Origin of the sequence: Streptomyces sp. NPDC002994 (assembly GCF_040611155.1) — a bacterium.
Classification (GTDB): Bacteria; Actinomycetota; Actinomycetes; order Streptomycetales; family Streptomycetaceae; genus Streptomyces.
Genome location: NZ_JBEXNQ010000031.1, coordinates 55095 through 102465, shown reverse-complemented (window position 1 = coordinate 102465; position 47371 = coordinate 55095). Strand labels below are relative to the sequence as shown.

Here is a 47371-nt window from a genome sequence, read left to right as displayed (position 1 = left end):
CACCCGGGGGGGGCCCCCCACCCCTGTTGGGGTCGGGGCCCCTCCGCGTCGTTCGTTGTTCGTCCGTACACGACGAAGGCCCGGATCTCTTTCGAGATCCGGGCCTCCGGCTACCTCTTCAGTAGCGGGGACAGGATTTGAACCTGCGACCTCTGGGTTATGAGCCCAGCGAGCTACCGAGCTGCTCCACCCCGCGTCGGTAAACACGACTGTACGTCCCCCATGCCGACCAGCGCAAATCCGTTCCCGTGCGAGGTGGGAGGAGGTGGCGAAACGATCCTCCAGCAACTCCGACTACGCGGTGAGCTCCTGGTGCAGCGCCTCGCGCAGTCTCGCGGCACGCTCGGCCACCTCGGCGGGCCCGAGCTCCACGGCCCGCGCGCACCACCGCTCGCCCTCGTCCAGCTCGCCGTGGCGTGCGGCGAGCAGCGCGAGGCGCAGCGCGGCGCGGCCGTGGCCGGCGTGCGCGGCGCGGGACCACCACAGGGCGGCCTCCGGCTCGCTGCCCTCGCGGGCCAGCAGCAGCCCCAGGTTGAAGGCACCGTTACGGCTGCCCGCCTCGGCGGCCTCCCGGTACCAGCGCGCGGCGCCCTCCAGGTCGCCCCGGCCCGCGGCGAGCATGCCGACGCGCACCTGGGCGCGGCGGTGACCCTGCTCGGCGGCCCGCTCGTACCACTCCTCGCACTCGGTCTTCTCGTCCAGCGTCTCGCCGAGCGCGGGCGCACTGGGCGGAGGCTGCCTGCGGTCGAGCAGCGTGGCGAGGCGGAAGGCCGCCTCGGCGCTGCCGCTGCCGGCGGCGCAGCGCAGGTGCCGCTCGGCGTCCTGCTCCTCGCCGTCGCGCAGCAGGGCGATGCCGACCTGGAGAGCGGCCTCGGTGTGCCCGGCGGCGGCGGCGCGCTCGTACCAGACGAAGGCCGTACGGTCGTCGTCGCGACCCGCGTAGAGGATGCCGAGGTTGAAGGCGGCATCGACGCTGCCGGCCTCGGCGGCCTTGGAGAACCACGGCTCGGCGCCGGCCGCGTCGCCGCCCTGGAGCAGCAGGATGGCGAGCGCGTTGGCGGCCTCGCGGTGGCCCGCGTAGGCGGCGCGGCGGTACCACTGGTCGGCCTGGGCGTTACGCCCCTGGGCGGCGCAGAGCAGCCCGAGGTTGTACGCCCCGTTCACGTCACCGGCGTCCAGGGCGGCGCGGTACCACCGCTCGGCGGTCTGCTGTTCGCCGCGGGCGGCGTGCAGGGCGCCCAGCGCGTTGGCCGCGTTGCCGTCGCCGTCCTGGGCGGCGCGCAGCCACCACACGGCGGCGCTCTCCTCGTCCCCGGCGTCGCGCAGCAGGAAGCCCAGCGCGCACGCCGCGCGGGCCTCGCCGTCCTTGGCGGAGGTCAGGTACCAGCGCCCGGCCTCCTTGAGCTCGCCGCGCTCCTCCAGGATGGCGCCGAGGTGCAGGGCGGCACGCCGGTGCCCGCGCGCGGCGGCCTGCCGGTACCACTGCTCGGCCTCCACGGCGGGGGGCAGCTCCCCGGCGCCGATCCCGGCGTGCCGCGTACCGGTACTGAACTGCCCGCCACCGGTACGCCGGCTCCCACCGCCCACGGCGTGGCGCGTACCGGTGGCCGGGTCCGCACCGGGCTGCCCGGGACCGGAGGCCGCACGGCTCGCGTCAGCGCCGATGTCGGCGCCGGTCCCCATGTACCCGTACCCGGGGTAGCGGGTGCCGGAGGGGTAGAGGTCGAGGCCTGTGCCGGAGCCTGTTCCGGAGCCGAGGCCGGTCCCCGAGCCGGTGCCCGCGCCCGCGGCGGCTCCCGAGCCCGCCCCTCCCGCGGAGCCGGAGTGCCGCGTGCCCGTGCCGGTGTCCCAGCCGCTGTCCAGGCCGCTGCCGAGCACGTTGTCGGCCCGGCTGTCGGCGACCGTGCGGCCCGTTCCGGCGCCCGCGCGCGTGCCGGGGCCCGCCCCGGCGTTACGGGCCGCGTTCGGCCCGCCCGTGCCCGTACCGCGCCTGGCGCGAAGCTCCGTGCCCCCCGGCGCCACGCCGGAAGCGGCGGCCACGCCGGCGTGCGCCTCGGCGGCGGCGCGGCGGTCCAGCGTGCGGGCGAGGCGGTACGCCGCTTCGCGGTGCCCCTGCTCGGCGGCGGCGCGCAGCCAGCGCTCGGCGCCCACGTCGCTACGGTGTTCCAGCAGGTCAGCGAGGGCGTACGCCCCCAGCGCGTGCCCCTGCTCGGCGGACTGGCGCAGCCAGTACTCAGCGGCGGGCTCGTCGCCGCGCTCCCGGTAGTGGCGGCCGAGTGCGTGCGCGGCGGCCGCGGAACCGGCCACGGCGGCGATGCGCCACCAGCCGGCCGCCTCGTCCGCGTATCCGCGCTGATGGAGAAGTACGCCCAGATTGTTGGCGGCGGCGCGGTCGCCGTCGGCGGTCGCGGCGCGCAGGTGCGGTTCGGCGCCGTCGAGGTCACCGCGGCGCAGCAGCAGCGAACCGAGCACGCTCATGGACTCCGTGTCGCCGCTCTCGGCGGCGCTCCGGTGCCGCGCCTCGGACTCGGCCTCGGCGGTATCAACGGTGTCAACAGCGTGCTCTTGATGTCGCTGCACAAACCGCCCTGTCTCCAACAGAGTTGTCCTGTCCCCCATAAAAACCATCGTCGCACCACCCGCAACCCGCGTACACCTGGTATACCGCAGCCAGTGAGGTCACTTCAGCGTTTTGTCGACATGCCCACAGAGAGACACTTCAAACGCTTCAGCCCCAACTCCCCCCATCAGGACGACGCTTCGCACGGGCGCACGGATATCCGGACACACAACAAAGGCCCGGATCTCTTTCGAGATCCGGGCCCTCGTCTTCTTCTTCAGTAGCGGGGACAGGATTTGAACCTGCGACCTCTGGGTTATGAGCCCAGCGAGCTACCGAGCTGCTCCACCCCGCGCCGTTGTGTTCAAACAGTACCACGGCGCGGGGATGTCCCAGCTCAGCTGCCCTGCTGGTCGCCTTCCCCGTCCTGCTCGGCGGGCTTCTCGGGCTTCTCGCCCTCGGCACCCGGCTTGGCCGGCGCCTCGGTCTTCGCCTCCGCGTCGGCGGCCCGCTGCAGCGCGTCCTGGAGCTTCTCCTGCGCCTTGCCGTAGGCGGTCCAGTCCTGCTGCTTCAGCGCTTCCTCGCCCTCCTCGTACGCCTTCTGGGCGTCCTCGATGGCCTTCTGGAGCGACTCCTCGCCCTCGGCCGGAGGCCTGGTGGTGTCACCGTCACCGTCACCCGGCGGCGGTGGCGTTTCGCCCTCCTCGCCGAAGACCGCGTTCAGCGCCTCACCCAGCGTGTTCTTGAAGACGGTCTCCCTGCCGTACGAGACGGCGACCTTCTTCAGGAGCGGATAAGCGTTGTTGCCCTGGGCGTACACCGGCTCGACGTACAGGAATCCGTCGTTCAGCGGGATCGTCAGCAGGTTGCCGTACTCGATGTCCGAGTTGGCCCCCTTCATGTTCCTGACGAACTCGGCAACCTCGGCATTGCTGTTGAGCCGGTTCTGCACCTGCTGCGGCCCCGGTACGTCGCCCGTGACTCTCAGGAGCCTTATCGTGCCGTAGTCCTTGCTCGACGCATCGGCGTCGACCGCCATGAACGCACCAAGGTTGGGGCGCCCGTTGGGGGTGAACGTCGTCGTCAGCGAGAACCTCCGGTCCTGCTCCTGCGGCATCTTCAGGCTCAGGTAGTACGGCGGTACGGAGCTCTTCTCGCCGGTCGTCGGATCGTCCGGCACCTGCCACGCGTCACTGCCGCTGTAGAACTGCGACGGGCTCTCGACGTGGTAGCGGGTGAGCAGCTCGCGCTGCACCTTGAAGAGGTCCTGCGGGTAGCGCAGGTGATCCATCAGCGCCGGGGCGATGTCGCCCTTCGCCTTCACCGTGCCCGGGAACGCCTTCATCCAGGTCTTGAGAACCGGGTCCTCGGTGTCCCACTGGTACAGCTTGACCGAGCCGTCGTACGCGTCGACGGTGGCCTTCACCGAGTTGCGGATGTAGTTGACCTGGTTCTGCTGGGCGACCACCGCGCGCTGGCTGTCGGTCTGCGACAGCGAGTCGGCCGTCGTGTCCCCCAGCGTCGTACGCGAGGCGTAGGGGTAACCGTTGGTGGTGGTGTACGCGTCGACGATCCACTGGACACGTCCGTTGACGACCGCCGGGTAGGCGTCGCCGTCGAGGGACAGCCAGGGCGCGACCGCCTCGACGCGCTCCTTGGGCGTGCGGTTGTACAGGATCCGCGAGCCCTCGCCGATGGCTCCCGAGTAGAGGATCTGCGGCTCACTGAAGGCCACGGCGTACGCGGCGCGGTTCAGCGGGTTCGACAGATTGACCCCGCTCTTGCCCTCGTAGCTCGTGGTCTTGGTGGGCTCGCCGTTCTTCTCGTAGTCGAGCTCCTTCTGCGGCCCGCCCACGATCGAGTACTGCTCGGTCTTCTCGCCGTAGTAGATCCGCTGCTCGTACTCGTCGAGCATGCCCTGGGACGGCAGGCCGGACTCGATGAAGTCCGGGGCGCCCTCGGTGTCCGGCTTCACCGCCGTGCCCTTGGCCGCGACCATGCCGTATCCGTGGGTGTACGTGAAGTGGTCGTTGATCCAGTTGCGCTTGGGGATGCCCTTGAGGTCGAGCTCGCGCAGACCGACGACCGTGTCCTGGCCCTTGTACCTGTCCACGTCCAGCGTCGTGGGGAACTGGTAGTACTTGCGCTCCTGCTGGAGCTGGTCGAAGGTCGGCGGGACGACGTTCGGGTCGATCAGCCGGTAGCTGGCCGCCGAGTCGGCGTCCTTGCGCAGCCTGGAGTTGTCCTTGCTGTCGCCGACACCCTGGTAGTCGTCCACCTTCGCGTCATCGATGTCGTACGCCTTGCGCGTCGCGTCGATGTTCTTCTTGATGTACGGCGCTTCCTTGGCCTGCTCGTTCGGCTGGACCTGGAACTTCTGCACGATCGCCGGGTAGAGCCCGCCGATCAGGATCGCCGAGAGCACCATGAGGCCGAAGCCGATGACGGGCAGCTGCCAGGTGCGGCGCCACAGCGTCGCGAAGAACAGCAGCGCGCAGATGACAGCGATGCAGAAGAGGATCGTCTTCGCCGGGAGGTAGGCGTTGGCGTCGACGTACCGCAGACCCGCCCAGTTGCCCGTGGCCTTGAAGTCACTGGACTTCACCGCGAGGCCGTACCGGTCGAGCCAGTACGCGACGGCCTTGAGCGCCACGAAGATGCCGAGCAGCACCGACAGGTGTCCGGTCGCCGCGGCGGTGGCCCTGGCGCCCGGGCTGGTGATGCGCAGGCCGCCGTACAGGTAGTGCACGAGGGCGGCGGCGATCAGGGACAGCACGGTGGCCGCGAAGCCGAAGCCGAGCAGGAAGCGGTACCAGGGCAGGTCGAACGCGTAGAACGCCACGTCCATCTGGAACTGCGGGTCCTTCTGGCCGAAGGGCACGCCGTTGACCCACATGAGCCACGTACGCCACTGTCCGGACGCGGAGGCTCCGGCGATCAGCCCGACGAGAGCGGTGACCGCGAGGAGCACCCACTTCTTGTACGGGGCGATGCCCATCCGGTAGCGGTCCAGGTTCTGCTGCTCGAGCGACATCGCGCTCAGCGGCGGCCTGAGCCGGTGCGCGAGCCAGATGTTCAAGCCGACGGCCAGGGCCATCAGCAGCCCGAACACGGCGAAGAGCCCGATCTTGGTCCACAGGGTGGTGGTGAAAACGGAGGAATATTGGACCGAGCGGTACCAGAGCCAGTCCGTCCAGAACCCGGCAAACATGACGAACGCCATGGCCAGGACGGCCAGGACGCCCAATGTCATGAGCAGGGTCCGGACACGCCGGGACGGGCGGCCGACTCTGATCCGTGGCCCTGTCGGGCCTCCGCCGCGGTCCGGCATCTGGAAAGCCAAGGTGCGCACCTCGAAAGTTCGCTGTCGTAGAAGCAGGCTCCGCGATCGTAGAGCCCACTCATGCAACTTACTGAAGCTTTACTCAGTTCCCGCTTTGGGGTCCGAAGGAGGCAGGATGTCGAGCATGTCCAACGATTCCCCCTCCGGGCCCCCCATGGCCACGAGCCCGCTCACCCGCGCCGTGCTCGAAATCGACGAATACACCTCCGGACTCGGCTGGGACCAGCCCGCCCGGCTGTTCGCTCTGGTCGACACCGCCCAGCTGCGTGCCCAGGAGCCGGGCCTCGCCGCTCAGCTCGGTCTCGCCGAGGGCGAGTCGACGGCGACGCTCACCCCCGTCGAGCAGGAAGAGATCCCGGCGGGTACCGCGCTCGACGAGTTCCTCGCCACGATCGCGTGGCCCGACGCGGTGGCCGGCTGCGCGCTGACGGTGGAGCGCCTGATGCTTCCGCCGTCCGCCGAGGCGTCCGTACCCGAGGGCCTGAACGAGGCCCAGCTGGCGAAGTGGGTCGCGAAGCACCCCGACCGCCAGGAGGTCCGCATGACGGTGGCCGTGCTGCGCAACGGCGTACGTGAGTCCGCGCTGCGGCTGCGCGAGAAGGACTCCCCTACCGAGGTGCTGACCGGGGCCATGCTCGTGCCCGGTCTCGCCGAGGCTCTGGCCGCGACCTTCGAGGCGTAGGCGCCGTAAGCCCTGTGGGGACACGGTCGCCGGCTGCCGGTGGTCAGCCCGTCGTGCACTGCGGCAGGCCGGCCGTGTCCCCGTTGCGGATCTTCTCCAGTGACTTCTTCGCGTCGTCGATCGTCTTGACCTTCACCAGGGTGAGGCCGTCGGGGATGTCCGAGGCCGCGGACGCGCAGTTCTCGTCGGGCGTCAGGAAGTACTCGGCGCCCGCCTTGCGCGCGCCGACGGTCTTCATCTCGATGCCGCCGATCGGGCCGACCTTGCCGTCCTCGTCGATCGTTCCGGTGCCGGCCACGAACTTGCCGCCGGTCAGATCACCGGGCGTGATCTTGTCGACGATGCCGAGGGAGAACATCAGGCCGGCGCTGGGGCCGCCGACGTCCGCCAGTTTGATGTCGATGGTGAACGGGAAGGTGTGGTCGGGCCCCGCCTGGATGCCCACGATCGCCCGGTCGTCTTCGCCGGCCTTCTTCGTGGTGATGGTGATGTCCTCGCTGCCCACCGGCTCCTTGCCCGCCTTCTCGGCCGCGGCCGCGTCCTTGGCGGGGACGATCGTGAAGACGACCTTCTCCGTGGGCTCGTGCTTGGTGACGAGCTCGGCGACGTCCTTGGGCTCCTTGACGGGCGTACCGTCCACGGCCTTGATGACGTCACCCGCGTGCAGCTTGCCCTCGGCAGGGCTGTTCTTCAGAACGGTCGAAACCACGACCCGGGTCTGCACGGGAATGCCCAGTTCCCGCAGAGCGGCCGTTTTGGCGCTCTCCTGGGACTGGCTGAATTCCTCGGCGTTCTCCTGTGTCGACTGCTCTTCCGTCTTGCCGTCCGGGTAAAGCGTGTCGTGCGGGACCACCACGCTGTCGTGCGCGAGCCAGCCGTAGACCGCCTCGACGAGGTTCATCTTGTAGTCCGCGCCGGTGACTCTGACCGTCGTCATATTGAGATGGCCGCTCGTGGGGTACGTCTTGCGACCGGAGATCTGCAGTACCGGCTCGCCACTGGCCTCGCCGAGAGTGTTCACCGTCGGGCCGGGAGACATCTCCGAGTACGGCACTTTGATGAATACGCCCGCGCACAGCAGCGCGATGAGGATGAGGGTGGAGGCGAGCATCGTCGCTGTGCGGCGTGGCATGGAACGACAGTACGGGACGGGTCTGTCAGTACACCCCTGGGGCCGGTCCGTACGGGGCCAGGGGGCTCGGGCGTACGGTCGGGGCCGCTTCACGTGTCGTCAGGCGGCGTCGGAACCGGAGTGGGATTTCTCCATCGCCTCACGGAACCGCGCGTAGCCGGCGAGTTCGGAGACATCGCCGGCCGTTCGATTTCTGGCTGCCCAGCTTCCCCATATCGCAGCACCAAGTACAGCGAAAAGCGGAATCAGCAACCATGCGAGTGCCGCCATTCCGACCTCCCGACCCCTAGGACCGACCACAATCGGCCGATCAACAGATTAGCCACCGGTGCGTCCAACGCTCACGGCAGGGGCCCGGTTACGCAAATCGGGGCGCTTGCGCGGCACCCAGGTTTCAACGGAGGTTTCGGCGCACCACCGCGTCAGCAGGCTCCGACCCACTCCTGCGTACCGTCGGAGAAGGTCTGGTGCTTCCAGATCGGCACTTCGTGCTTGAGGTCGTCGATCAGCTTGCGGCAGGCCTCGAACGCCTCGCCCCGGTGCGGGCAGGAGACCGCGACGACGACCGCGAGGTCGCCGACTTCGAGGTCACCCACACGGTGGACCGCCGCGAGTGCGCGTACGGGGAAATCCGCCACGACCTTTTCGGCCACCCGGCGTAGCTCGTCCTGGGCCGAGGGGTGGCAGGAATAGCCGAGCTTGTCGACGTCGACGCCCCCGTCGTGGTTGCGGACAGTGCCGACGAACAGCGCCGTTCCGCCCGCGGCGTCGTCCCCCACCGCTCTGAAGATCTCGTCGACGGAGAGCGGGGTGTCGCGAATCGCCAGCAGCCGGATGGGGTCCTGTGCCGCCTGCTCGCCCGGGTGGGAGTACGTGCCTTCCATGGTCCCCATCGTGCCGTACCGCACTGACATTGCGGAATAGCGCTTTCGACCGGCTGTACGGGCCGGGTATGGAGGGTTCTACAGGCGGCCCGGTTTCTGGTGGCCCTAGCGGCCCCGGGCCTTGCGTACGCGGCGTACCAGCGCGGCCGTGCCCAGCAGTGCGACCGTGGCGCCCGCGGCGCCCGCCGCCGTGGCGTCCTTGCGGCCGAGGCGGCGGCCCGCGACGGTGTGCCGGCCCGCGACCTCCTCCAGCAGCTCCGCGAGCACCTCCTCGTTGGTCCACCGAGGCCGCCAGCCCGCTTCGTGGAGCCTGCTGACGCTCACCACCCAGGGATGCATCGTGTAGGCGAGGTCCCCGGCCGGAGACGGCGTGAGGCCGATCCGGTGCAGCCTTGCCGCGGCTCCCAGGGCGACCGCGGACGGCAGCTCCATGCGGCGGATGCCGCTGAGCTCCTCGACCTCCTCCTGCTCCAGCCAGCCGTCGCAGCCGACCGCCAGCTCGCCGTCGACCTTCTCCAGCGCGGCGTACTCCAGCGCGCTGACCAGGTCCTCCACGTGACAGAACTGCCAGGTGGGGCGGGAGCCGGTGACGACCAGGAGGCGGGGCGACTCGAAGTAGCGGGTGAGCGAGGTGTCCGTACCGCCGACCAGGACGGCGGGCCGTACCACCGTGACGTTGAGACCCGGGTGCGCCCGGGGTGCGCGGCGGCCCAGGCGCTCGATCTCCAGAAGGTCGCCGACGCCGGCCGCTTCCGCGGTCGCGCGCAGTTCCGCGTCCTCGGAGAGCGGGATGTCGTTGTCGGGCAGTGCGCCGTAGACCATCGCCGACGTGCACAGCACGACACGGTGTACGCCCGCGGCCGCGGCGGCGGTGAGCACCGTCTGGGTGCCCCGCACGTTGTACGCCGTACGGGCAGCGGGGTCGGACTCCAGGTCGAGGTCGAGCGCGAGGTGCACCACGACGTCGGCGCCGCGCAGCTTCTCCGCGATCGCCGGGTCCCGTACGTCGAGAATGTGCCACTGCGCCTCGGCCACGTCGCCGCGGCGCTCGTCGATCGCGACGACCTGTTTGATCTCCTCGGACGCGGCAAGGCGCTGGGTGAGCAGCGCGCCGATGCCCGAGGCGGCACCCGTGACCGCGACGACGGGACCGCGGGCTGTCGGGCTTGAGTCGTTTCGCCTCTGGCGAACTTCAGCGCTCTGCGATGCGCGAACCTGCGGATCTGGGGAACTCACCGGGCGTCTCCAGCGGTTGTCTTCAGTACGTACACGCGTTGGCGCGTACGTACCAGGTGGCGTCCATCCTGCCGCAGGCAGAGTCCCGGCGGAGCACCGAGCCCATCTCGGCTTCCGGTGTCTACGCTGGGTGGTGATGTCGGGCAGCTGCCGCCGGCCGGAGCCGGCGGCCCTACGAGCCGAGGAAACCCGTGAGTGACACCCCATTCGGATTCGGCCTTCCGCCGGAGGAGCCGGAGGACGGCGACGATGGCAAGAAGAAGGGCAGCGAGGGCGGTGGCCAGGGTGGCCAGGGTCCGGCGAACCCGTTCGGCGGGTTCGGCGGTCTGCCGGGCGGCTCGGGCGGCCCCGGCGGCCCCGGCGGCGGAGACAATCCGTTCGCCGCGATGTTCGGTTCGCTGAACCCCAACGATCTGGGCGCGGCCTTCCAGCAGCTCGGGCAGATGCTGAGCTACGAGGGCGGTCCCGTGAACTGGGACATGGCCAAGGACATCGCGCGCCAGACCGTCTCGCAGGGCACTGCCGACGGCACCAAGGACTCCAGCGTGAGCCCGGGCGAGCGGTCCGCGGTCGAGGAGGCGGTGCGTCTCGCCGATCTGTGGCTGGACGGCGTGACCTCGATGCCCTCGGGCGCGGCCACGTCGGTGGCGTGGAGCCGCGCGGAGTGGGTCGAGGCGACCCTGCCCGCGTGGAAGCAGCTGGTGGACCCGGTCGCGGAGCGTGTCGGCGCGGCCATGGGCGACGTACTGCCCGAGGAGATGCAGGCCATGGCGGGCCCGCTGCTCGGGATGATGCGGTCCATGGGCGGCGCGATGTTCGGCCAGCAGATCGGGCAGGCCGTGGGCGTGCTGGCGGGCGAGGTGGTCGGCTCGACCGACATCGGGCTGCCGCTGGGCCCGGCCGGCAAGGCCGCGCTGCTGCCGGTGAACATCGAGGCGTTCGGCAAGGACCTGGGCGTCGAGAAGAACGAGGTGCGGCTGTACCTGGCGCTGCGCGAGGCCGCCCACCAGCGTCTCTTCGCCCATGTGCCGTGGCTGCGCTCGCACCTGTTCGGCGCGGTCGAGGGGTACGCGCGCGGTATCCAGGTCGACACCTCGAAGCTGGAGGACGTGGTCGGCCAGCTCGACCCGTCGCACCCGGAGCAGCTTCAGGAGGCGCTCCAGCAGGGCATGTTCCAGCCAGAGGACACGCCTGCGCAGAAGGCGGCGCTGGCCCGTCTGGAGACGGCGCTCGCGCTCGTCGAGGGCTGGGTGGACGCCGTGGTTCACGAGGCGGCCAAGCCCCGGCTCACGTCGGCCGACGCGCTGCGCGAGACGCTACGCAGGCGCCGGGCGTCCGGTGGTCCGGCCGAGCAGACGTTCGCGACGCTCATCGGTCTCGAGCTGCGTCCGCGGCGGCTGCGGGACGCGGCACGGCTGTGGGCCTCGCTCACCGACGCGCGCGGCGTGGACGGGCGCGACGCGCTGTGGGAGCACCCGGACATGCTGCCGACGGCCGACGACCTGGACGACCCGGACGGGTTCGTGCACCGCGAGCAGCTGGACTTCTCGGAGCTCGACAAGATGCTCGGCGAGGCGGCCGGCGGCGGGGACAAGCCGAACCTGACGAAGGACGACGAAGAGGGCGACAGCGACAAGTGAGCCTGCATGACGACGCGGTCCTCGTACTGAAGAGCCTCAACAGGTGCGAGGACCAGGGCGAGCTGCGCCAGATGTACCTGGATCACCTGTCGGCGCACCCGGACGGGATGTGGAAGGCCTGCGAGGCCGGGCATGTCACGGCGAGTGCGCTCGTCGTCGATCCGGAACGCGGGCGGGTGCTGCTGACGCTGCACAAGAAGCTGAACATGTGGCTTCAGATGGGCGGTCACTGCGAGCCGGGCGACGCGACGCTCAGCGACGCGGCGCTGCGCGAGGCCACGGAGGAGTCGGGCATTCCGGGGCTGACACTGCTGCCCGTCGGGCCCGTGCGGCTGGACCGGCACCCGATCCCGGCGCCCTGCAACTGGCACCTGGACGTGCAGTACGCGGCGCTGGCGCCGGGTGGTGCGGTCGAGGCGATCAGCGAGGAGTCGCTGGACCTGCGCTGGTTCGCGTACGACGAAGTGGCGGGCGTGGCCGACGAGTCGGTCGTACGACTGATGGAGCGTACGCGCGCGGCGCTGTAGACGTCCGGCAGGCAAGAACTGGTAAGGGGCGGGCTCCTGGGAGCCCGCCCCTTACCTATGCCCTCTTACCTATGGCCTCAAGGTGGTCAGTTGGTCAGTTCCAGGCGTTGTTCTGGTTCTGGCCGCGGGCGCCCTGCTGGCCCATGCCGAACTGCGCGGCGACGCCCTGCCCCAGCTGCGCGTTCTGCGGCGGCATCACCTCGCTGGGCTGCACGAGCGCGAAACCCTGCCCGAGGAAGCTGAGTTCCCAGCCCTCACCAGTGTTGCCGCGCCGCCGGCGGATGTTCGACGAGTGCGTCTGGGCCTGCATCTGGACGCGCAGGGAGCTGGACCAGGCGACGATCGCGTCGGCGTCGGCGTTGACGTACTTCTCCGGCGTGACCTGAAGCATCAGGGGCTGGCCCGAGGTCATCAGCGCGACCTTGCCCTGTCCCGTGATGTTGAGCTGGTACTTGCCCGTGCCGGAGATGCCGTACTGGCTGTCCACGGCGATCACTTCGGTGTTGAGCGTGGAGTCCAGCGCCAGGACGTAGGCGCTGTCCACGGTCATGCCCTCGCGGTCGACGTCCACGAGATGGACGTACTGCGCGAGGTTGGCGAGGTAGACGGTGCCCTGCCCGGAGCAGCGCATCAGGTCGAGGCCCTCACCGGTGTTGGCGCGGGACCGGCGCTGGCTGCTCGACTGGTACTCGCCGTCGAAGTCGATCAGCCCCTGGTACGCGACCATGGCGCCCTTGCGGGCGAGGACGTCGTCGTGGCCGGTCAACGAGACCCGCAGGAGCTGCGGGTTCTGCACGGTGTACCGGTCCTGGGACTGCTGTTCGGTGTGACTGAAAAGCGGGCTCTGCATGGTGTGTTCTCGCTCCCCCTCAGCCCCGGATCCGCAGGCGGTCGGTGCTGTCCTCGCTCGGCTGTACGACGACGATTCCCTCGCCGGAGAAGGCCATCTGGTACGCCTCTCCGCTGCCCCGCCCGACGAGGGCGGACGCCTTGAAGCTGCGCTTGCCCTTCACCTTGAGGTTCGGGGACCAGGCGACGAGCGCGTCCGGGTCGACGTACGTCTCGTCCTCGCCGCGGCCGCACTCGACGACGATCGGCGTGCCGCGCGAGGTCAGGGCGACCCAGCCGGTGCCCGCGATCTCGACGTTCCACAGGCCCTGACCGGCGAACTTCGCCATGCCCTTGACCTTTTCGACGCCCCACTGGAGGTGTGCGTCGAAGGCGAGCACGTTGCTGCCGTTGACCGAGAGCGAGTCGTTGTTGAGGTTGATGACGACGACGTCCGCGCCGTAGTCGGCGAGGTAGAGAAGGCCGTCACCGGCGCACTTCATGATCGGCGCGCCCTCACCGGTGACCCACTGCGAGGCGACCTGACGTGCCGCCGGCGGGTTCGGCTCGTACTGGATGAAGCCCTCGTACGCCACCATGGAGCCGGTACGCGCGTAGAGGTCCTGGCCGGTGGCCATGGCGACCTTGAGCATCGAGCGCCCGTGGTTCTCCATACGGGCCGCGATCGGGGTCGGGGCGAAGCCCGCGAGTTGCTGATTCATGACGGGCTCCCTCAGACCTCGTAGGGCTGGACGACGATGAAGTTTCCGGGCGCTCCCCGGAACTGCAGGTTGACGGTCTCTCCGCTGTGGCCCGGGTAGGCGTTTCGGCGAAGCCGCACCTGGCTGGAGAGGATCACCTGGGACGCCGATGACCACGCGATGACGGCGTTGGCGTCGGCGAAGGTGGTCGGCGTGACCGGCAGGACGACCGGGATGCCGTTCGTCTTCACGACGACCGTGCCCGTTCCCTGGAACTGCATGGTGAACAGGGCGCCGCCGGGGATGCCGTGGCCCTCGATGCGGCGGACCTCGTACTGCAGCGACTCGTCGAACGCGAGAACGTTCTCCGCGGAGACGCAGATACCGTCACCCTGGAGCTCGACGGGGTGCAGGTTCGCGCCGTTCTCCGCAAGGAAGACCTGGCCGCGTCCGGAGCAACGCATCAACTGCATTTCCTGGCCGGTCGCGTTGCCCACGATGCGGCCGGTGAAGCCGGCGCCCTTGTGGCTGAAGTCCACCTTGCCCTGGTACATCACCATGCTGCCCTGGCGGGCGAGGATCGGCGTACCGCCCATGCCGAGCTCGACGCGCATGAGCTGCTGGTTCTGCGGGGTCCAGCGCTGCCCGGTGGCGGCCTCGCGGTACGGCTGGAGGGCCGCCTTGAGGCCGCCTCCGCCCTGCGGGGCGCCTTGGGGGACGCCGGGGGGCATGCCTTGCGGTACGCCCGGCGGCATGCCCTGGGGCTGTCCGTACGGGGCGGGCTGACCGTAGGGGGCAGGGGCGCCCGGCGGCTGGGCCTGCCCGGGAACCTGACCCGGGACCTGGCCGAACTGCGGCTGCTGGGGCGGCTGTCCGTACGGCGACGGAGGGGCCGGCGGTACGGCGCCACCCTGCGGCGGCATCGGCATCGGCGCTGCGACCGTCGGCGTCGCGTGCATCTGCGGGGCGGGCTGCTGCGGAGGGGCGAAGCCCTGCGCCGGGGCCGGAGCGGGTGCGGGGGCCGGCGGGGCGGTGGGGGCGCCGAAGGACGGCGCGGGCTGCGCCACCTGGGGCGGCGGGGCGAAGGAGGGTGCCGCTGCCTGCGGTTGCGCGGCCGGTTGCTCCTCGGCCACCTCTCCGCCGAAGTTCTTCAGCAGCGCGTCGAGTCCGCCGTCGAAGCCCTGGCCAATGGCGGCGAACCGCCACACGTCCTTGAGGTAGAAGTCGCCCAGCATCACCGCGCGCTCGGTCGTGAACTCCGAGCCCGTGAAGGCGTACCTGACAACCTCTTCGCCGCCGGCGACGATCCGGATGTAACCGGGCCCCACCTGCGACATCTGCCCCGCGCCGTCGATCGTCGCGGTGAAGGAGAGCCGGTGGATGTTCGCCGGTATGCGGTCCAGCGTGACGCGGAACGCCTCGGTGTCACCCGACTGCGCGCCGAGTTGCTGAATCGACTCCTCGGGCGACTTCGGCTGGTTGAAGAAAATGAAATACCGGTCGTCCGAGAGCTGCTCATTGGCGTCGAGCCCGAAACAGCTGATGTCGAAGGTCAGTCCGGGTGCCGCGATCTGCACGCCTACGTACAGATCCGTACCCGCTGTGAGGTCACTGATTTTGGCCTTGTGGCCGCGTTGAAATTCCCTGGCCATGCGTAACGACCGTCCCCCATCCCGAGGTGAATGCGTCGCGTCAGGCTAACCCGCGAATGGCGGCATCCGGCCATGCCGGTACACACTCGGTACAAATCACCGAGTGTCACTCGGTGCGTGCGCCCGGCAGGTGCGGCAACCGCTCTGCCGCGACGACTCCTTCGAGGTAGCCGCGGGCCCGCTCGGTGCGCGGATACGCCTCCAGGAGCCGCCAGAAGCGGGGGCCGTGACCCGGTACGAGCAGGTGGGCGAGCTCGTGGACGAGCACGTAGTCGACGACGTACTCCGGCATGCCCTGCAGGCGGTGCGACAGGCGGATGCTGCCTTCTGCCGGGGTGCACGATCCCCAGCGGGTGTTCTGGTTCGTCACCCAGCGCACCGAGGCGGGGCGCGCCCTGCCGTCGAAGCACTGGGCGGACAGCCGGCGGGCGCGCTCGGCGAGTTCGGCGTCGCCGAAGACGCGCTTGTTCTCCTGGGCGGCGAGCTTGTCGAGCATCACGGTCACCCAGCGCTGCTCCTCGGCCTCCGACATCCGGGCGGGAATGAGCACAATGGTGCGGTCGCCCTCCCGGTACGCCGATACCGTCCTGCTGCGCCGGGCGCTCCTGCGGACCTCGACCGCGCTCGACCGCGAGCCGCGGGGCGGCTGGTTTGTCGCGCTGTGGAGAGGGTCGACGGGCACGCCACGACGTTACCCGCTGCCGGTGGCGGAAGTCCCGCCTCCGGATGGTTCGAACGCGATCCACTCCCTGGTGTGCAGCATTTGAACGACTGGTGCGACCGGTACGACTATTCCGTACCGCCTGTGGACAACTTTCAGCCGTCTTTGGCCGATGCGTGCATTCTGAGACCCGAGAGCGGATCTTGCGACAGACCGACGGGGGACGGCGATATGCATCCGATGGTGAAGCCCGCGCTGCGGCGCGCATGGCGGGACCGGCAGACCGTGCAATTCGGCATGACGTCCGCACACGCGGTGACGGTGGGCCCGGTGGATACGGCGACAGGCAGTTTCCTCGGGCTGCTCGACGGGACACGCGGCCTGCCGCTGCTGCGGGAGGAGGCACGGGCCATGGGGCTGCCCGACGGGCGGGTGGACGACCTGGTGGCCAGGCTGACGGCGGCGGGCCTGATCGACGACGCGACGGCGGGCGGCGCCGGGGCGGACGCCCTGCGGGGTCGCGCCGAGGTGTTCGACCGGCTCCGCCCCGATCTGGCGTCCCTCTCCGTGGTCCATCCCGAACCGGGCGGCGGGACCCGGCGCCTGGCGGCGCGCCGGGCGATGCGGGTCCAGGTGCGGGGCGCGGGGCGGGTCGGCGCGACGATCGCGTCGGTGCTGGCCGCCGGGGGCGTGGGGCGGGTCGAGGTGCTGGACGGCGGGTGTGCGGAGCTCTGGGACGTCGCGCCGGGCGGGCTGAGTGCGGGGTCGGTGGGCGGCCGACGGGACGTGGCGGCACGGCAGTTGGTGCGGCGGGCCGCGCCCGGCCGGCTTCCGCGTGCGGCGGAGGTCGCGGAATCGGCGGGCCCGGCGGCCGGGGGTGAGCCGGGGCTTTCGCTGGTGATCGTGGCGCCCCGGGACGGATCCGCGGCGTACGCGCCCGATCCCGTCGCCGCCGAGTCCTGGCTGCGTTCGGGGACTCCCCATCTCTATGCGGGCGTCGCCGAGGCGACGGGCGTGGTGGGGCCGCTGGTGCTGCCGGGCGGTAGTGCGTGTGCGGGCTGTATGGCGCTGGGGCGGGTGGACCGGGACCCGGGGTGGCTGCGGATGCTGGCGCAGTGGCGCTCCGGCCGGGGCGGGCCCGTACCGGCCTGTGACATCGGCCTGGCGACCGCCGTGGCGGGGCTGGCGGCGGCGCACGCCCTGTCTTTCCTGGACGGTGAGCTGCCGGCCACTACGGGGGTCCGGTGGGAGGTGTCGATGCCTCTGCTGGACTGGCGTCAGGAACGGATGCCGCCGCACCCCGACTGTGCGTGCGGCGCCGGTGGGCAGGCTCAGGGGGAGTGCGCCTCGGGCGCCTCGGAGCCACAGGACACAATGGCCGGGTGACCGTCGCAGGCGGCCACAGGTGTCTGGGATTTGGAGGGGCGCATGTCTGATCTTCCCCGGAAGGCGGTCACCCGAACCGCCAAGCTGGCGGCACTGCCACTGGGCTTCGCCGGCCGAGCCACCTGGGGCCTGGGCAAGCGAATCGGCGGCAAGTCGGCCGAGATAGTGGGCCGCGAGCTTCAACAGCGCACGGCCGACCAGCTGTTCAAGGTCCTCGGTGAGCTGAAAGGGGGCGCGATGAAGCTCGGGCAGGCACTGTCCGTCTTCGAGTCCGCCCTTCCCGAAGAGGTCGCCGGGCCGTACCGGGCGGCGCTGACGAAGCTCCAGGAAGCCGCGCCGCCGATGCCGACCCGCACGGTGCACTCGGTGCTGGAGGAGCGGCTCGGAGAGGAATGGCGCGATCTGTTCCTGGAGTTCGAGGACAAGCCGTCGGCGGCCGCCTCGATCGGCCAGGTGCACCGGGCGGTGTGGCACGACGGGCGCGAGGTGGCCGTCAAGGTCCAGTACCCGGGGGCCGGCGAGGCGCTGCTCTCCGACCTGAACCAGCTGAGCCGGTTCGCCCGGATGCTCGGCCCGCTGATCCCGGGGATGGACATCAAGCCGCTCATCACCGAGCTGCGCGACCGGGTCTCGGAGGAACTGGACTACGAACTGGAGGCACAGGCCCAGCGGGAGCACGCGCGGGAGTTCGCGGACGATCCTGACGTGGTGGTGCCCGATGTGGTGCACCAGAGCGACCAGGTGCTGGTGACCGAGTGGATCGACGGCATACCGATGGCCGATGTGATCACGGACGGCACGCCGGAGCAGCGGGACAGGGCGGGGCAGCTGCTGGCCCGTTTCCTCTTCTCGGGACCGGCGCGCACGGGCCTGCTGCACGCGGATCCGCACCCGGGCAACTTCCGGCTGATTCCCGTGGAAGCCGCCGACACGGTGGGCGCCGAGGGCGGCGAGGGTGCCGAGGGCGGCTCGGTCGGGCAATGGCGGCTCGGGGTCCTGGACTTCGGCACGGTGGACCGGCTGTCCGGCGGTCTGCCCGCGACGATCGGTGCCTCGCTGCGGATGACGATCGAAGGCGAGGCCGACGCGGTGTACGAGCTGCTCCGCGAGGAGGGCTTCGTGAAGGACTCCATCGATCTCGATGCGAACGAGGTGCTGGATTATCTGCTGCCGATCATCGAGCCGGCGCAGGCCGACGAGTTCACCTTCAGCCGGGCGTGGATGCGCCAGCAGGCGGCGCGGATAGCCGATATCCGCTCCCCCGCTCACCAGTTGGGCAAGCAGCTCAATCTGCCGCCGTCCTATCTGCTGATACACCGGGTGACTTTGAGCACCATCGGGGTTCTCTGCCAGCTGGGTGCGACCGTCCGGCTGCGGCACGAGCTGGAGGAGTGGCTGCCCGGTTTCCTCGCCGACGACGAGGTAGGTGAGGCGGCGGCCGGGGCGTAGCCGGTTCGTTCACCACCAGGGGGAATCGAGCCGGCCCTCGATCGCTCTGAGGTTGGCGCGCGCGCAGTCGTCGCAGAAGTAGCGGCGGCTGCCGTTCTCCACGGAACAGGTCCAGGTCGGTGGTGTGCTCTCGGCGGGCTTGCCGCAGCGGAAGCACACGATGGTGTCGCCACCCGGCTCTGGGGGCTCAGGCGCCTGCTCGGGGTTCCGGGGGTCCTCCCCGGGAGAACTCAGCACTCCGTGACGATATCCCCGCGGGGGACGTGACGGTCGTACAACGCACCGCGGGGGCCGGTCTGTTAGGACCGGCCCCCGCGGATGGCTTTCATCTGCTACTGCATGACCGCCATGGCCAGGGCGCGACGGGCACGCAGCGAGACGCGCTCGGCGCGGCGCTGCATGCGCCGGGCGGCGACCAGGCGCACGGCCTGGTGTTCCGCCTCGGCTTCCCGCCTGCGTTCTTGCATATGGGCACGGGCCAGGGCTTCTGGGATGAGTTGCATCTCGCGGTTCCTGTTCTGACGCGAGTCGTTCGCGCCGGTGATGGTGACGTCATGGGTAGCGGAGCCGAAGGGCTCGCTGGGGGAAGAGGTCATTGGGGCCTGCTTCTTGGGATCGTGCGTATGGGGTCGGTCGATGGTTCCGGTGATGTTCATGCCGAGACCGGGTTCTTGCGCGGGCGGCCACGCGGCCGCTTGCGGGCGACGACGACACCCTGGACGAAGAGCTCGCCGCCCCAGACACCCCAGGGCTCCCGGCGCTCCTGGGCACCGGCGAGACAGGCCTCGACCAGCGGGCAGGTGCGGCAGAGCGACTTGGCGTACTCGACATCGGCCGGGGACTCGGCGAAGAAGACCTCCGGGTCGTACGAACGGCAGGGGACGGGCACGCCGAGGTTCTCGATGGCGTCGTCGAGCGCGGTGAGCGCGGTGAGAGGGGCCAGGGCGGTCTGGGCAGTCAAGGTCGGGTCCTCCGTGAGACCGGGCGGGGTGATCGTTTGGGAAGGCGGTACGGACGGGGCGTGCGTTTCGAGTTGCACGGTGGTTGTTTCCTCGTCGAGTCGTTCCGACCGGTCGGCCGGGTGGCGGTTGCTGTCCCGAGGCCCCTTCGCTCTGTCTCCCCCGTTCGGGACAAACAGAAGGGCCGCGGATCCCTGGTGGGGTTCCGCGGCCCTGAGGCGCCTGCCTGATCCTGGATCAGGCTGGATCACTCCAGGGTTCGAGCCCACGGAAGGCCCACATCGTGTGGTGCTGCGTCGTCTGCTTCTTGGATCCGGCGCCGGCTGCCGCAAAGGCATAGGCACTCGCCTGTGCCGCTGCTACTGCTGCTTCCGGTGCCTTGGTCGGTCGCTCATTGCGCGCCAGGTCAAGGCCTGCGAGAGACGCCGGACGGACGGCGGAAATGCCGGGCAGACCGGTGCCACGAAGCGAGGAGCCGAGCGGGCAGGTGGCGACGACCGAGCGATCGGTCATTTTGGTGAAGTTCATGAAGCTGGTCACTGGGCTCGCCTCCTCTCGGCGTCTCGGGGACCGTGGCACGGGGCCGGTCCCTACGTATTCGGATAAGTACAGCACGGAATCAGGGCTTCAGAGAAGTCGCTGTTCCCGTGGTTAAGAACCTATGGGGATTGCTGGGGCATGCGCAAACTATTTTCTCGACGAGTTTGAATCAGTCCTCTTCGTCGGCCCCTGCGAGCTCCTGACCTGCGCAGAGAGCCAGCACATCGGCTCCGAAACGCTCCAACTTGCGGGCGCCGACCCCTGAGATGACGGCCAGTTCTCCCGCCTCGCCCGGCGCCGCCTCGGCGATCGCCATCAGCGTCTTGTCGGTGAAGACGCAGTACGCGGGCTGGCCCAGCTGCTGCGCCTGGCCGGCCCGCCAGTCGCGCAGCCGTTCGTACAGCGCCTCGTCCATGTCGGACGGGCAGTCCTCGCAGCGCATCAGTTTCACCTCGCCGGCGTCCGTGAGGGTCTTGCCGCACACCCGGCACAGGGCCGAGGTGCGACGCCGGTTCCTGGCCGGACCACCGCTGCCGCTGCCGCTACGGCCGCCGCGCTCGATGCTCGCGCCGCCGCCGCCCGCTCCACGGCCGCCGGAGGCGGAGGAGCCGGGGCGCAGCCCGTTCAGGAAGCGGCTCGGGCGGCGGGAGGCCCGGCCGCCGGGCGAGCGGGACAGCGCCCAGGACAGGCCCAGGTGCACCCGGGCGCGGGTGACGCCGACGTACAGCAGGCGTCGCTCCTCCTCGACCTGCTCGTCGGTCTTGGCGTAGGTGATCGGCATCATGCCCTCGGTGAGACCGACCAGGAACACGGCGTCCCACTCCAGGCCCTTCGCCGAGTGCAGCGAGGCGAGCGTGACGCCCTGGACGGTGGGCGCGTGCTGGGAGGCCGCGCGCTCGTCGAGCTCGGTGACGAGGTCGGAGAGTGTCGCGGCGGGCTTGGTCTTCGCGAAGTCCTCGGCGAGCCGGACGAGGGCCGCCAGGGACTCCCACTGATCGCGTACGGCGCCGGAGCCGGCCGGGGGCTGAGTGGTCCAGCCGTTGCCGCTGAGGACGGCGCGGGTCTGGGAGGGCAGGTCCACGACATCGTCGAGCAGCGAGTCGTTGTTCCCGAAGCGGGCGGCGCCGCGCAGGGCGTTGATGGCCTTGCGCACCTCCTGGCGTTCGAAGAACCGCTCCGCTCCGCGCAACTGGTAGGGCACCCCGGCGTCGGCCAGTGCCTGTTCGTAGACCTCCGACTGGGCGTTGATGCGGTACAGCACGGCGATCTCGCCGGCCGGGACGCCCGCGGCGATGAGGTCGCGGATGCGGCGGGCGGTGCCCTCGGCCTCGGCGGGTTCGTCGGCGTACTCCGTGTAGACGGGCTCCGGGCCCGCCTCGCGCTGGGAGATCAGCTCCAGGCGGTGCTCGGCGGCCCGGCCGCGCGCCTGGCTCAGCAGGCCGTTGGCCAGGTGGACGACCTGCGGTGTCGAGCGGTAGTCGCGGACCAGCTTCACCACGGTGGCGTCCGGGTGCTTGGTACGGAAGTTCAGCAGGTGGTCGGGGGTGGCGCCGGTGAAGGAGTAGATGGTCTGGCTGGCGTCGCCGACGACGCACAGGTTGGGCCGGTCGCCCAGCCACAGTTCGAGCAGCCGTTGCTGGAGCGGGCTGACGTCCTGGTACTCGTCCACCACGAAGTGCTGGTACTGGCTGCGCACGTGGTCGGCGATGTCGTGCCGGTCCTGGAGGATGCCGACGGTGAGAAGCAGCACATCCTCGAAGTCGATCATGGCCCGGTCGCGCTTGAGCTGCTCGTACATCGCGTAGATCTGGGAGATCTCCGCCGCGTCCCTGGGGGCGTCGCGGCTCGATTTGGCGACCGCGGCCGGGTAGTCGCCGGGGACGGTCTGGGTGACCTTCGCCCACTCGATCTCGCCCGTCACGTCCCGCAGCTCGTTGCGGTCGAGGCGGACGCGGCAGCGTGCGGCCGCCTCGGCCACCAGCTGGATCTTGCGCTCGACGAGCCGGGGCAGATCGCCACCGACTGCTTTCGGCCAGAAGTACTGGAGCTGGCGGAGGGCGGCGGAGTGGAATGTCCGCGCCTGGACCCCGCCCGCACCGAGCTGGCGGAGCCGCCCGCGCATCTCGCCGGCGGCGCGGTTGGTGAACGTGACAGCCAGCACGCTGGCGGGCTGGAGGATCCCGGCGCGCACGCCGTACGCGATGCGGTGCGTGATCGCGCGGGTCTTGCCGGTGCCCGCGCCGGCCAGGACGCACACCGGACCGTGCAGAGCCGTCGCGACCTCACGCTGCTCGGGGTCGAGCCCTTCGAGCACCGCGTCGGCCGAGTCCGGGACCTCGGGGACCTGCGGGAAAGGGGAGGAGTGCGTTGCTGCTGTCACCCCGCCATGCTGCCAGGTCGGGAGAGGTGGGTGCGGCCGCTGTCCACAGGGGCCGGGCACTCGTCGTACTAATGCGGGAATGGTGGTCGGGTCACGGACGTTCGACACACTGGCATTTCCGCCTCGCAGGGGAACGGACCCCAGCGAACCAAGCGAACCAGAGGAGCGCATACGACATGCTGGGAACAGTGACGATGTACAGCACCACGTGGTGCGGCTACTGCCGTCGGCTCAAGAGCCAGATGGACCGTGAGGGCATCGCGTACACCGAGATCAACATCGAGCTGGACCCGGAGTCGGCGGCCTTCGTCGAGAAGGCGAATGGCGGAAACCAGACGGTCCCGACCGTCCTCGTGGTTCCCGCCTCTGGCGAGCAGTCCGTCATGACGAACCCGAGCCTCGCTCAGGTCAAGCAGGCGCTGGCGGTCTGAGGCGGGCACGTACGGCAGGCATCACGTACGGCAGGCATACGGAAGGGCCCCCACGCTGCGGCGTGGGGGCCCTTCCGTAGGGGATGCGACGCGTTACAGGTTCAGCGGCTTCGGCAGGGGCTTGCCGTACCAGAGCTCCACCAGGCGGGCCGCGATCGAGATGCCCGACGGGGGCAGGATCTCGCCGGTCTCGATGGCGCTGCGCAGGTCGTCCCGGGAGAACCAGCGCGCCTCCTCGATCTCCTCGCCGTCCACGTTGATCTCCGATGATGTGGCGCGCGCCATGAAGCCCAGCATCAGGCTGGACGGGAACGGCCACGGCTGGCTGGCGATGTACTCGACGCGGCCGACCGTGACGCCCGCCTCCTCGAAGACCTCACGGGCCACCGACTCCTCGATCGTCTCGCCGGGCTCCACGAACCCCGCGAGCGTCGAGAACCGGCCTTCCGGCCAGTGCACCTGGCGGCCGAGGAGCGCGCGGTCCTCCTCGTCCGTGACCAGCATGATCACAGCGGGGTCGGTTCGCGGGTAGTGCTCCGCGCCGCAGGCCTGGCAGCGGCGAATGTGCCCGGCGGCCGCGATGACGGTGCGCTCGCCGCAGCGCGAACAGAAACGGTGCAGCCGCTGCCAGTTCTCCAGCGCCACCGCGTGGACCATCAGGCCCGCGTCGCGCGGGCCGAGGAGCAGCCCGGCCTCGCGCAGGCCGGCGGGGCGCGCGGACTGGTCCATGCGCCCCGGCAGGGAGTCCTTCTGGAGAGCGAAGTAGCTGACGCCCTCTTCGTCCGTACCGAGGAAATAGCGGTGCGTCTCGGTGACCGGAGCCTCGAAGGCCGGGGTCATCACGAGTGCGGTGCGCCCGTCAGGCGTGTCGTCGATCAGGGCCTGTCCGCCGGAGACCACGAAGACGCGGGTCGTCGGGTGGCTCCACGCCGCGGCCAGCCAGGCCTCGTCGAGGCGGTGGTGCGCGGCGCGGTCGATGCCACTCGGGGCGGTGAGCCCGATCGGCAGCTCGGTGGCCGGCGCGTTCAGGCCCGTGTGGTCGGTCGTCGAGGTGCTCACAGGTGCTTCCAATCCCCCTGGCGGATGTCGGACGATGTTCAGGTTCAGGAGGCGCGCCAGTGCGCCGCGAGATCGCCCCACAGGTACGCGGTCGTTTCGACGCCCTTGAGGAGCAGCTCGATCTCGACCTTCTCGTTGGGTGCGTGCCAGCCGTCCGACGGTACGGAGATACCCAGGAAGAGCACCGGTGCACCGAGTACGTCCTTGAGGTCGGCCGCCGGTCCCGAGCCGCCCTCGCGCGTGAAGCGGATCTTCTGGCCGAAGGCGCGGCCCATCGCCCGTACGACGGACTGGAGGGCGGGGTGGTCGAGCGGCGTCAGGCACGGGCGGGTGGCGGCGCCGAAGGCGATCTCGTGGCGGATGCCGGCCGGGACGCGGGATGCGATCCAGTCGCGTACGGACTGCTCGATCTTCTCCGGTTCCTGGCCCGCGACCAGGCGGAACGACAGCTTCAGGTGGGCGGAGGACGGGACGATCGTCTTGCCGCCGGGGCCCTGGTAGCCGCCGCCGATTCCGTTGACCTCGGCGGTCGGGCGGGCCCAGACGCGCTCCAGGGTGGTGTGGCCCGCTTCGCCGAGGGTGGCGCGTGACTTGGCCGTACGGAGCCATTCGGCTTCGTCGAAGGGCAGCTCGGCGAACAGCTCACGCTCGCGGTCCGTCAGCTCGACGATGCCGTCGTAGAAACCGGGGATCGTGACGTGCTCGTTCTCGTCGTGGAGGGCCGCGACGAGGCGGGCGGCGACTGTGGCCGGGTTGGGGACCGCGCCGCCGAAGGATCCGGAGTGGATGTCCTGGTCGGGCCCGTACAGCTCGATCTCGCAGTCGGCCACGCCGCGCATGCCGGTGCAGACGGTCGGGGTGTCCTCGGACCACATGCCGGTGTCGGAAACGATCACGGCGTCGGCGGTGAGGCGCTGTGCGCGCTCCTCGACCAGAGCGCGGAAATGTGGGGAGCCCGACTCCTCCTCGCCCTCGATGAGGAGCTTGAGGTTTACGGCGGGGGTGGTGCGGCCGGTGGCGGCGAGGTGGGCGCGTACGCCGAGGGTGTGGAAGAAGACCTGGCCCTTGTCGTCGGCCGCCCCGCGCGCGTAGAGCCTGCCGTCGATGATTTCCGGCTCGAAGGGGGCGGTGTGCCAGCCGTCCTCGCGGGCGGCGGGCTGCACGTCGTGGTGCCCGTAGACGAGCACGGTGGGCGCGGCCGGGTCGCCGCTCGGCCACTCGGCGAAGACGGCCGGGGCGCCGGCGGTGGGCCAGATTTCGGTGACCGGGAAGCCGGTCTCCTTGAGCTTCGCGGACAGCCATTCGGCGCTGCGGCGTACGTCGGCGGCGTGGTCCGGCTGGGCCGAGACGGACGGGATGCGCAGCCAGTCGGCGAGGTCGCCGAGGAAGGCCGTGCGGTGCGTGTCGATGTACGTACGGACGACGCTGTCCGGAGTGTCGCTCATGGCCCCGAGCCTATCCGGCCGCCGGACCGGGCTCGTCCAGCAGGATCCGTTCGAGCTCCCTGCGGCCGGGGAGGCGGGCGGGGCGCGCGATTTCGCCGGTGCGGACGTAGAGGAACGCGGCGCCCACGGAGTCCGGGAGGAGGTCGTGCTGCTCGGCCCAGGCAAGGCGGTAGACCGCCAGCTGGAGGGGGTCGGCGGTGCGGGTCCGGGCCGTCTTCCAGTCGACGATCTCGTACGCGCCGGTCTCCTCGTCGCGGTACACGGCGTCTATCCGACCCCGGATGACGCGGCCCGCGAGGGTGAGGTGGAAGGGCGCTTCCAGGCGGTACGGGGTGCGGCGGGCGTACGGGCTGCGCTCGAACGCCTCCTTGAGTGCGGCCAGGTCGCGCTCGTCCGCGATGTCGGCGTCGGTCTCATCGCCGCCGGGCAGCTCGTCGGGGCCGAGCATGGGCAGCGGCAGCTCCTCGAAGCGCGACTCCACCCACGCGTGGAAACGGGTGCCGCGGCGGGCGGCGGGCTGGGGCGGGCGCGGCATGGGGCGGGCGAGCTCGTGGGCGAAGCCGTCGGGGTCGGCGGCGAGGCGCAGGAGCTGGGTGGCGGTGAGGGAGGGGGGTACGGGGACATCGCGGGTGGTGGCGCGGGCACGGCGGAGCTCCCCGGCGAGGGCGTCGAGGTCCCGGTCCCAGGAGGCGACCGCGCGGGCCTCTTCGGGGGTGAGTGGGTTCCTCCGCTGCCCCGCCCCTTCCCGGAACTGGGTGGCTGGGCCCCCAGGCCCCGCGGACCCCGTCGCCTGGTCCGCCGGGTGCGCCGGGTGCGCCGGGTGGCGGCGTGCGGGCACTGAGTCGTGGGCGGACGCGGACATGGACGCGTCGTGCTCCCGGGCGCGGGGCAGTTCGGCGCGCGCGTGCTCGTGCGACTGCGCGTGCGCGTCCAAGTCCGAGTGCGTGCGAGCTGCGGGTACGACGCCGGGGTGCCGGCTGGTCCCGCCGGCCCACTGCGCCGGGTCCTGGGCATCGCCGTGGAACCGTTCGGCAGCACCATCGGCGTCAGCCTCGGCGCGCGTCGCGGTGCGGGTCTCGGGATCGGCGCTGGTCTCCGGGCCGACGCCGGGGCCGGTCTCGCCTTCGGCCGAGCCACGATCGGGCGTCGCCGCCGGCCGCTCCGTGAGGAGGCTGTCCCACTCCGCCTCCGCCGCGTCCGGGACGTCGTCGTGGAACGCATCGGCGGAAACGTACCCCTCGGCGCCGAACTCGACCGCAGCGCCAGCCGCCGTGCCGGCCTCCGACCCACCTTCCACCCCCGCTCCGCCCAGCCTCGCCGCCGGGCGCTCCGTGAGAAGGGTGTCCCACTCCCCCGCATCCGGGGCGTCGTCGTGGAACGCACCGGCGGATGCGTACCCCTCGGCGCCGGTCGCGGTGTCCGCTTCGGCGCTCCACTCGCCTGTCGCGGGGGCTCGGCCGGATGCCGGCGCAGGCCGCTCCGTCAGGAGCGTGTCCCAGTCCTCCGGGTCGGCGTCGTAGTCCCCATCGGTGCCGGCGGCAGCCTCGGCCGGGGCCGTCGCCAGTGCCTTCAAGTGGGCCATGACCGTCTCCGCCGCCCGGCGGCGCCGGGCCATGGACGCCGGATCCAGCGGCAGGGGCCAGGCCCGGTCCGCCGCCGACTCGCGCAGGGTCGGGTTCTCCTCGCCCTCCGCCGGCTCGTCCGCCCACGCCTCGATCTCGCCGAATCCGGCCGTGCAGTGCTCGTACAGGGCATGCAGGAAGGCGGACGGGCCGCGCGGCTTCTTCTGGGTCGGGCCCCACCAGTGGCCCGAACCGAGCAGCAGCGAGCGCGGGCGGGTGAACGTGACGTACCCGAGGCGCAGTTCCTCCGTGTGCTGGTGGGCCTTCATCTCGTCCTTGAAGGCCTTGATGCCCTTGGCGTCCCAGTCGTCCACGTCCGGGAGCGTCTTGGCGTCGCCGCGCAGCGCGTGCGGCAGGACCTTGGCCTGGGAGGTCCACGAGTCGCGGGACTGCTCGCTCGGGAAGTGGCCCGTGACCAGGCCCGGCGCGGCCACGACGTCCCACTCCAGGCCCTTGGACTTGTGGGCGGTGAGGACCTTGACGGTGTTCTCGCCACCGGGCAGGGCGTTGTCCAGGCCCTTCTCGTACTGGGCGGCCGTGCGCAGGAAGGCGAGGAAAGCGAGCAGGTTCGCCTCGCCGTCGAGCGCCGCGAATCCCGCCGCCGTGTCCAGGAAGTTGCTCAAAGTCTCGCGCCGGCGAGCGGCCAGGGCGTGCGGGGACGCGGACAGCTCCACTTCGAGGCCCGTCGTGGCCAGCACCCTGTGCAGTACGTCCATGAGCGGGTCCGCGAGCGAGCGCCGCAGGTCGCGCAGCTCGGCTGCCAGGCGGGCGAAGCGGACCCGGGCGTCCGCCGAGAAGGGCAGGCCGTCGTCCGTACCGCCGCCGCCGGCCTCCAGGAACGTGTCGAGCGCGTCCGCCAGGGAGATGACCTCCGCCGGGTCCACGCCCTCGACGGCCTCGGCCAGCCTGCCGTCGGGGTCGGCGCCCGCGTCGGTTCCCCGCGCGCGGTGGACGAGCAGGCGCGCGCGGCGCCCGAGCAGCGCCAGGTCGCGCGGGCCGATGCGCCAGCGCGGGCCGGTGAGGATGCGTACGAGCGAGGCATTGGCACCGGGATCCTGGAGCACTTCGCAGACCGCGACGAGGTCCGCGACCTCGGGGAGGTGGAGCAGCCCGGAGAGGCCGACCACCTCCACCGGTACGTCGCGGGCCACCAGCGCGCCCTGGATCTCGGCGAAGTCGCCCGCCGTACGGCACAGGACGGCGATCTCGCCGGGTTCCTTTCCCGTACGGACAAGGTGGGCTATCGAGTCGGCCAGCCACGCGATCTCCTGTGCGTGGGTGGGCAGGAGGGCGCACCGGACGATGCCGTCGCGCTCGGCGCCCGGGGCGGGGCGCAGCGCCTCCACGCCCTCGTGCATGGCGCGCAGCGGGACGGCGAGGCCGTTGGCGAGGTCGAGGAGGCGGCCGCCGCTGCGGCGGTTCTCGCTGAGCGAGAAGCGGGCCGCGGGGCTCCCGTCGGCGTACGGGAAGTGGGCCGGGAAGTCGTCGAGGTTGGCGACGGACGCGCCGCGCCAGCCGTAGATCGCCTGGCAGGGGTCGCCGACCGCCGTCACCGCGTGCCCGGTGCCGCCGCCGAACAGGCCGGAGAGGAGCAGGCGCTGCGCGACCGACGTGTCCTGGTACTCGTCGAGCAGGACGACCCGGAATTCGTCGCGCAGGATCCGGCCGGCTTCCTCGCTGGTGAGCGCGAGCTCGGCGGAGAGCGCGATCTGGTCGCCGAAGTCGAGGAGGTCGCGGCTGCGCTTGGCCTCGCGGTAGCGGGTGGTGAGTTCGAGCAGTTCGAGTCGGGCGGCGGCGGCTTCGGGGACCTTGCGCAGGTCGGCGTTGGAGAGCTTGACGGACGCGAGGGTGCTGAGGAGTTCGGTGTCGTACGTCGCGAGGCGGGCCGGCTTCACCAGGTGCTCGGCGAGCTCGCCGTCCAACGCCAGCAGGTCACTGACCAGGGACGGGAAGGATTTGGTGAGCGCCGGATACGGGCCGGGCGCCTCCCGCAGCACGCGCGCGGCGAGCTGGTAGCGGGTGGCGTCGGCGAGGAGGCGGGCGGTCGGTTCGAGGCCGATGCGCAGGCCGTGCTCGGCGAGGAGCTGTCCGGCGAAGGCGTGGTACGTGGAGATCCTGGGCTCGCCGGGAGGGTTGTCCGGGTCGATGACGTCGGGGTCGGTCACTCCGGCGCGGATCAGTGCCTTGCGGACGCGCTCGGCGAGCTCGCCGGCCGCCTTGTTGGTGAAGGTGAGGCCGAGTACCTGCTCGGGCGCGACCTGGCCCGTGCCGACCAGCCACACCACCCGCGCGGCCATGACCGTCGTCTTGCCCGAACCGGCTCCGGCCACGATGACCTGCGGGGCAGGCGGTGCGGTGACGCACGCCATCTGCTCCGGGGTGAACGGGATGCCGAGGAGCTCTTTGAGCTGCTCGGGGTCGGTGATTCGAGCTGACACCCCAGAGAGGCTATCCGGCCCCACTGACAACCACGGACCGTGAAGCTTCCGCTACTCGACGATGTGGCGGCCCTCCGGCTGTGCGCTGCACGCGGCGCGGAAGGCGCAGTGCGTGCAGTGCTGGCCGGTCGCCGGACTGAATCGTTCGTCGAGTACGCGGCCGGCCGCGGTGGCGAGCAGATCGCCGACCCACTCCCCGGCGAGCGGCTCCTGCGCCTGGATCTTGGGGAGTGCTTCCCCGCCGTCCTTCTTGGCGGCCGCTTGGCGCAACTGTACGAGTTCGGCGCCGCCGGGCTCGGGGCGCGTTCCGCCGAACGCCTCGTCCACGGCGCCTTCCCGTACGGCGAGCTGGTAGACGGCGAGCTGCGGGTGGTGGGCGACCTCATCGCGCGTTGGGGTCGCTTTTCCGGTCTTGAAATCGACGACGTACGCCCGTCCCTCGGCGTCCTTTTCGACGCGGTCCATGGAACCTCGGATGCGCACCTCGTACTCTCCGCCCGCCTCCAGGGTCACGTCGAAGTCGTGCTCGGTCGCGACCGGGGTGCGGCCGCCCCGGTCCATGACGTGCCACTGGAGGAAGCGTTCCAGTGCCACTCGGGCGTGCTCCTTCTCCTGCGTGGACTTCCAGGGGGCGTCGAACGCGAGAGCGTTCCAGACGGAGTCGAGGCGTTCCATGAGTACGGCGAGGTCGGCGGGCGTACGGCCGGACGCGACCTCGTCGGCCAGGACGTGCACGACGTTGCCGAAGCCCTGGGCGGCGGTCGCGGGTGCGTCCGCCTTTACCTCGCGTCCCAGGAACCACTGGAGGGAGCACGTGTTCGCGAGCTGGTCCAGTGCGCTTCCCGAGAGCGCCACGGGCTCGTTCCGGTCGCGCAGCGGGATGCTGCTGTGCGTCGGGTCGTACAGGCCCCACCAGCGGTACGGGTGCGCCGAAGGGACCAACGGCTGGCCGTCCTCGTCCGCGAGGGCGGCGAGGCGGGCCAGCCTGCGGGCGGCCGCGTCGCGCAGCGCGGGGGTGGCCGCCGGGTCGACGGTGGTGGCGCGCAGTTCGGCGACGAGTGCGGCCACGGCGAGGGGGCGGCGGGGGCGGCCTGTGACGTCCTTGGGTTCGACACCGAGTTCGGTGAGGAAGCGGGAGGGCTGGTCGCCGTCGTCGGTGGGGGCCTTGACGGCGGTGACGACGAGGCGCTCGCGGGCGCGGGTCGCTGCGACGTAGAAGAGCCGTCGTTCCTCGGCGAGGAGGGCGCCGGGGGTGAGGGGCTCGGCGAGGCCGTCGCGCCCGATCCGGTCGGCTTCGAGGAGCGAACCTCGGCGGCGCAGGTCCGGCCACAGGCCCTCCTGCACGCCCGCCACGACCACCAGGCGCCACTCCAGCCCTTTTGACCGGTGCGCGGTCATCAGGCGTACGGCGTCAGGGCGTACGGCGCGCTTGCTGAGGGTGTCGGCGGCGATGTCCTGGGCGTCGAGCTCTTCGAGGAAGTTCAGGGCGCCGCGGCCGCCGGAGCGTTCCTCGGCGCGGGCGGCGGTGTCGAACAGTGCGCACACGGCGTCGAGGTCGCGGTCGGCGTTGCGGCCGGCCGCGCCGCCGCGCAGGGCGGCGCGTTCGAGGCGCCCCGGCCAGGGGGTGCCGTTCCACAGCTCCCAGAGGGCCTCTTCGGCGGTGCCGCCGGCTTCGAGGAGGGTGCGGGCCCCCCGCAGGAGCGCGCCGAGGCGCTGGGCGCCGCGGGCGTACGCCGGGTCGTGCGCGGCCAGCCGCTCCGGTTCGGCGAGGGCGCGGGCGAGCAGCTCGTCGGAGGGCGGCGGGAGCCGGTTCCCGGCGGCGCGCTCCTCGTCGCGCAGGGCGCGGCCGAGACGGCGGAGGTCGGCGGTGTCCATGCCGGCGAGGGGCGAGGCGAGCAGTTCGGCGGCGACGTCCGTGCTGAGCCAGGTGCTGGTCGTGGCGGGCGGGACGGGACTCCCCTGGCCCTCGTCCTGGTCCCGGCCCTCGCCTTGGCCGACGTCCCCGGCTTCGGACTGCGGGGCGGGGGCGGTGGAGTTCCCCTGACCCGCCCCTTCCCGAAACTGGGGGACAAGCCCCCCAGGCCCCCCGGAAGCGGCAGCTTCGCGCCGCACGACGGACCCGTCCGACCCGCCCGGGACGTCGCCCTCAGGACGTACAAGAGGCGCCACCGACCCGCCCACGGCGTCGGCTTCGCGGCGGCCGGTGGGTGCCTCAGCGGCACCGTCGTCGGCGGGCCCGGTCGGTCGAGTGAGGGCTGCTTCGGCCACTGCTCGTAGGGCCGTCAGCAGGGGGGTCACGGCAGGCTCGTGGCGCAGGGCGAGGTCATCGCCGTCGATCTCCAGGGGGACGCCCGCGGAGGTCAGGGCGCGGCGTACGGCGGGGATCGTGCGGCCGCCCGCTCGTACCAGTACCGCCATCTCGTTCCACGGCACGCCCTCCTCCAGGTGGGCACGGCGCAGGATGTCCGCGATGTTGTCGAGCTCCGTGCCCGCCGTCGGGTACGTGAAGACCTCCGCGTGGCCCCCTTCGCGTACCGCGGCGAGGTCGCGGTGCGCCCGAACCTTTTCGGCCGGCAGGCGCGTCAGCGGCATCCTGCGGGTGAGCCGGCGGGTGGCCTCCAAGAGGCCCGCTCCCGAGCGGCGGGAGGTCGTCAGGACCTCCACCGGGGAAGGGCTGCCGTCCGTTCCCCGGAACGTGTCCGGGAAGTCGAGGATGCCGCCGACGTCCGCACCGCGGAACGCGTAGATCGACTGGTCCGGGTCGCCGAACGCCACCAGGGTGCGCCCCGAACCGGCCAGCGCGTGCAGGAGGCGGACCTGTGCCGGGTCGGTGTCCTGGTACTCGTCCACGAAGACCGCGTCGTACTGGGCGCTGAGCCGGCCCGTGAGCTCCGCCTGCTCGGCGAGCAGCACCGCGCGGTGGACCAGTTCGGCGTAGTCCAGGACGCCCTGCATGTCGAGTACGTCGAGATATTCGGCCAGGAAGGCCGCCGCGGCCTTCCAGTCGGGCCGCCCGGTACGCGCCGCGAAGGCCCCCAGGGCGTCGGGGCCGAGCCCCAGTTCCCGGCTGCGGGCCAGGACCGCCCGCACCTCGTCGGCGAAGCCGCGCGTCGTGAGGCAGGCGCGCAGTTCGTCCGGCCAGTGGATGGGCGAGGGACGGCCGTCCCGCTCCAGGGCCACGTGGCCCGCCAGCAGGTCACGTACCGCCACGTCCTGTTCGGGGCCGGACAGCAGCCGCAGCGGTTCGCTGAAGAGGTCGCTGTCCTGGTGGGCGCGGACCAGGGCGTAGCAAAAGGAGTGAAAGGTGGTGGCCTGCGGCCCGTACGCACCGCCGAGCCTAAGTGCCATCCGGTCGCGCAGTTCCACCGCGGCCTTGCGGCTGAAAGTGAGCACCAGGATGCGCTGAGGGTCGGCTCCCTTGGCGACACGCGCGGCGACCGCCTCCACGAGTGTCGTCGTCTTGCCGGTGCCCGGTCCCGCGAGGACCAGCAGCGGACCGCCCACATGGTCAACCACCGCGCGCTGTCGCGCGTCAAGAAGAGGAGGATCCACCGGGCCCGGCGGTGTACGCACCAGCCGGTACGCGCCCGGGGTCCGCTGCCGCGCCTTACGGTGCGGCGGATTCCAGGCGGAAACTGCGGAACCTGCGGAACCTGGGGGATCTGCGGAAGGGGAGGAGCTCACGTGGATCGCCGGTCCTGGTGGGTGTACGGGTTGAATTGCCGCCCCGCGCGGGGCGCGGGGGATGCGGGATGAGCGGTACGCGCGTGCCGCGTGCGGAGGACGACGCTACGCCAGTGGGCGACCGGGACGCAGCGGGTCCGCGTCCTGTCCCGCCCGGTGCCTCGCCCGGCGCCTCCTCCGGCGCCCCCTGCGGTCCGGCCATTCCCCACCGCGACCGCGCATGCAGGAAGCTGTCAGGTGTGAGTCGTGTGAGCTTGTGCACTTCCGCCGGAACCGGCCGTGCCGCCGTCCCACCTCGCCTGCTTCATGTCCAGGCGCGGCAGGTGGGTCCCGGACTGCCGGGAGGCCGTCCGCAGTGGGGTGCCCTCCGCGCGGTAGTGGTCCAGCGCCCGCAGTTCGTGGCCCGGCAGCAGTACGCCGTCGGAACGCACGACGCGCCACCAGGGCGCGCCGCCGCCGTAGAGCGCCATGACCCGCCCGACCTGGCGGGGGCCGCCCTCCTCGAGCCACTCGGCGACGTCCCCGTACGTCATCACACGGCCGGGTGGAATCATCTCGGCCACCTCCAGTACGCGCTCGGCGTACTCGGGCAGTGCGGAGTCTTCCGGCTCGTGGCTCATCCGGTCCATCCTGCACCACGCCGCCGACAGTGGGCGCTGCTCCACGGGGAGTATCCAAAACACGCGAAACACTCCACGCCCCCGCAATGCACCCTGATGCCCCCCTGTGTCATCCGGTCATGCCACCATCATCCGGGCGGTGACAGGTGATACGAGATCAAGAGGAAACAACGAACGAGCAGGGCGTGCAGCCTCCGCCGGCGGCGAGTACCCCCGGCGCCGAGTCACGCCCTGACGCATCCGAAAGGCCCACGAAGAACATGAACTGCGGGCCCGAAGGAAGCAACATCGACGGGGTCTCCGGCGACGAACCACTGCTCTCCGCGCGCGTACACCGCCCGTCCGACCTGGTACGACTGCTCGTCGGCGTGCTGGGCATCGTGTGCGTACTCGGCATCGCGGCCTTCGCGCACGGCACCGCGTCCGGGCTCGAACAGGACATCAGCAAGGGCACCGGCCAGACCCCCGACGTCTTCATCAAACTGGCCGGCCTGATCTCCAGCATCGCCGTACTGATCCTCCCGGTCGCCTTCGCGATCGAGCGGCTGATCAAGCGCGACGGACTGCGGATCGCGGACGGCGTACTCGCGGCCGTGCTCGCGCACGGTGTCGCGCTCGCCACCGACCTGTGGGTCTCCGAGGCCGCCCCCGACACGATCAGGGAAGCGCTCACACAGGCGACGGCGAACGGCGAACTGACCGATCCCGTGCACGGTTACCTGGCGCCCGTCATCGCGTACATGACGGCGGTCGGCATGGCGCGCAGGCCGCGCTGGCGCGTGGCGCTGTGGGCGGTGCTGCTGCTCAACTCGTTCGCCGTACTGGTCGGCCGCCAGACCACACCGTTCTCGATCATCGTGACCGTGCTGATCGGCTGGACGGTCGCGTACGGGACGCTCTACGCCGTCGGTTCCCCGAACGTACGGCCCACCGGCCAGACCCTCCTCGCGGGGCTGCGACACGTCGGGTTCCGTCCGGTGACGGCGATGCGCGCCGAGGACGTACCCGACTCGGCCGAGCAGGGCGACCGCGGCCGCCGCTACCTCGTCACCCTGGAGGACGGGCCGCCCCTCGACGTCACCGTCGTCGACCGCGAGCAGCAGGCGCAGGGGTTCTTCTACCGCGTGTGGCGTCAGGTGACCCTGCGCGGCATCACCCAGCGCCGCTCGATCCAGTCCCTGCGCCAGGCCCTGGAGCAGGAGGCGCTGCTCGCGTACGCCGCCATCGCCGCCGGGGCCAACGCGCCCAGGCTGATCGCCACGTCCGAGCTCGGTCCCGACGCCGTGATGCTCGTGTACGAGCACCTGGGCGGCCGTTCGCTGGACTCGCTGCCCGACGAGGAGATCACCGACGAGCTGCTGCGCGGTGCCTGGCGCCAGGTGAAGGCCCTCCAGTCGCGCCGTATCGCGCACCGGAGGCTGGTCGGCGACGCGATTCTGGTGGATCGTTCCGGCAGGGTGATCCTGACCGATCTGCGCGGCGGCGAGATCGCGGCCGGCGACGTCGTCCTGCGCATGGACGTCGCCCAGCTCCTGACGACGCTCGCGCTGCGCACCGGCGCCGAGCGGGCCGTGGCCGCCGCCGTGGAGGTGCTGGGCCCCGACGCGGTCGCCGACAGCCTGCCGCTGCTCCAGCCGATCGCCCTCAGCCGCTCCACCCGCTCCACGCTGCGCAAGTTGGCGCGCGAACGCTCGCAGCGTGAGCGCGAGGCGGTAATCGACGCATCACACGCCGCCAAGCCGGACGGGGCCGCCGCGCCGGGCGCCGCCGAGGCCGCGGCGGCCAATGGCCGCAAGGACACACGGGCGGAGAAGAAGGCCGAGAAGGGGGCCATAGAGGACGCGCTGGAGAAGGCACGCGAAGAGGACCTGCTGACGCAGATCCGCCACCAGGTGCTGCTGATCCGTCCGCAGGCACTGGTCGAGCCGGCCCGCCTCGAACGCATCAGGCCCCGCACGCTCATCAGCGTCATCGCCGGCGCGTTCGCCGCGTACTTCCTGATCTCGACCCTGATGGCCAACGACATGAGCGAAGCGATCGCGAAGGCGGACTGGCGCTGGGCTGCGGTGGCCGTGCTGTTCTCGGCGCTGAGCTACCCGGCCGCGGCGATGAGTCTGCTGGGCTTCGTACCCGAGAAGGTGCCCTTCTGGCGCACCGTCAAGGCGCAGGTGGCCGGTTCCTTCGTGAAGCTGGTCGCGCCGGCGGCGATCGGCGGCGTGGCGCTCAACACCCGTTTCCTCCAGCGCGCCGGGGTACGCCCCGGACTGGCGGTGGCGAGTGTCGGCGCCTCGCAGCTCTTCGGCCTCGCGGCCCACATCACGCTGCTGATGATTTTCGGTTACGTGACGGGCACCGAACGGACCCCCACGCTCTCCCCGTCCCGGACGGTCATCGCCGGACTGCTGACGGCGGCGGTGCTGGCGCTTGTGGTGACCGCCGTGCCGATCCTGCGCAGGTTCGTGGTGACGCGGGTGCGGTCGTTGTTCGCGGGTGTGGTGCCCCGCATGCTCGACGTACTGCAGCGGCCGCAGAAGCTCATCACCGGTATCGGCGGGATGCTGCTGCTGACCGCGGCGTTCGTGATGTGCCTGGACGCGTCGATTCGCGCCTTCGACAGCGATACCCGCCTGAGCTACGCCACCATCGCGGTGGTCTTCCTGACCGCCAACGCAATCGGTTCCGCGGTACCGACGCCCGGCGGTGTCGGCGCGGTCGAGGGCGCGCTCATCGCGGCGCTGTCGGTCGCGGGACTGCCCGCGGGGATCGCGGCGCCGGCGGTGCTGCTGTACCGGCTGCTGACGTTCTGGCTGCCGGTGCTGCCGGGCTGGCTGTCCTTCAACCAGCTGACACGCAAGGAGCAGCTGTAGAGGCTGCTGGTCGCTCTGGTCTCTTCGTACGAGCCACACCGCAGCTGCCAGGAGCATCGACCGATCTTCCTTGCAGGTGCGGCTAGAACGGCCGTACATTGCCGCACATGCGGTCCTACACCACTCAGCAGGCGGCGCGGCTTCTCGGCGTCAGCCCCGACACCGTCCGCCGCTGGGCCGACGCCGAGCGGATCACCACGCGCAGGGACGAGACCGGCCGGCGGCTGATCGACGGCCCCGTTCTCGCGGCGTACGCGGTCGAGCTGGCCCAGCAGGCCAATGAGCATGGCGACATCCCGTACACGACCGCGCGCAACGCCTTCGCCGGGATCATCACCGGGGTGAAGCTCGGCGATGTCGCGGCCCAGGTCGAGATACAGGCGGGCCCGCACCGGCTGGTGTCCCTGCTCACCCGGGAGGCGGTCGAGGAGCTCGGCCTGGAGGTCGGGATGGAGGCGGTGGCCCGCGTGAAGTCGACCAATGTCCATATCGACCGTGTGTGAACCGGCTGTGTCCCAGCCGGTCGTTACCGACACCCCGGGGGTTTCCGTGCGACGCCGTACCGTCCTTCCCGTCATCACCACCTCGCTGCTGCTCGCCCCCCTGCTCGTCGCGTGCGGCGGTGAAAGCGGTGAGAAGGCGGGCTCCAAAGCGGGCGCCACCGAGATCACCGTCCTCGCCGCGGCCTCGCTCACCGATGTGTTCACGGCGGCCGGAGCGGCGTACGAGAAGGAGCACTCCGGCACGAAGGTCACCTTTTCCTTCAACGGCTCTCAGGAACTCGCCTCGCAGGTACGGCAAGGCGTGCCCGCCGACGCTCTGGTCACCGCCGACACGAAGACCATGGACGGGCTGAAGGAGAACACCGGCGAACCGGTCGTCATCGCCAAGAACCGCCTCACCATCGCCACCGCCCAGGGCAACCCGGCGAAGATCGGCGGCCTGAAGGACCTCTCCAGGAGCGGTCTGAAGGTGGTTCTCGCGGCGCCCGAGGTGCCGGTCGGCCGTTACAGCCAGAAGATTCTGGACGGGGCGGGTGTGAAGGTGAAGCCCGTCTCCCAGGAGCCGAATGTGCGCGCGGTACTGAGCAAGGTGGAGCTGGGCGAGGCCGATGCCGGTCTGGTGTACGTGACCGACGCCACGGCGGCCAGGGGCAAGGTCGCCACCGTCGCCGTACCCGACGCGCAGAACGCCGTCGCCTCCTATCCGGCCGCCGTACTCGACGATTCGAAGCACGGCGAGGAGGCCTCGGACTTCGTGAAGTGGCTCGCCTCCCCGAAGGCGCAGAAGCTGCTGCGTGACGCGGGATTCCAGGCGCCGTGAGCACGGTGAAGGGGCGCGCGCCGCTCGCCCTCACGCTGCCGGCCGGGCTGGCCGTCGTCTTCCTGCTGCTCCCGCTGGCGGGGGTACTCGCCGGTGCGCCGTGGTCGACGCTTCCCCGGCGGCTGACCGCGCCCGCGGTGACCGAGGCGCTGGGTCTGTCCTTGGTGGTCTCGGGCTGGGCGCTGCTCCTGTCGCTCGTCCTGGGCGTACCGCTGGCGTGGCTGCTCGCCCGCGTGTCGTTCCGCGGCAAGGCGCTGGTGCGGGTCCTGGTGATGCTGCCGATGGTGCTGCCGCCGACGGTCGCCGGTGTGGCGCTGCTTCAGGGGTACGGGCGGCGCGGGCTGATCGGCGAGCAGTTGTCGGACTGGTTCGGGGTGACCTTGCCGTTCTCGACGGCGGGGGCGGTCGTAGCGTCCGCGTTCGTCTCGATGCCGTTCCTGGTGATCAGCCTGGAAGGGGCGCTGGCCGGACTGCACCCGCGGTACGAGGAGACGGCCGTCTCGCTCGGCGCGTCGCCGCTGCGGACCTTCTTCACGGTGACCGTTCCGATGGTCGCGCCGGGGCTGCTCGCGGGTGCGGCACTGTGCTGGGCGAGGGCGCTGGGCGAGTTCGGGGCGACGATCACGTTCGCCGGCAATCTGCCGGGCACCACGCAGACCCTGCCGCTCCAGGTCTATCTGCTGCTGCAGAACGACCCGGACGGCGCGGTGGCGGTGTCGCTCCTGCTGCTCGCGGTGGCGACCGCCGTGCTGATCGCGCTGCGGGGCCACTGGCTCGCCCCGCAGCGTGGGTCCCGTGACACACGGACACCGCCCCCTGATGAGCCCCTGGAGGCCGCTCCGGCCCCCGGCTCGCTGTCCGCCGGCCCGGAGGCCCTGGCCGACGGTGGGGAGGCGCCCCGGTGGCCGCTCGTCGCAGAAATCGACGGGCACGCGCGCGTGGGGCTCGATGTCGAGGGCGGTAGTACGGTCGCCGTCGTAGGACCCAACGGTGCGGGCAAGACCACCCTCCTGCGCGCGCTCCTGGGACTCACCGACCGGGCAACCGCACGCTCCCTCCGGCTCGGCGAAAGGGACGTGTCCTCGCTCCCGCCGCACCGGCGCGGCATCGCCTGGGTGCCGCAGGACGGCGCGCTGTTCCCGCACATGACCGCGCTCGCCAACACGGCGTACGGGAGAACGTCCCAGGGCGCTTCCAAGGCGCACGCCCGCGCGGAGGCGCAGGAGTGGCTCGACCGCCTCGGTGTCGGGCACCTCGCGCACCGCAGGCCCAGCCAGCTCTCCGGGGGCCAGGCCCAGCGCGTCGCACTCGCCCGCGCCCTCGCCGCACGGCCCCGGCTGCTCCTCCTCGACGAACCGCTCGCCGCACTCGACCAGACGACAAGGGCCCGCGTCCGGCACACCCTGCGCGACCACCTGGCGGGCTTCCGGGGCGTCTGCCTGATCGTCACGCACGACCCGGTCGAGGCCGTTTCGCTGGCGGACCACGTGCTCGTACTGGAAGAGGGCGAGTCGGTGCAGTACGCGCCTCCGGCGGAGGTCGCGCGGCACCCTCATTCGCCCTGGGTGGCCCGGATGCTCGGCCGCAACGCCTGGCCCGGCACGGCCACGGCGGACGGCCTGGAACTGCTCGACGGCGCACACCTGGTCGCCGCCGAACCGCTCCCGGGCGGCTCCTCCGGCCTCGCCGTCGTGGGCCCGGAGGCGGTCTCCGTACACCGGAGCCGACCCTCGGGAAGCCCGCGCAACAACTGGCCGGGAACGGTCCGCGAGCTGACCGCACACGGGAGCCGACTGCGCGTCCTGATCGACGCCGCCCCGGAAGTCGTAGCGGAGGTCACTCCGGCGGCTGCCGCGGAGCTGGGGCTCGCGGAGGGCGTGCGGGTATGGGTCAGCGTGAAGGCGACCGAGGTCACCCTGGTAGCGCTTTGAGACGTTCCCCGGAACGCCTGTAAGAGGCACCCGGGTACGTCACCGAGGCATACCCGGGTGCGCCTGTGAGACGTACCCCGGAACGCCCCGTACGCCGTCCCGAATGGCGCTTCCCGGGGCGCACCCTCCCGCGCCCCGTCGCACGATGGGTTCATGCCGACTTCCGCCGCCCTGCGTGCCACGGCCGTCCTCGCCGCCACCGCCGTTCTCGTGTCCCTCGCCGGCTGCTCCGACAACGGCGGCAAAGGCAAGGACGGGAACGGGGACAACGACCTCGCCGCCCAGAAGCTCGAATGGGAGGACTGCCCCGCCCCGTCCGCGGCGGAGGGCGGCGGCACCTCCCCCTCCCCCCTCTCCGGCGGCACCACCTGGCAGTGCGCCTTCATGGACGTCCCACGCGACTACGCGAAGCCCGACGGCGACACGATCGAGCTGGCGCTCATCCGCGCGAAGGCCCGCGACACGAAGAACCGCATCGGCTCCCTCGTCTTCAACTTCGGCGGACCCGGCGGCTCGGGCGTGACCGGCCTGCCCTCTCTGGCCGCGAACTACGAGCGGCTGCGCTCCCGCTACGACCTGGTCAGCTTCGACCCGCGCGGCGTCGGCCGCAGCGTGGGCATCCAGTGCAAGGACGACAAGGAGCTCGACGAGTACTACGCCCAGGACAGCACCCCGGACGACGCCGCCGAGGAGAAGACCTTCACCGACAGCCTCGCGTCGTTCGCGTCCGCCTGCGAGGACAACTCGGGCGAGGACCTCCCGCACGTCGGCACCACCAACGCCGCCCGCGACATGGACCTCATGAGGCAGACCCTCGGCGACGACAAGCTGCACTACTTCGGCATCTCGTACGGCACCGAACTCGGCGGCGTCTACGCCCACTTGTTCCCGAAGAGAGTCGGCAGGGCGGTCTTCGACGCGGTCGTCGACCCCACCACGTCCTCCGAGCAGGGCTCACTCCTCCAGGTCAAGGGCTTCCAGCTCGCCCTCGACAACTTCGCCAAGGACTGCCTCGAGCGCGGCGACGCGTGCACGCTGCCCGGCAACACCGTGAAGGAGATCGAGGACTTCATCGTCGATCTCCTCAAGCGGCTGGACAAGAAGCCCGTCAAAGGAATCGGCAACCGCGAACTGACACAGAGCCACGCCGCCAACGGCGTCCTCCAGACGCTCTACTCCCAGGAGTACTGGAAGTACCTGGAGCAGGGCCTCAACGACGCGGACGGCGGCAACGGCGAGCTTCTGCTCAGCCTCTCCGACGCCCTGAACGGCCGGGGCCCCGACGGCTCGTACAGCAACATCGGCGCCGCCAACGCCGCCATCAACTGTGTGGACTCCAAGGCGCGTTTCGACATGGCGCAGACCAAGGCGAAGCTCCGCGAATTCCGCGAGGTATCACCCGTCTTCGGCGACTTCCTCGGCTGGGGCCTGATGGGCTGCTCCCAGTGGCCCGTGGACGGCGAGCGGGACACCCCCGATGTGAGCGCGCCCGGCTCGGCCCCCATCCTCGTCATCGGCAACACCGGAGACCCGGCGACGCCCTACGCGGGCGCGAAGAAGATGGCCGACGAGCTCGGCAAAGGCGTCGGCGTCGTTCTGACGTACAAGGGCGAGGGCCACGGCGCGTACAACAGCGGCGACAGGTGCGTGCAGGCAGCGGTGGACGCGTACCTGCTGAGAGGCAAGGTGCCGGCCGACGGAACCGTATGCCCGTAAGCCTGCCAGCCGGCCTGTCAGTGGGCCTGTCAGTGGGCCTGTCAGTGGGGCCGCCTAGGATGACGAATCAGTTTTCGAGTCCTGGGCGGGGTGGGGGGCCACGATGGCAAATCTTGTACGGGCAGTCGCCCTGGCAGCCGCTGCGCTCCTCGCTGCGGGGGCGGCCACCGGCTGCGACAGCGGCTCCACCGGCGGCGGCGACAAACCCGCCCGCCAGGGCACGCCCCACGACGACCGCGAAGGCAGCGACGGCAGCGACGGCAGTGAAGGCGGCAAAGGCGGCGAAACCCACGCCGGCAAGCTGCCCGCCCTCCCCTCCGCGCTCACCGGCCAGCGCCTCGACTGGAAGCGCTGCGCCGCGCCCCGCAAGGCGGACGGCAGCGCCGCCCGGGCCCCCGGCGGCGACTGGCAGTGCGCCACCCTCACCGCGCCACTGGACTACCGCGAGCCGGCCGGCGAGACGATCGGTATCGCGCTGATCCGCTCCAGGGCGACCGACGCCGACCGGCGCATCGGCTCGCTCCTGTTCAACTTCGGCGGGCCGGGCGGCTCGGGCGTCGCGGCGATGCCGGGGCACGCGCCGGGCTTCACCACCCTGCACACCCGCTACGACCTGGTCAGCTTCGACCCGCGCGGCGTCGCGGAGAGCTCCGCCGTCGTCTGCCAGGACGACCGGCAGGCCGAGGCCTCCTTCCGGCTGGACTTCACCCCCGACACCGCCGCCGAGGAGAAGGCCTACCTCGACGACGCGGCAGCGTTCGGCGCGGGCTGCGCCAAGCGCTCCGGCAAGGTCCTGCCGTACGTCGCGACCAGCAGCGCGGCCCGCGACATGGACCTGATCCGCCAGGTCCTCGGCGACAAGAAACTGAACTACTTCGGCTTCTCGTACGGCACAGAGCTCGGCGGCACGTACGCCCACCTCTTCCCTGGGCACGTCGGGCGCATGGCGCTGGACGCGGTCGTCGACCCGACCGCCGACTTCGTCCATCACTCGCGCAACCAGGCGCTGGGCTTCCAGCGCGCGCTGGACAACTACTTCGAGAGCACCGGCACCACCGCCGAGGCCGGCACGAAGCGCGTCGTGCGGCTCCTCGGCCGGCTCGACAAGAAGCAGCTGCCGACCACCGCCGGACGTCCGCTCACCCAGAGCCTCGCGGTCACGGGCATCATGTCCCAGCTCTACAGCGAGGACAGCCGGCCGACGCTCACCAAGGCCCTGCGCGAGGCGGAGAACGGCGACGGCACGACGCTGCTGAGGCTCGCCGACGGATACAACGGCCGCGACGCGCGAGGGCGCTACAGCACGGCGCACCACGCGCAGCGCGCCATATCCTGCGCCGACGCCGAGGGACGCGTGAGCGGCGAGGAGGTCAGGAGGACCCACCTGGCCGACTTCCGGAAGGTCTCCCCCGCCTTCGGCCCGTACCTCGCCTGGGACCTGGCCGGCTGGTGCGCCTCATGGCCGGTCGACGGCGAGCGCGAGACCCCCGAGGTCGGCGCGAAGGGCGCGCCCCCGGTCCTGGTGATCGGCGGCACGGGCGACTCGGCCACGCCGTACGAGGGTTCGCTGCGGATGGTCGAGGAGCTGGGGGAGGGCGTGGGCGTGCAGATCACGTACGAGGGCGAGGGCCACGGCGCGTACCTCACGGGCAACGGCTGCCTGGCCCGCGCCGTGGACCCGTACTTCCTGAACGGCAGGGTCCCGGCGAACGACACGACCTGCTCCTAACAGCGCTGCCCTCCGGCGTGTACGCGCCGCCTGCCCCCGCACCACTGTCACAGTGACCGTAAATCCCGAATGTCGGATTTGCGCGAATCGGTGAATCAGGGAGAGTGGTCGTGGCGCACGTGCATGTGATCCTCAATCAGAAGGGCGGCGTGGGTAAGTCCACGCTCGCCGTCAATCTCGCCGCCGTCACAGCCGACGTACTCGGCGCCGGGGCCAAGGGCGAGCGGCCGCCCGTCGTCGCGGTCTCGATCGACCCGCAGGGATCAGCCGTCTGGTGGTCGGAACGGGTCGGCGACGGCCTGCCGTTCGACTTCGTGCAGGCGCACGACGACCTGCCCGGACTGGCCGCGCTCTCCCGCATCCCCTCAGCCCAGCACGTCTTCGTCGATACGCCCGGCTGGCTCGACCTCGCCGAGACCGACGGCGAGGACCCGCTGGGCCAGGGGGCCGCCGCCGACGCCCTGCGCGCCGTACTCGACAGCGCGCACGACGTGATCGTGCCGATCGAGCCCGAGCCGCTCGGCTTCCAGCCCACCCAGCGCACCATCGAGCGCGTCGTGAAGCCGCGCGGACTGCCGTTCCGCGTGGTCATCAACAACTGGGACCCCCGCGACGGCAAGGCGGACCTGGACCAGACCCGGGCGTTCGTCGAGGCCCAGGGCTGGCCGCTCGCGCGGACCGTCGTACGCCACTACAAGCTGCACACCCGCGCCTCCGCCGATGGCCTCGTCGTCACGCAGTACGGCGCCAACCGCGTCGCACTCCAGGCCCGCGAGGACTTCTTCCGGCTGGCCCTGGAGGTCGGCCTCGCGGTGATCCCGGCCCCGGCCAAGCCGTCCAAGCGCACCCGCACCGCCAAAAAGGCGGTGGCGCGCTGATGGGCCGCCGCACCGATCTCGCCACCCTGCTCACCCCCGGCGGCGACCCCGCGCCGCCGGCCGGGCGGGACACGTATCCACTGACCGTCCCCGTCACGGACCTCGCCGAGAACCCCGACAACCCGCGCCACGAACTGCGCGACCTGGACGGCCTGGCGGAGACGCTGCGCGAACGCGGAGTGCTTCAGGCCCTCGGAGTCGTCTCACGCGGCGCCTTCCTCGCCGCGCATCCGGAGCACGAGGCGGCGGTCGGTGGCGCCCCGTACGTCGTCCTGCACGGCCACCGCAGGCTCGCGGCCGCCAAGCTCGCCGGGCTGCGTGAGGTGCCGGTCCTCGTACGGGAGGACGCGACCCGCACCGACGAGGACGCGCTCATCGAGAACGTCCAGCGCGACGACCTCACCGAGCTGGAGCAGGCCCAGGCCATCCAGGGCCTGATCACCTCGTACGGCTACTCCCAGCGGCAGGTGGCCGCCCGGATCGGCAAGACCCAGGGGTTCGTCTCGCAGCGGCTGTCGCTGATGAAGCTCCGCGAGGACCTTCAGGAGGCACTGGCCGACGGCCGGGTCTCGGTCGAGGACGCCCGGCGGATCGCGCGGCTGCCGCGCGACGAGCAGCAGCTGCCCGGCGCGGTGCGGGACGCGCCGGCGCCCGTTCCGAAGGCGCGGCGGCGCGATTACGGCGTAATCACCCTCGACAGCCGCAGTACGCCGGAGGAACTGGTCGAGGTGCTGCGCCGCAATCTGGCGCCCGCCGCGCTCGAAAGGGTGGCCGAGCTGCTGGCCCCGGGGCGCTGACGAGACAGCGGAAAAGGGGCCGCCCCGCACGATCACGTGCGGGGCGGCCCCTTCGTACGTACAAGCAAGAAGGCCTAGTAGATCGGCTTCTCCGGCTCGATCTGGTTGACCCAGCCGATGACTCCGCCACCGACATGCACCGCGTCCGAGAAGCCCGCCGACTTCAGCACCGCGAGGACCTCCGCACTGCGGACGCCCGTCTTGCAGTGCAGGACGATGCGCTTGTCCTGCGGCATCTCCTGGAGAGCGGCGCCCATCAGGAACTCGTTCTTCGGGATCAGCCGCGCGCCCGGAATCGAGACGATCTCGTACTCGTTCGGCTCGCGGACGTCGATGATGTCGATCTTCTCGTCGCCGTCGATCCACTCCTTGAGCTGCTTGGGAGTGATCGTGGAGCCGAGCGCCGCCTCCTGCGCCTCCTCCGACACGACGCCGCAGAAGGCCTCGTAGTCGATGAGCTCGGTGACGGTCGGGTTCTCGCCGCACACCGCGCAGTCGGGGTCCTTGCGGACCTTGACCTGGCGGTACTGCATCTCCAGGGCGTCGTAGATCATCAGCCGGCCGACCAGCGGGTCGCCCACGCCGGCCAGCAGCTTGATCGCCTCGGTGACCTGGATCGAGCCGATGGACGCGCAGAGCACGCCCAGCACGCCGCCCTCGGCGCAGGACGGGACCATGCCCGGCGGCGGCGGCTCCGGGTAGAGGCAGCGGTAGCAGGGGCCGTGCTCGGACCAGAACACGGACGCCTGGCCGTCGAAGCGGTAGATCGAGCCCCAGACGTACGGCTTGTTGAGGAGCACGCACGCGTCGTTGACCAGGTAACGGGTCGCGAAGTTGTCGGTGCCGTCAACGATCAGGTCGTACTGGGAGAAGATCTCCATCACGTTCTCGGCTTCGAGCCGCTCTTCGTGAAGGACGACATTCACGTAGGGGTTGATGCCGAGGACCGAGTCGCGGGCGGACGCGGCCTTCGAGCGGCCGATGTCGGCCTGGCTGTGGATGATCTGGCGCTGCAGGTTCGACTCGTCGACCTCGTCGAACTCCACGATGCCGAGCGTTCCCACGCCGGCCGCCGCGAGGTACATGAGCGCGGGCGAACCCAGGCCGCCGGCGCCCACGGCAAGCACCTTGGCGTTCTTCAGCCGCTTCTGCCCGTCCATCCCGACATCCGGGATGATCAGGTGGCGGGAGTACCTGCGAACCTCGTCAACAGTGAGCTCGGCAGCGGGCTCGACCAGGGGTGGCAGCGACACGGGGACTCCGTAGGTCGGTCAATCAGTACGGTTGTTCTCCGCGTAACACTGCCACGCCCCTTCTCATTCCGAGACACCCGGTCCGATCCGCGAGACGATTTCGTCCCAGTAACCGGGCAGTGTCTCGAATGGGTCGCTTTGTCCGTCGCTGTCGCTCTGGTTCCCGTCGACAGTCCGGTCCGTCATGAAGACCGTCCCCGCGCCCTGCCAGCGGGCGATGCGCACGGCCTCCTCCAGGTGCGTACGCGGCAGCCCGTGCACGAGGTGGCAGAAGCGCTCCGGCGGGTAGTCCGCCGTCCACTCCGCCACCTGTGACCAGCGGTAGTCCGTCCACGGCCCCGAGAACGTCACCAGCTGGCCGGCGATCTCCGCATAGCCCGGATAGGGGTGGGTGCCGTGCCCGAGGACCAGGTGACCGCCGCCCTCGGCCAGCCCGCCGACCGTGGTCGTGACGCGCCGCACCGCCGGGAGGTCGGTCCGGTCGGTGGGACAGCGGTCCAGATAGAACCCGTCGACGCGGTACCAGTCGCGGAACCGCTGCGCGTCGGACACGAGCTCGCCGAAGGAGCGCGTCCCGTACGCCATGTCGAGCCGGCCCAGCACGCGGACACCGGCGTTGCGGATGCGGCCCGCGGCCTCCAGGCAGTGCGGGTCGGGGCAGGTGCCGGGGCCGTTGGACACGTTGAGCACCACCCAGTGCAACGGCGTTCCCGGACGGGTGAGCTCGCCCCACTCGGCCGGGGCGACGAGCGGATGGGCGTACCCGGGGACACCGACGCCCATCCGGTCGGCGGCGGTCGCGGCCTGCGCGCGCCGTGGCCTGGTCAGATGCGGCATGCCGCCTCCATCCAGATGTCCGCGAGCGACTCCTCCAGGTTGATCCGGGGCCGCCAGCCGAGCCGGTCGCGCGCGGTGCGCACATCGGCCTGCTGCCAGCTGCCGCAGCCGTCCGGGTAGGGGTACGGGCCGCCCAGGTGCTCCGGGGACATCTCCCCGCGCGGTGCGCCGACCGAGGCGA

At 71.2% G+C, this 47371-nt stretch carries 37 protein-coding genes and 2 tRNA genes (1 of these 39 running past the window's edge); 14 read left to right on the top strand and 25 right to left on the bottom strand.

Annotation, left to right across the window (positions count from 1 at the left end; translation table 11 throughout):
* Positions 1–122: 122 nt before the first annotated feature.
* The 4 genes from ABZX79_RS31760 to ABZX79_RS31745 all read right to left on the bottom strand — a co-directional run bounded on the left by ABZX79_RS31760 (position 123) and on the right by ABZX79_RS31745 (position 5891).
* Positions 123–196: transfer RNA gene (locus ABZX79_RS31760), tRNA-Met, on the bottom strand.
* 98 nt (positions 197–294) lie between these two features.
* Complete coding sequence (locus ABZX79_RS31755) at positions 295–2628, bottom strand: sel1 repeat family protein (RefSeq protein WP_355265407.1); 2334 nt, start codon at positions 2626–2628, stop codon at positions 295–297.
* Positions 2629–2841: 213 nt separating this feature from the next.
* Positions 2842–2915, bottom strand: a tRNA-Met gene (locus ABZX79_RS31750).
* Positions 2916–2957: 42 nt separating this feature from the next.
* Positions 2958–5891: a UPF0182 family protein gene (locus ABZX79_RS31745; protein ID WP_355265428.1), complete on the bottom strand. Its 2934-nt coding sequence runs from the start codon at positions 5889–5891 to the stop codon at positions 2958–2960.
* A gap of 136 nt (positions 5892–6027) precedes the next feature.
* Between ABZX79_RS31745 and ABZX79_RS31740 the strand changes: the two genes are divergently transcribed.
* The gene (locus ABZX79_RS31740; RefSeq protein ID WP_214978209.1) at positions 6028–6585 is read left to right on the top strand and encodes a PPA1309 family protein; all 558 of its coding nucleotides are present in this window, start codon (positions 6028–6030) and stop codon (positions 6583–6585) included.
* A gap of 43 nt (positions 6586–6628) precedes the next feature.
* Here the strand turns inward: ABZX79_RS31740 and ABZX79_RS31735 are convergent, their stop codons facing one another.
* The 4 genes from ABZX79_RS31735 to ABZX79_RS31720 all read right to left on the bottom strand — a co-directional run bounded on the left by ABZX79_RS31735 (position 6629) and on the right by ABZX79_RS31720 (position 9837).
* Positions 6629–7717 carry a PDZ domain-containing protein gene (locus ABZX79_RS31735; RefSeq protein WP_355265403.1) on the bottom strand — a complete coding sequence of 363 codons (1089 nt, stop codon included), beginning with the start codon at positions 7715–7717 and terminating at the stop codon, positions 6629–6631.
* Positions 7718–7816: 99 nt separating this feature from the next.
* The gene (locus tag ABZX79_RS31730; protein ID WP_355265400.1) at positions 7817–7987 is read right to left on the bottom strand and encodes a hypothetical protein; all 171 of its coding nucleotides are present in this window, start codon (positions 7985–7987) and stop codon (positions 7817–7819) included.
* A 152-nt stretch (positions 7988–8139) separates the two neighbouring features.
* Entirely contained in the window at positions 8140–8601 is a 462-nt protein-coding gene (locus ABZX79_RS31725; protein WP_355265397.1) for a molybdenum cofactor biosynthesis protein MoaE, read from the bottom strand.
* A 105-nt stretch (positions 8602–8706) separates the two neighbouring features.
* On the bottom strand, positions 8707–9837 hold the full coding sequence (locus ABZX79_RS31720; RefSeq protein WP_355265394.1) for an SDR family oxidoreductase: 1131 nt from the start codon (positions 9835–9837) through the stop codon (positions 8707–8709).
* Positions 9838–10028: 191 nt separating this feature from the next.
* Here ABZX79_RS31720 and ABZX79_RS31715 point away from each other — a divergent pair, with 191 nt between their 5' ends.
* Together ABZX79_RS31715 and ABZX79_RS31710 are read left to right on the top strand one after the other, a co-directional pair.
* Positions 10029–11477, top strand: coding sequence for a zinc-dependent metalloprotease (locus tag ABZX79_RS31715; protein WP_355265391.1), 1449 nt, complete (start codon positions 10029–10031; stop codon positions 11475–11477).
* Positions 11474–12004: an NUDIX hydrolase gene (locus ABZX79_RS31710; RefSeq protein WP_355265388.1), complete on the top strand. Its 531-nt coding sequence runs from the start codon at positions 11474–11476 to the stop codon at positions 12002–12004. Before ABZX79_RS31715 ends, ABZX79_RS31710 begins: the two co-directional genes overlap by 4 nt.
* A 94-nt stretch (positions 12005–12098) precedes the next feature.
* Here the strand turns inward: ABZX79_RS31710 and ABZX79_RS31705 are convergent, their stop codons facing one another.
* The 4 genes from ABZX79_RS31705 to ABZX79_RS31690 form a co-directional block, all read right to left on the bottom strand.
* Positions 12099–12854, bottom strand: a complete 756-nt coding sequence (locus ABZX79_RS31705) for an AIM24 family protein (protein WP_355265385.1) — start codon at positions 12852–12854, stop codon at positions 12099–12101.
* 19 nt (positions 12855–12873) lie between these two features.
* Entirely contained in the window at positions 12874–13554 is a 681-nt protein-coding gene (locus tag ABZX79_RS31700; RefSeq protein WP_355265382.1) for an AIM24 family protein, read from the bottom strand.
* Between the two features lie 11 nt (positions 13555–13565).
* Positions 13566–15185: a TerD family protein gene (locus tag ABZX79_RS31695; RefSeq protein ID WP_355265379.1), complete on the bottom strand. Its 1620-nt coding sequence runs from the start codon at positions 15183–15185 to the stop codon at positions 13566–13568.
* 106 nt (positions 15186–15291) lie between these two features.
* A complete protein-coding gene (locus tag ABZX79_RS31690; protein WP_214978128.1) occupies positions 15292–15867 on the bottom strand; it encodes a M48 family metallopeptidase in 576 nt (191 codons plus the stop codon).
* A gap of 210 nt (positions 15868–16077) precedes the next feature.
* On the opposite strand from ABZX79_RS31690, the gene ABZX79_RS31685 reads away from it, so the two are divergent.
* A complete protein-coding gene (locus tag ABZX79_RS31685) occupies positions 16078–17232 on the top strand; it encodes a ThiF family adenylyltransferase (RefSeq protein ID WP_355265375.1) in 1155 nt (384 codons plus the stop codon).
* A gap of 42 nt (positions 17233–17274) precedes the next feature.
* Entirely contained in the window at positions 17275–18681 is a 1407-nt protein-coding gene (locus ABZX79_RS31680; protein ID WP_355265373.1) for an AarF/ABC1/UbiB kinase family protein, read from the top strand.
* A gap of 9 nt (positions 18682–18690) precedes the next feature.
* On the opposite strand, the gene ABZX79_RS31675 is transcribed toward ABZX79_RS31680, so the two are convergent.
* The 5 genes from ABZX79_RS31675 to ABZX79_RS31655 all read right to left on the bottom strand — a co-directional run bounded on the left by ABZX79_RS31675 (position 18691) and on the right by ABZX79_RS31655 (position 22560).
* Positions 18691–18918 carry a hypothetical protein gene (locus ABZX79_RS31675; RefSeq protein WP_355265431.1) on the bottom strand — a complete coding sequence of 76 codons (228 nt, stop codon included), beginning with the start codon at positions 18916–18918 and terminating at the stop codon, positions 18691–18693.
* Between the two features lie 95 nt (positions 18919–19013).
* Entirely contained in the window at positions 19014–19337 is a 324-nt protein-coding gene (locus tag ABZX79_RS31670) for a hypothetical protein (protein WP_355265370.1), read from the bottom strand.
* The gene (locus ABZX79_RS31665; RefSeq protein ID WP_355265367.1) at positions 19334–19720 is read right to left on the bottom strand and encodes a WhiB family transcriptional regulator; all 387 of its coding nucleotides are present in this window, start codon (positions 19718–19720) and stop codon (positions 19334–19336) included. The genes ABZX79_RS31670 and ABZX79_RS31665 overlap by 4 nt, the downstream gene beginning before the upstream one ends.
* Positions 19721–19877: 157 nt before the next feature.
* Positions 19878–20168: a hypothetical protein gene (locus ABZX79_RS31660; protein WP_355265425.1), complete on the bottom strand. Its 291-nt coding sequence runs from the start codon at positions 20166–20168 to the stop codon at positions 19878–19880.
* Positions 20169–20349: 181 nt separating this feature from the next.
* Positions 20350–22560 (bottom strand): ATP-dependent DNA helicase UvrD2, encoded by a 2211-nt coding sequence (locus ABZX79_RS31655; RefSeq protein ID WP_355265364.1) that lies wholly within the window; start codon positions 22558–22560, stop codon positions 20350–20352.
* A gap of 176 nt (positions 22561–22736) precedes the next feature.
* Between ABZX79_RS31655 and ABZX79_RS31650 the strand changes: the two genes are divergently transcribed.
* The gene (locus tag ABZX79_RS31650) at positions 22737–22991 is read left to right on the top strand and encodes a mycoredoxin (RefSeq protein WP_215130487.1); all 255 of its coding nucleotides are present in this window, start codon (positions 22737–22739) and stop codon (positions 22989–22991) included.
* A gap of 93 nt (positions 22992–23084) precedes the next feature.
* On the opposite strand, the gene nudC is transcribed toward ABZX79_RS31650, so the two are convergent.
* The 5 genes from nudC to ABZX79_RS31625 all read right to left on the bottom strand — a co-directional run bounded on the left by nudC (position 23085) and on the right by ABZX79_RS31625 (position 33859).
* Positions 23085–24020: an NAD(+) diphosphatase gene (gene nudC, locus ABZX79_RS31645; RefSeq protein WP_355265422.1), complete on the bottom strand. Its 936-nt coding sequence runs from the start codon at positions 24018–24020 to the stop codon at positions 23085–23087.
* 74 nt (positions 24021–24094) lie between these two features.
* Entirely contained in the window at positions 24095–25495 is a 1401-nt protein-coding gene (locus tag ABZX79_RS31640) for a dipeptidase (RefSeq protein WP_355265359.1), read from the bottom strand.
* Positions 25496–25505: 10 nt separating this feature from the next.
* Complete coding sequence (locus ABZX79_RS31635) at positions 25506–29555, bottom strand: UvrD-helicase domain-containing protein (RefSeq protein ID WP_355265356.1); 4050 nt, start codon at positions 29553–29555, stop codon at positions 25506–25508.
* 51 nt (positions 29556–29606) lie between these two features.
* The gene (locus ABZX79_RS31630; RefSeq protein WP_355265419.1) at positions 29607–33131 is read right to left on the bottom strand and encodes an ATP-dependent DNA helicase; all 3525 of its coding nucleotides are present in this window, start codon (positions 33129–33131) and stop codon (positions 29607–29609) included.
* 341 nt (positions 33132–33472) lie between these two features.
* Positions 33473–33859, bottom strand: coding sequence for an MGMT family protein (locus ABZX79_RS31625; RefSeq protein WP_355265353.1), 387 nt, complete (start codon positions 33857–33859; stop codon positions 33473–33475).
* A gap of 185 nt (positions 33860–34044) precedes the next feature.
* Between ABZX79_RS31625 and ABZX79_RS31620 the strand changes: the two genes are divergently transcribed.
* From ABZX79_RS31620 to ABZX79_RS31585, 8 genes are all read left to right on the top strand, one after another.
* On the top strand, positions 34045–36726 hold the full coding sequence (locus ABZX79_RS31620; RefSeq protein WP_355265350.1) for a lysylphosphatidylglycerol synthase transmembrane domain-containing protein: 2682 nt from the start codon (positions 34045–34047) through the stop codon (positions 36724–36726).
* 107 nt (positions 36727–36833) lie between these two features.
* Entirely contained in the window at positions 36834–37229 is a 396-nt protein-coding gene (locus ABZX79_RS31615; protein ID WP_355265347.1) for a helix-turn-helix transcriptional regulator, read from the top strand.
* A 46-nt stretch (positions 37230–37275) separates the two neighbouring features.
* Complete coding sequence (modA, locus tag ABZX79_RS31610; protein ID WP_355265344.1) at positions 37276–38049, top strand: molybdate ABC transporter substrate-binding protein; 774 nt, start codon at positions 37276–37278, stop codon at positions 38047–38049.
* A complete protein-coding gene (locus tag ABZX79_RS31605; RefSeq protein WP_355265341.1) occupies positions 38046–39980 on the top strand; it encodes an ABC transporter permease in 1935 nt (644 codons plus the stop codon). The genes modA and ABZX79_RS31605 overlap by 4 nt, the downstream gene beginning before the upstream one ends.
* Positions 39981–40133: 153 nt before the next feature.
* The gene (locus ABZX79_RS31600) at positions 40134–41696 is read left to right on the top strand and encodes an alpha/beta hydrolase (RefSeq protein ID WP_355265338.1); all 1563 of its coding nucleotides are present in this window, start codon (positions 40134–40136) and stop codon (positions 41694–41696) included.
* Positions 41697–41799: 103 nt separating this feature from the next.
* Positions 41800–43425 (top strand): alpha/beta hydrolase, encoded by a 1626-nt coding sequence (locus ABZX79_RS31595; protein WP_355265335.1) that lies wholly within the window; start codon positions 41800–41802, stop codon positions 43423–43425.
* Between the two features lie 110 nt (positions 43426–43535).
* Positions 43536–44303, top strand: coding sequence for a ParA family protein (locus tag ABZX79_RS31590; protein WP_355265332.1), 768 nt, complete (start codon positions 43536–43538; stop codon positions 44301–44303).
* Complete coding sequence (locus tag ABZX79_RS31585; protein WP_355265329.1) at positions 44303–45100, top strand: ParB/RepB/Spo0J family partition protein; 798 nt, start codon at positions 44303–44305, stop codon at positions 45098–45100. Before ABZX79_RS31590 ends, ABZX79_RS31585 begins: the two co-directional genes overlap by 1 nt.
* 74 nt (positions 45101–45174) lie before the next feature.
* Here ABZX79_RS31585 and moeZ read toward each other — a convergent pair whose 3' ends face one another.
* The 3 genes from moeZ to ABZX79_RS31570 form a co-directional block, all read right to left on the bottom strand.
* The gene (gene moeZ, locus ABZX79_RS31580) at positions 45175–46353 is read right to left on the bottom strand and encodes an adenylyltransferase/sulfurtransferase MoeZ (protein WP_355265326.1); all 1179 of its coding nucleotides are present in this window, start codon (positions 46351–46353) and stop codon (positions 45175–45177) included.
* 63 nt (positions 46354–46416) lie between these two features.
* Positions 46417–47190 carry a spherulation-specific family 4 protein gene (locus ABZX79_RS31575; RefSeq protein WP_355265323.1) on the bottom strand — a complete coding sequence of 258 codons (774 nt, stop codon included), beginning with the start codon at positions 47188–47190 and terminating at the stop codon, positions 46417–46419.
* Positions 47178–47371 carry the 3' end of an NAD-dependent epimerase/dehydratase family protein gene (locus ABZX79_RS31570; RefSeq protein WP_215130453.1) on the bottom strand. Its footprint extends 817 nt past the window's final position, so only the last 194 of its 1011 coding nucleotides appear in the window; its start codon lies off the right edge, out of view; the stop codon is at positions 47178–47180. The genes ABZX79_RS31575 and ABZX79_RS31570 overlap by 13 nt, the downstream gene beginning before the upstream one ends.

Bases quoted from the DNA above. Each gene is read 5' to 3' on its own strand.
- ABZX79_RS31705 (WP_355265385.1), bottom strand. From the start codon at position 12,854: ATGCAGAGCCCGCTTTTCAGTCACACCGAACAGCAGTCCCAGGACCGG.
- ABZX79_RS31625 (WP_355265353.1), bottom strand. From the start codon at position 33,859: ATGAGCCACGAGCCGGAAGACTCCGCACTGCCCGAGTACGCCGAGCGC.
- ABZX79_RS31615 (WP_355265347.1), top strand. From the start codon at position 36,834: ATGCGGTCCTACACCACTCAGCAGGCGGCGCGGCTTCTCGGCGTCAGC.
- ABZX79_RS31685 (WP_355265375.1), top strand. From the start codon at position 16,078: ATGCATCCGATGGTGAAGCCCGCGCTGCGGCGCGCATGGCGGGACCGG.
- ABZX79_RS31680 (WP_355265373.1), top strand. From the start codon at position 17,275: ATGTCTGATCTTCCCCGGAAGGCGGTCACCCGAACCGCCAAGCTGGCG.
- ABZX79_RS31730 (WP_355265400.1), bottom strand. From the start codon at position 7,987: ATGGCGGCACTCGCATGGTTGCTGATTCCGCTTTTCGCTGTACTTGGT.
- ABZX79_RS31735 (WP_355265403.1), bottom strand. From the start codon at position 7,717: ATGCCACGCCGCACAGCGACGATGCTCGCCTCCACCCTCATCCTCATC.
- ABZX79_RS31725 (WP_355265397.1), bottom strand. From the start codon at position 8,601: ATGGAAGGCACGTACTCCCACCCGGGCGAGCAGGCGGCACAGGACCCC.
- ABZX79_RS31745 (WP_355265428.1), bottom strand. From the start codon at position 5,891: ATGCCGGACCGCGGCGGAGGCCCGACAGGGCCACGGATCAGAGTCGGC.
- ABZX79_RS31740 (WP_214978209.1), top strand. From the start codon at position 6,028: ATGTCCAACGATTCCCCCTCCGGGCCCCCCATGGCCACGAGCCCGCTC.
- ABZX79_RS31660 (WP_355265425.1), bottom strand. From the start codon at position 20,168: ATGAACTTCACCAAAATGACCGATCGCTCGGTCGTCGCCACCTGCCCG.
- ABZX79_RS31585 (WP_355265329.1), top strand. From the start codon at position 44,303: ATGGGCCGCCGCACCGATCTCGCCACCCTGCTCACCCCCGGCGGCGAC.
- ABZX79_RS31575 (WP_355265323.1), bottom strand. From the start codon at position 47,190: ATGCCGCATCTGACCAGGCCACGGCGCGCGCAGGCCGCGACCGCCGCC.
- ABZX79_RS31640 (WP_355265359.1), bottom strand. From the start codon at position 25,495: ATGAGCGACACTCCGGACAGCGTCGTCCGTACGTACATCGACACGCAC.
- ABZX79_RS31650 (WP_215130487.1), top strand. From the start codon at position 22,737: ATGCTGGGAACAGTGACGATGTACAGCACCACGTGGTGCGGCTACTGC.
- ABZX79_RS31670 (WP_355265370.1), bottom strand. From the start codon at position 19,337: ATGAACATCACCGGAACCATCGACCGACCCCATACGCACGATCCCAAG.
- ABZX79_RS31695 (WP_355265379.1), bottom strand. From the start codon at position 15,185: ATGGCCAGGGAATTTCAACGCGGCCACAAGGCCAAAATCAGTGACCTC.
- ABZX79_RS31755 (WP_355265407.1), bottom strand. From the start codon at position 2,628: ATGGTTTTTATGGGGGACAGGACAACTCTGTTGGAGACAGGGCGGTTT.
- ABZX79_RS31700 (WP_355265382.1), bottom strand. From the start codon at position 13,554: ATGAATCAGCAACTCGCGGGCTTCGCCCCGACCCCGATCGCGGCCCGT.
- ABZX79_RS31595 (WP_355265335.1), top strand. From the start codon at position 41,800: ATGGCAAATCTTGTACGGGCAGTCGCCCTGGCAGCCGCTGCGCTCCTC.
- ABZX79_RS31600 (WP_355265338.1), top strand. From the start codon at position 40,134: ATGCCGACTTCCGCCGCCCTGCGTGCCACGGCCGTCCTCGCCGCCACC.